The sequence below is a fragment of the Priestia aryabhattai B8W22 genome (assembly GCF_000956595.1).
Taxonomy (GTDB): Bacteria; Bacillota; Bacilli; order Bacillales; family Bacillaceae_H; genus Priestia; species Priestia aryabhattai.
This window is the reverse complement of sequence record NZ_JYOO01000029.1, coordinates 1-56,725: the sequence shown is the minus strand read 5'-3', so window position 1 is coordinate 56,725 and position 56,725 is coordinate 1. Positions and strand designations below refer to the sequence as shown.

Here is a 56,725-nt window from a genome sequence, read left to right as displayed (position 1 = left end):
TTGATGCTTCGTACCATTTTCGGTGTATTCCACATAGTACTGCGAGGTTTGGCTATCCCATTTTTTAGTTAACTTTTTAGAAGAGATAACTGCTTCCGCTTCTTTCATCGTTAAGTCTTTTGTGACAACTTTTTTGGTTGATAAGTCCGTTTTCCATTCTCGCGTATAAAAAGGAACTCCTAGCAGGATTTTATGTGGAGGTACATCTTTCATAAGAAGTTGTGTTCCTTCTTTCACCCAAGGCAGCGAAGCAACAGATCCTGGAACCTGACTTCCTCCCCAGTGTTCTTCATATCCCATCATAATGACATAGTCTGCCACTTGACCAATCTGTTTTCTATCAAAGCTTCCCGACCAAAACGGATCATTATTTTCTCTTGTTACGTCTACTGAAACAGTCATACCATGAGGCTTTAACGCTGCTTTTAATTCTTTAATAAATAAAACAAAATCTTGTTTGTTTTTGATATTAATATTTTCAAAGTCAACGTTAATACCGTCACTCTTTGTTTTCACTAGCGAACTTTCTACTGACGATACAAGTTTTTGCCGCTTTGCTTTGTTACTTAGCACATCACTTGTAAGCACATCATCAAAATTGTTACCAATAAGCGGCCAGACTTTTTTGCCGTTTTTATGAGCCGTTTGAACATATGATTCATTTATAGAAGATGAAACAACTTTGTCATTTGACGTTAGCGTAAACCAACGAGGTGAAACAACGTCTAAATTTTTTTGCTTCATCGATTCTGTGTAGCCTGCTGCTTTTTCATTAAAGCTCCAACCCATAACTACGGGCTGATGCTTCTTTTGCGCTAAATCAGATTTTTTGATCCAGCCCTTTTTCCCTTCCAAAAGCTGTACTTGTACATAGTAATCAGGGATAATAAGCATTTGTCCAGGCTTAATATTTGTTGATGATAGCTGATTTAACTTTGTTAATTCATTCGCTTTTACACCGTACTTTACGGAGATTTTCCAAAGCGTATCTCCTGATACTACTTTATGTAACAAGCCTTTTGCTGGTATTTTTAACGTTTGCCCTGGAATCAGCTCCGTCTTTTTTAGCTGATTTTGTTTTATCAGATCACTGACTGTTATACCGTATTGCTTAGCTAATAGCCATAGTGTATTTCCCGGCACTACCGTATGAGTAGTAACTTGAGCTGCATCTCCAGCTTCAGATGAAATGACAGGAAATTCTTCTCCTTTTTTCACTGTCTGCATAACAGAAGAATGTAAGGAAGGAGAACGATATACGTTTACGTTGTCACCTTTGACAGTGCCCACTGAAGAAGCAGCGGCTCCTTTACTCATCGGGGCCAATCCTCCACTGAAAAGACAGAGAATAATCAGGCTCATACATATTTTTTTCATTTTATAATTTCGCCTCCCCACTTTTTGACATCACCTGTCTAGTTTACTACTCCTATAAGATAGAATCCTAGAGGTACATTGTGGTAAAGAAACGTCTGGGTATACGTAAAACTCAAATAAAAAAGCTTACCGTCCGATAACGATAAGCTTTCGTTTCTTATGCATTTCCCACTACATTTTGATCCTTAATATCCATATCAATTGTATTAGCGGTACTGGCACTGCTTGTAATATTCATAAAATTCCCTGTATTCCCGCTACCAGAACCGACTGTCGTAAAAGCTGTACTCTTTGGCTTAATAGCCAGACAATCACCAAACTCCACTGAAGATGAAACCAATACATTCGAGATATTTACGGCTCCTACTACCGATGGCATCTGCCTCTCCTCCTGTTCACTATCTATCTGCTATATGATATGAGCAGAAGGCCAAAAAGTAGCTTTTTCATCTTTTTAATTTTATTAAGGATCAATTCGTTTATACCTTGATTCTGCAAACATATATACTCCGTATGCCATAAGCCCGATTGATACGATGGCCAGCAGTACAGACCCAAAAGGACGCTGTGCTACTTCAGCAAGGGCTCCATCTAACCCTTTCGTTTCGTCTGGATCCGCTTGAAGAGCCGTGCGAATAAGAAAGAAGCCAATAATGCCAAAGACGATACTTCGAGCAATAATACCCGCTTTTCCAATATGCCCGCTCCATCGCCACTCTTCTTTTGACATTTCATTTTTCTTTAGTTTTTTTAGGAAGCGTCCTGAAAGAGCCCAATATACTTGTCCAATCCCAAAGATAATAACGCCGATGCCTGTAAGCGCAATGATGGTTTGCCCAAAGGGGTAAGATAACAACTTGGCTGATACCGTTTGATAATGCTTACCTGACGTATGAACGTGAGCATGAAGCAAAATTTTTACCGAACTCACACAAAGACTAATATAAAACGTGGCTACAACTAAATAGCCTAAACGAGTAAAAACGCCTTTTACACCATGCCCAACGTGGTGAGGATCAAAAATAGCAGAAATGATTTGCCAAAACGCATATCCACTTAAACCTACTGCCAAAATAATTAAAATTAAAAATCCAAACGGCTGCTTTGCAATTGTGTGCAGGGCTCCTTGAGAAGTAACTAAATCGCCTTTTAATCCGAAAGCTGTCTGAATCGCTAATATACCGATGATAAAATAGACCACACCTTGAGCCACATGACCAAACCGTGAAAAACGCACGACAAATGGCTTAGTACGTTCTTTTAAGCGATGTAACTTTCGACCAAACGTATCTTTTTTAACAAATGGAGATTCACCCATACGTTTCCTCCTGCTTTTTGAAAACAAACTTTATTTTATAAAACACCTGAAAATAAGCGAGCAAATGACTCTTTCGAACGTTCTACTAAGCTTCGCTTGTAAAATGCTACCGGTTTGATCAAATGACTGTCTTCCATATCTTCTTCGTAATTTTTGATGAGCGTTTGAATCGTCTCTCCCTCAATTAAAAATGCATTAACTTCAAAGTTCAGATGAAAACTTCTCATATCCATATTTGCAGTACCGACCGAAGCCATATCTCCGTCTATAATCACAATTTTTTGATGCAAAAACCCTTTTCTATACGAATATACTTCAATTCCACATCGAAGAAGTTCGGCAAAATATGACCTTGTTCCATATTGAGTCAGAAAGCCATCATTAATTTCTGGTACCATAATTCGTACCTCTACACCTTTTCTAGCCGCAATACGAAGGGCTGTTCTTATGGCTTCATTTGGAACAAAATAAGGAGTTGAAATCCAGATTGATTTCGTCGCGCTTGTAATCATAGTATAGTAATAATCACTCATATTTTCCTGCGTATCTGGCCCCGTCGCCACCACTTGCACAAAGCCTTCTCCTTCGACAGGATGAGGTTTTGTATAGGCTTCATTGTTAATTAAGCATTCCCCAGAAACGTATTCCCAATCGAACATAAAGATCGAATGCAAGGTTTGAACGGATTCACCTTTTAGCATCAGGTGAGTATCTCTCCAAAAGCCAATTTTTTTGTTTTTCCCTAGATACTCATCCCCAACATTCAATCCCCCTACAAAACCTACTTCCCCGTCAATTACGACTATTTTACGGTGGTTTCGAAAGTTGAATTTTTGATTAAAAAATCCATACTTAATAGGTAGGAAAGGATACACTTTAATATTCGCTTTCTTCATTCGTTTAATATCTGAACCCGATAGTGTAAAGCTTCCCATTGTATCGAATGTAAAGCGCACTTCTATACCTTCGCTTGCTTTTTTTATTAAAATATCAATGATTTCTTTTCCTAGAGAATCTGAGTGAAACATATAGTATTCCATATGAATAAAATGTTTTGCTGATTGCAAATGCTTTTTGATTTCATTAAACGTTTCTTGCCCGTTCTTAAGGACGTAGGTTTTTGTATGAACATTCATCTTTGTCAAAGATACACATTGAAGATACTGAGCAAAGTAACGCTGATGAGATTGAAGCGTAGATAGATCAGGCGTCGTTTCTTTATCTGCCATCTTTCTAAGCATCTCTCGGTTATGCATACGCTTTTTTTTGAACATATGCCCCTTTAAATAGAGCTGTCCTGAATACAAATAAAAGAAAAAACCTGCAACAGGGAAGAAAAAGAGGACATACATCCAAACCAACGTACTTTCAGGCGTTCGATTTTCAAGCATAAGTGAATACATACAAATGAAAATGATGACACCATATAATCCAACTAAGGCATACTTCCAATGAATATCAATAGAGGTAAAAAAGAAAGCATAAATTGAAAGTAAAATAATAAATAAAAAAATAAAGTCCAACCGGCGTTTTTTCATAAAAGCTCTCCTAAAAACAAACTGTATTGTATCACTTGTCTATCTTTCATATGAGGTAGTATATGGAATACACAGAATTCTTATCATGCATGCCACATAAAATGTACATATATTTGCACAAAAAGCAGTTTAGCCGCTTAAGCAACTAAACTGAACTACCTCAGACAAGCATCATTTATATACCTATACCCTGGACGGTAAAAGAAAAAACCTCTTTACGAAGAGGTTTTTTCACTGGTTTTTCACGCATGATGATGCCTTTTTATAAGTTGGTATAACCGGACTCTTTTTCTTTTTTAGGCCAAACAAAATTAGAAAGAGATAATAAGAAATCAATTCCTACAATAACTGTCCAAAATTCCACTACATTTTGCAGCACGTTGGTTTTTCCATTTGGTACTATATACATCATCGCCCCTAAAAGAGTTGCCCCAATAGCGTAAGCAACAAGATGCTGTATCCATGACTTAAAATAATGCTTTGCATATTCTTTTCCATAGCGCCTACGAGGTTTTTCACCGCTTTTCATCACATAATATTGAAAGCGTTCGTCTGCCCATTGAATCATACTTTTTCCAAAAGCGATCGAAATTCCAATATACACGGCTGCAATAGCGTGAGCGTAAGTCGCTTTAGCACCTACGTAAAGGTCTACGCTCGTCACAATCAGAAGAAAAAAATCAACAACGGGTGTTAGAGCTAAAATAAAAAAACTGAGCTTTTGTTTCTTAAACATATACCTTGTTGCTAATCCTAAAATGATGACTATCCAAAAAGCGATTTCACATGCAATAATCATCCAGGCTATTAAATTCAAATAATCCCCTCTCTTCCTCTTGTTCAACGAATAGACAATAGGTTTTAAATAAAAAGTTTTATGCATAAGTTTATTTTTATGTATATACATCCTGCTTCATAACCCTAAGGCTTATTCCATCCTCAGCTTAGTTCTAAGATTCATTGAACCGTATTTGCTAGGCGGATCTTTTAAATCGATATCTATAGTACTCGCAGCTCATTCCTGCCGCGACTCCAATCGAATAGGCTAGTATATCGCTCCATAAGAAGCCATACCCCAGAATGAGCCCTCCTAACGCAGTCTTTCTTATGTCATCAATCCACGGGGCGTGATACAGCTGTGTAAATTCAATGAAGTAACAAAACACTATAGCAAACGTACCAATCATTTTTGTCTTCCATGTAGGAAACAAAAAACCCGCGCTGACAAAAATCATTAAGGCCCATAACGAATCTCCCGCATATATATTTACGATGTGAGGAAGATACGCAGTAAGTTTTCTTGATAAAAGGCCTGCTCCCATGATAATAATAGCTAGAAGCAAATATACCCATCTATTTCTTTTATTCATTTCAAACTCCTTTTTCTCCTTAAATGCTCCGTAACACTAAGCCTTCACTGTATAATTTTATCAGAACCGCAGACTGTTAAATACCGCTTTTTTTCATTTTTTACAGCTTCCCCCTACGTATATATGACAAGTGTCATAGTTTCTATATGACACGTATGTCTTAAATAGTCAGAAAAATCCCTTTATACTGAGGATAATATACGGTGATGAAAGGAATTTCATATGACTATACAAAAACAAAAGAATTTACGAAAACAAGTTGCACCTTTTGAAAAAGCAGTAATGAAAGACAGCATAAGACAATTGATTAATACTTTTTTACCTTTTTTCACACTATGGTTTCTCGCTTATGAGAGCCTTTCAATTTCTTATTTTTTAGCATTTCCGCTAACTGTTATCGCAGCAGGGTTTTTAGTAAGAATATTCATTATTTTTCATGACTGTTGTCACTACTCTTTCTTTAAGAATAGACAACACAATAAAATTCTCGGAACAATTACCGGTGTCTTAACGATGTTTCCTTACAGTCAATGGGGACATAGCCATGCAATTCACCATGCAACAAGCAGCAACTTAGATAAAAGAGGTACAGGTGACATTTGGGTGTTAACCGTAACAGAATATAAAGAAGCTTCTATTTGGAAAAAAATCGCTTACCGTATCTATCGCAACCCGTTCGTTATGTTCGGCGTGGGACCTATATATGTATTTTTGATTACAAACCGATTCAATCGAAAAAATGCGAAGAAAAAAGAGAGAATGAACACGTATCTTACAAATGTATTGATTGTTGCATTAGCAGCAGCGACCTGCTGGTTGGTAGGTTGGCAGGCGTTTGTATTAATTCAAGGACCGATTTTCTTCATTTCAGGTTCAATTGGAATTTGGCTGTTTTATGTACAGCATCAATTTGAAGATTCTTATTTTGAAGAAGATGAGCACTGGGATTATGTAAAAGCAGCCGTTGAAGGAAGTTCATTTTACAAGCTTCCAAAACTATTGCAATGGCTAACAGGCAATATCGGGTTTCACCACGTACATCATTTAAGCCCAAGAGTGCCTAACTATAAGCTTGAAGCTGTTCATCAACACACACAGCCTCTTCAAAATGTACCAACCATTACACTCGCAACAAGCCTTCGCTCTCTTCGATTCCGTTTATGGGATGAAGAAAACAAAATGTTTGTGAGCTTTAAAGAAATAAAAAAACGCTCAGCTGGACCAAAAGCAAGCAGAATTTCATCTCAAACAAAAGCAGAACTTTAATAAAACAGTCAAGCTTTCAAAAGCTTGACTGTTTTATCTATCCGCCTAAACTTATTTCATTCTACTTTGTGGTAAACTAATAGTGTATTTTAACAAGCAAATGAGGTTCTTTATGAAAAAATATACGTTTTTCCAAAAAATCACTGGGCTATCTCCTTACATATGGACGGTATTTGCCATTTTACCATTTTATTTTATCTTACAGTCTTCATCCATGAATCACATTATTCTTGGCTCTTTACTCACCATCTTATTTTTTATTTTCTATCGTTTTGCATTTGTTTCAACAGACAAGTCCGTTTACGTCTGGACGGCTTTATTAATCGTCATTTCCTTAGCCCTAACAACGATTTTTAATTATATTTACTTTGCTTTTTACTTCGCTTTTTTTATCGCTTATTTTATTGGAAATATCCACAAGCGGCTCGCTTTCTTCACTTTGTATGCTGTTCATTTGATCAGCACCGTTATTTCGGTAAACTTTAACGTTGTTATGCAAGAAGAGATCTTTTTAAAACAGCTGCCTTTCATTTTTGTAATTTCCATCAGTGTGATTGTACTGCCATTTAGCATTTATAACCGGAAGAAGCGAGACCGACTGGAAGAACAGCTGGAAGATGCAAATAAACGTATTTCTGAGCTTGTAAAACAGGAAGAGCGCCAGCGTATAGCTCGCGACCTGCACGATACGTTAGGGCAAAAGCTGTCTCTTATCGGTCTAAAAAGTGATTTAGCAAGAAAACTTATTGCAAAAGATCCTGAAAAAGCAAAATCAGAATTAAAAGATGTCCAGCAAACAGCGCGCACGGCTCTTAATGAAGTGAGAAAAATGGTTTCCCAAATGCGTGGAATCCGCCTTAGCGAAGAACTAAAACGCGTTCAAGAGCTTTTAGAAGCTGCCGAAATTACGTTTGTAGGAGAAAAGGCTATTTCACTAGAGAATGTGTCTTTGCTAATTGAAAATATTCTTAGCATGTGCTTAAAAGAAGCAGTAACCAATGTGGTCAAACATAGTCAAGCCACCGTTTGCACGATTACTTTACATCAGTCTGCAAAAGAAGTAGGCATAACGGTAGAAGACAATGGAGTGGGTATTAATACGAAAAAAACCTGCTGGGAAGGAAACGGTCTTTTAGGAATGAAAGAGCGGTTGGAGTTTGTAAACGGCCATCTTGATATCTCCAGTCAAGGGGGGACGATTATTCATATTACAGTTCCAAACATCGTCAAACATATTAAGGAGGAACAATTATGATTCGAATTGTCATTGCCGAAGATCAGCAAATGATGTTAGGAGCTTTAGGCTCTTTGTTAAATTTAGAAGATGACATGGAAGTTGTCGGAAAAGCTTCAAATGGGGAACAAGCGGTATCACTTGCTAAGCAGCATCAGCCAGATATATGCGTAATGGATATCGAGATGCCTCTTAAAACTGGGCTTGAAGCTGCAGAGGAACTGAAAGATTTAAACTGCAAAGTCATCATTTTGACAACGTTCGCTCGCTCCGGCTATTTTCAAAGAGCTTTGAAAGCAGGCGTGAGTGGATACTTGCTAAAAGATAGTCCAAGTGAAGAACTCGCAAATTCAATTCGAAGCGTGATGGCAGGCAGGCGCCTCTATGCTCCAGAATTAGTGGATGACTTATATAGTGAATCTACCAGTCCTCTTACAGCAAGAGAGAAAGAAGTATTAGCTCTAGTAGCTGATGGAAAAAACACAAAAGAAATTGCTGATGAACTATCTATTAAGACTGGAACAGTGCGCAACTATATTTCTACCATTCTGGACAAACTCGAAGTAAAGAACCGCATTGAAGCCATTACTCGCTTTAAGGAAAAAGGCTGGTTCAAATGAAAAAAGCATGCATCAAACCGAGATGCATGCTTTTTAATCATTTGGCAATTTATCGTACCCTAATTTGTCGATGATCACGACATGCTCGGGGAATTCATCAAGCAGCTGCTGTTTTGTGAATAATTCAAAGTCACGGAAATCAAAGCCTGGTGCGACCATACATCCTACCAGGGAAAACGTATTCTCATTTGCGACAGAGGAACCGAAAATGGTATCTCTTGGAACTAAAAATTGAGGAACTTCTCCATTTTCTAAGTTTGTACCTAGTTTTACTTCTTGATAAGTTCCGTCGCGGTAGATAATATGAATGGTTAAAGGACTTCCCCCATGATAGTACCATAATTCATCTGATTGCAGCCGGTGGAAATGTGATACATCTTGAGACCTTAATAAAAAATAAATACTTGTATATAGAAATCGTTTATCATTAAACTGCGATGACACTTCTTTATCAGAAATTTCATCATTGGAGCGATAGGTTTGCTTATAAAACCCTCCTTCTGGATGAGGCTGCAGCTCGAGCTTTGAAATCCAATATTCCCACTTATGTACGTCCATTACGTTCCTTCCCTTCCTCTTTCTTTTATCATTAACTACATCATAGTAAATCATTCTTTCTAACACAACAAACGGCTTCATTATTCCATGAGGAAAAATGAAGCCGCTTACCACTGGTATCTTATCATTACATCCTACCCTTTCTGTTAGCACGGCTATATCTATACCTGCTAGAATGGCAGCAATGAAATAAATATGTCATATACAAATCTAACTGAAATCGATCTCCCTCAATGAAACATTGAAACGGCTGTTCTCTACCTTGATAAATTTCCACAGATGAACGCTGCTTAAACGGGACAATATTCATCTCTTTTCCCCCTCAGAAAGATGTACTTTTTAGTGTAAATGCTGATGACAAACGTAATATTTTTTGATAAAAGTGAGGGCTGCGTTTGCATCTTGAATGCCAAGCTTTTTACAAACGCCAGCTAACATTAGCAGTTTGTACATAACCAGCTTTTGATTATTTGTTGCCAGGACGTAATAAACAATCGTATTAGCAACTGCCCGCGGTAATCTTATTTTTTTCAACTCATATAACGCAGCAGATGAAGACATGCCTGCTTCGTTTAAAATCTGCTCGGTTGTGTACGTCTCCAAATAGCGAGCAAGCTTTCTTTCTTTATTGTTAAATATACCTTTAGAATCGTTCATTTTCTCTCCCTCTGTTATTTTAATAATCCATTAAATGCTGCATTAATTAGCCATAATGCGATAGCTCCCCCTGATAAATAAGTGCTGAGATAGAATAATAGTTCCATATACCTCCCTCCCATTTCTATCTTACCTCTTCATTCCCCTAGCTGCAGTGATATTCATCACAGTAAAAAGTATATTGTTGAGCTGCTGAATAGCTCCGCAAAAGAGCTCGTGAGAAAGGTCTCACGAGCTGCTTAGTTAGCTTTTTTATTTTCGGATAATGCGTTTAAAAATCATAATAATTAATAATACAACCACAATAACAAGCAAAAATTTCAACATGAGTTGTCCATCCCTTCAAATGAGTAAATCATCTTTCATTAGTAAGTAGTTACCCTGTTTCGTTTTTTATAAACTGCATACTGCTTATTTCATGCCAAAAATTATATAATAGTAGAAAATGAGCTTACATTAGCCCTACATATAAAACATAAACGGGAGTATAACATGGCTGACTACCTTCAAACATTTCTGGTTGAACACTTAGAAGCAGCAGAGCTTATTAGTGTTCTCTTGAACATCCTTATTAGCATTACGGGCGTATTTCCTAGCGCGCCCCTTACGTTCGTAAATGTAAAATTATTTGGTTTTTGGAACGGATTTTTGCTTTCTTTTATTGGAGAAGTTTTAGGTGTAGCTCTCTCTTTTTGGCTGTACCGAAAAGGTTTCCGTACACTTGTTCATACAAAAACACCTTCTCACTCCAAGTGGCTAAAGCTGCTGCGCGTACAAGGGAAAGAGAGTTTTATATTCATTCTTTCTTTGCGATTACTTCCCTTTGTTCCATCAGGCCTCATTACATTCTTCAGCGCTGTAGGACAAGGCTCCTTTGCGGTATTCATTTCTGCTAGCGCACTTGGAAAAATTCCAGCGCTTTTTATTGAAGTTTATTCGGTTTATCATATTTCCCAAGGATCTATGCAAGGCAAAATCATCTTAGTGGTTTTATCCATTATTTTACTTTTTTACATAAGTAAAAAATGGAAGAAAAAAGCTTAACAGACCATAAAAAGGGAAGACTATCTAAAAATAAGTAAAAACATTATCTTATGTAACTGTAATAAGATAACGTACTGGAGATGGTCTATTGATTTTCCTGTTGGTTTCTGGAAGTATTATTGTTCCTGTTATCATGCTCTTTTTCTCACTCAAATGGAAAGGAGCAGAGCTAGTTTTTAATACGCTAGCCCTTCTTTCAGCGCTGGTATTTGGAAATATAGCTGCTGCTTCTATCTACCGTATCTTAAAAAACCATACTGTTTTTATGACGAGCATTCATGCAATCTTTTTAAATTCAGCTTTTTTATTAACCGGTGCATATCTTGGAATCTATGTATTGTATAAACTGTTAGCTCTGATCTTAAATGTAAAACAGCGTACTATGTAAAAATAGTACGCTGTTTTAAAACGCAGTTTATTTTATAATTCCAGTTGGTATGCATAAAGGTGAACCATCAACCGGATTTTGAATAATAGTTGAGGATAAATTAAACACATCTCTTATCATTTCTTCTGTAAATACTTGAGCAGAAGAACCTTCTTTGTAAATCTGACCGTTTGAAATACTGATTAAATGGTCTGCATAGCGAGCTGCTTGGTTTAAATCGTGTAAGACCATCACAATTGTACAATTTCTCTTTTGGTTTAAGGAACGAAGAAGTTCAAGCACTTCAATCTGATGAGCTAAATCTAAATATGTGGTAGGCTCATCCAAAAGCAGAAGCTCCGTACCCTGTGCCAATGCCATTGCAATCCATGCTCTCTGACGCTGTCCTCCAGAGAGAGCATCCAGTGTACGATGACTTAAATTAGACAGTTTGGTTGCCTGTAAAGCCTCCTCTACAACTTGATGATCTTCAGCAGAATAGCGAGCAAATAAGCCCTTATGAGGGTGACGACCGTAATAGCACAGCTCTTTTACTGTTAAATCTTCAGGAGCTTCAGGAGCTTGAGGCAAAATAGCCAGTTTTTTTGCTACTTCTTTTGATGAATGACGATGAATATCTTTTCCATTTAAATATATACTTCCTTCTGTAGGCTTTAATAAACGGGCCAATGAACGAAGGATTGTTGATTTTCCGCAGCCATTTGATCCAATGATTATGCTTACCTTTCCTTCTGGAATGTGAAGGTCAATATTACGAATAACAGAAGTTGAATCATATGATAGTGAAAGTTTTTCAGCAGTTAATTTTGTCATTACTGTGTTCCTCCTTTCCTCTATTTTTTCTGCTCACGGCGCAGTAAATATAGAAAATAAGGGGCGCCAATAACAGCTGTTACGATTCCAGCTGGAATCTCAACGGGCGGCATAACCCCTCTTCCTAAACTATCAGCAATTAGCAGGAATAAAGCACCTACTGCTGCCGAAACTGGTAACAAGAATTTCGAACGGCTTCCTACTAACCTCCTGCCAATATGAGGAGCAATTAAACCAATAAAACCAATTGACCCAACCACTGCTACAGATAACCCTGTCAATATCACAGCCATACTCAATAGTGTATAACGAACGTATTTCGTTCGCTCTCCTAAGCCAACTGCAATCTCATCTCCTAAGTTTAAAATGTCGAGCTTAGATGCAAATATAATAATAAAAGGCACGAGTGCAACACAAGGAATTAACATCCAAAGCTCACTCCAGCCTCTTCCCCATAAACTTCCTGTGAGCCAAAGAAGAGTTGTATTCACGTCATCTGGAAACTTAATCATAAAATACTGAATTCCAGCCTGACAAATAGCTCCTAACGCTACGCCAACTAAAGCCAGCGTATGAGGTTTAGCTCCTTGAGAGTAGGAAAACACCATAAGTATAACGGCTATGGCTGCTGCTCCTAAAAAAGCTGAAAGCGGCAGCAGAAGCATAGAAGCAGTTGGACATACAATTAAGATGAAAACGGCGAATAGCCCCGCTCCTTTTGTTACACCGATAACATCGGGAGAAGCCAGTGGATTTTTTAATATCCCTTGTAAAATAGCTCCTGCTACTGCTAAAGCCGCACCTACAACAATAGCAATGAGAGTGCGTGGAATACGATAATTCGTTAAAATAAATGAACTTCCTGGAGAACTTCCAATTATTTGCTGAAAGATTTCTCCAGGGGAAATATAAACGGCTCCTACCCCTAAGCTAATTACAATCGTGATTATTAAACATAAAAATAAGATACTTAACATTTGATAAGGGTGCTTTCTTTTCATTGCTTAATATTCCTCCCTTTTCTAGCAAGGTATAAAAAGAAAGGCGCTCCAATAAGAGCTGTTACAATCCCTACTGGTGACTCAAAAGGATATGCAATGAAACGAGACAGTACATCAGCATAAACAAGCAAAATGGCTCCTAGTAGTGCTGAAAATGGCAGAATTCGCTGGTAGTCTCCCCCTACTAATTTTCTAGCTATATGAGGTACAATGAGACCTACAAACCCAATTGGCCCCGCAACAGCAACAGATGCACCGGCGAGCATAATGACTAGTATACCTGCAAAAAAGCGAATCCATTTTACCTTTTCTCCTAACCCTGTTGCCATATTTTCTCCTAGTACTAGAATCGATATAGAGCGAGAAGATCCAAAAGCTAGGAGAAGACCTAAAAACGACCAAGGTAAAAGAATTTTTACATGAGTCCAGTCTTTCCCGTTAATAGAACCTACAAGCCAATACAAAACGTCCGTAGCTTGTTCATTTAGCACAATTACTCCTTGAGTAAGTGACGATAAAAATAAATGCACAGCCATTCCGGCAAGTGCTAGCTTCACATGAGTTGTCTTTCCTCCCGATGCGAACAAATAAACAGTCATTCCTCCTAAAGCTGCTCCTAAAAAGGCAATATACACAGTTGATTGAGAGGTAAGGTCAGGAAATAAAATAAAAGCTATTACAATCGCTAATGAAGCACCAGCATTTACCCCAAACACTTGGGGTGAGGCAAGCGAATTTCGTGTAATAGCTTGCATCAATGCTCCAGCAGCTGCCAAGCTGGCTCCAATAAGAGCTGCCAGCACAGCTCTTGGCAGTCTAAGCGTCTGTACGATTGTTGTCTGCTTAGAGTCATCAGGCGCAAAAATTGCCTTAATTACCTCTGTAAAGCTGACAGCAGAAGATCCGACAGCCACATGCAAAATCATTCCGATGATTAACAAACAAACGCTAGCTAGCAACACAATATATTTATTCATTTTTTGCTTTTGGACAAGATTTGTCATTTCCAACACACTTTCTACAGTTTTCTTTTCTAAACAAATAGAAGCAAGAATAGAATAACTATTCTCGCCTCTTTGTCAGACTCTGTTATGTTACTGCTGCTTATTGTTTAGTAACTTAACCGTATCTTTTCCAATCGCCTCAGCTGAAATCACTCCTCGGAATCTTGTCCATAAATCACGGTCTACTACAAAAACTTTATCATTTTTAACAGCTTTTAAATTTTCCCAAAGAGGATTTGTTTTCCATTCATCCGTTACAAGTTTACCTTCGTTATTTGCTAGGATTAAAATATCTGGATTAATGTCTGACAACTGTTCTAAATTCATCTCAGCATATGCTTCTTTGTTTTTCACAGCGTTCTTCAACCCTAGCTTTTCAAGGAACTCTCCGTCATAAGAAGAAGACGTATGCGCTTGGAAAGAAGTATCTCTGACAACTGCTGGTAAGACTGTCTGACCACTTTCTTCTTTTAACTCATTTTTTAATTTTGAAATTGTTTCTTCATGCTCATTTAAGCGCTGTTCTGCTTTTTTTTCTTTTCCTACTGCTTTCGCAATTGTTTTAAATGAATCTATATTTTCTTCATATGTAGATTCACGGCTTTTCAATTCAATTGTAGGCGCAATTTTGTTTAATTCTTTATAAATTGCTTTATGACGCTGCACATCGGCAATAATTAAGTCCGGCTGCAGGGAACTAATTACTTCTAAATTTGGCTGTTGACGTGTTCCTACTGAAGTATAATTGATTTTCCCACCTACGAGTTTTTCAATCATATCTTTTTTGTTGTCGTCTGCAATTCCTACTGGCTTCATTCCTAAACCTTGCAAAGCATCTACAAAAGATAGTTCAAGGACAACGACTTTTTTTGGATTTTTAGGAACTTTTGTTTTCCCAAGCTCATGCTGAACAGATACCTTTTGACTATTATCTGAATTTTCTTTTGATGAATTTTGAGTTGACCCACACCCTGCTAGAACAAATAAAATAGAAACAATAGCAGCTATACTGGCCAGTCTGAACTTTTTAACTTGCTTCATTTTAACGCTTCCTCCTATGTATATACTCTTTTTGACGCTGATAATCATTATCATCAATGTTATCTGTTAATTAAAGTTGCGTCAATAGTTTTATCGTAATATGGGACATTTTTTGAATAAATAACAGAAAAATCCTTTTAATCCCTTTCTTGAAAAAGCTTTATTCCCTTCCTTTTTTACGATACACTATCTGTAAGTTGACCAAATTCAACTTTATTGTACTAATGCACTTTTAAATAATCTTAATTTGGAGTGAAGATAGTGAATTCGTCTCTATTACAAATGAATACTATATTTATTAGTATTCTCATCGAAGCCCTTCCTTTTGTATTACTAGGCGTAATCATTTCAGGAATTATTCAAATTTTTGTAACTGATGAAATGATGGCTCGAGTTATTCCTAAAAATAAAATAGGTGCTGTCCTATTAGCTAGTGTGATTGGAGCTCTTTTTCCAGCCTGCGAATGTGGAATTGTTCCTATTACTAGACGTTTAATGGCAAAAGGAGTTCCTCTTTACGCTGCTATTCCTTTTATGCTAACAGGTCCTATTATTAATCCAGTTGTTTTATTTTCTACCTTTGTAGCTTTCGGGAATGATTGGAAGATAGTATTGTATCGTGCAGGAGTAGCTTTTATTGTTTCCTTACTTGTAGGTCTCATTTTAAGTTTTCAGTTTAAAACACCTCAGACGAAACGTGAGGTTCATCTGCGTACTTCCCCCAAAAAAATGAGTGCGAAGCTTTCAGAAGCTACCCGTCATACGATTGATGAGTTTTTTTCTGTTGGGAAATTTCTGATTATCGGAGGATTAATTGCAGCCGGGATGCAGACGTTTGTTAAGACATCTACCCTATTTTCGTTAGGACAAGGCGATGTTTCATCAAACGCGGTAATGATGGGACTTGCATACGTATTATCGCTTTGTTCTTCTGCAGATGCGTTTATCGCTTCCTCGTTTCGCAGTACGTTTACAGACAGTGCTATTGTTTCATTCTTGGTATTTGGTCCAATGTTTGACATTAAGAATACGCTGATGATGCTAAGCCAGTTTAAGACTAAATTTGTCTTTACACTTTTAGCTTATGTTTTTATTTTAGTACTTATTGTTTCGATTTTAATTGTTCATTAATAAGGAGGGATTTAGCATGATTCGTATTTTAATTTTAATAGGGTTTACGTTCATCTTCATGCACCTTCATGCAACTGGGGATATCTCAAAATATATTAATATGAAATATTCTTGGATTTCATTTTGTACTATCTTTGTACTTTGGTTTTTAACTATCGCAGAATTAATCTTTTACATGATAGGTCCTAAAAAACATGATGATGATTGTAGCTGTGGATGTGCCCATAACCATCAAGAAAGCAAATGGAAACGAAGAGCATGGTACCCAATTTATATTTTACCTGTACTCACTGTCTTATTTTTACCTGTCGCAACCCTGGATTCTAACATTGTTGAAGCTAAAGGATTTCATTTTCCAATTTATGATAAAAAAGATCCTTATTCTTCTCATCAATTTTTACAGCCGGACACAAGTTCTTTTTACGGCGAAGAAGCCTATGACCAAATGATTCATCGTGACCTTAAAAAATTTTCTAAAGGAGATAATATCAACTTAGAAGATGAGGAATTTTTAAATGCAATGGAAACTATTTACCGATATCCTGGTGAATTCAGTGGCAAAACCATTTCTTTTAAAGGATTTATGTATCAAACAAAGGAGCTAAAAAAGAATCAGTATTTTCTTTTTCGTTTTGGTATTATTCATTGTATTGCAGATTCAGGGGTATTTGGAATGCTCATTGAGTTTCCAGATGACGCTGATTTTAAAAATGATGACTGGGCAACTGTTACAGGCGAAGTTAGTACAATGTACTATCAGCCGTTCAAAAAAACCATTCCTGTTTTGAAAGTAACAAAAATGAAGCGTGAGCAGACTCCAAAGGATCCTTATGTATATCGAAATAACCAATAATTAAAAGCCGTTCTTTTAAATAAGAACGGCTTTTTACATTAATGAACAAATTCCATTTTTTCTTCGATTTTGTGAAATTTCTCATAAAATTCTTCCGCTGAAATCGGTTTGGAGAAATAGTATCCCTGCACTTCATCACATTTTTCTTTATGAAGAAGTTCTACTTGTTCAACTTCTTCTACACCTTCTGCTACGACGGATAGCTGCAAACTTTTGGCTAGTGTAATAATGGCTCTGACAATCGATACTTCCGTTGTATTAGGATCTAAATCTTTAATAAAAGACCGGTCAATTTTCAGCGTATGAATAGGCAGCTTCTGAATATAGCTGAATGAGGAATATCCTGAGCCAAAATCATCAATCGAAATAAATACTCCTGCATCTTTTAAAATTTGTAGCTTTTCGATTGTTTGCTCAACATGCTTCATCGTTACACTTTCCGTAATTTCAAGTTCCAAATATCGTGGTTCTAACTCTACTTCACGCAAGACATCTAACACATAATCAACAAAATCCGTTGTACCAAAATCCACACTTGATATGTTCACACTCATTTTTAAGGGAGGTAGTCCTTGAAGCTGCCAATACTTATTTTGATGGCACGCTTTTTTTAATACCCACTTCGTCAGTGTAACAATAACGCCTGTTTCTTCAGCAATCGGAATAAATTCTGCAGGAGAAATGACGCCCATCTCGGCATGAGTCCACCGGATCAAAGCCTCCACTCCAACAATATGGCCACTTTGAATATTGACTTTGGGCTGATAGTGAAGCTCCATTTCGCCCAGCTCAAAAGCCTTGCGTAAACCATCTTCAATTCTCATTCGTCGCGTAGTATGAACCTGCATTTGTTTTTGATAAAACAGATAATGATTACGCCCTTGTTTTTTGACTTCGTACATCGCTAAATCAGCATGGCGAACTAGCACTTCAAGTGAACTTCCATCTTTAGGAAATAAACTAACTCCGATGCTTACCCCTAAATAAACATCTCTCGATAGCACTACAAAAGGAGTGGATAAGCAGTCATTTAATGATTGACAGATTTTTTTCACTTCTTCATCTGTCCTATCATGCAGTAAAACTAAAAACTCATCTCCTCCAAAACGCGAAAGCACATCTTGGTTTCTTAGGCAGCTCTTCATTCGATCGACAACCTGAAGCATAAGCTGATCTCCAGCATGATGACCAAGCGTGTCATTTACCTGTTTGAAACGATCGAGGTCTAAAAATAAGAAATGAAGCTTTTTTCCTGAAGCAGCTGCTGAATCAATGGATTTCTCTACAATGTTTGAAAACATACTTCTATTTGGTAAATCTGTTAGCATATCGTGAAAAGCCATATATTGAAGCGATTCTTGAGCTTTTTTCTGCTCCGTTACATCTCTAGTTACTGTCTGAAAAAGCGTCTCTCCATTAATTTGAATGAGCGTAGATTTTACTTCTAAAAAGAGTTCCTTACCTAACGCATTAAACATTTTCAACTGAGCTAATGGAGGTCTTGGCTCATCTTTTCTATCTTTTACTGCCTTCAATCCTTTTTTAATATCAGGAACTTGTTCAGATGAAAAGAAATCGTATAACGATTTACCAACGAGCTGGTCTTCACTTACTCCTAAAAGCTGAATCATAGCATCATTAACGGACACGACCTCTTTTTCTCGATGGACCATAATTGCCAATGGAGAGGAGTAAAACAAGTTTTCATAGCGATTTTTTGCTTCAATCAACGTTTTTTCCGCTTCACGCTCTTGTGTCATATTGCGGATATACAGCATATACTCAACCGTCTCTTCAATCGCTACCGCCATAACCGTTATCTCAACCGTAACTTCTCTATTACTTATCAAAAGAGAGTGCTCAGTTCGTCCGTCTTGTAGAGAAGAAAATTTATAGAATGGCAGCAGCTTAACAACATCACTCCCGATTACATCTGATGCTTTAAGAGAGAAAAGCGTTTCTGCCGCATAATTGAGCGATAAAACATGTCTTTTTTCATCAATCACCAAAATAGCATCCAGGGCCGATTCAAAAAAAGCCCATTTTAACACTTCTTGTTTTTGTACGCGTCGATCCATAAAAATGGTTAAAAACACAGCCGTAAATAGGCAGGCAATAAAAAAAATAATAACAGCGGATAAATATATTGGATTTAAAGCAAAACCGTTTGATTGTTCAGACATTGACATTCCTGAAAAAGAAGCTGCCTGCATGCCCGTATAGTGCATACCAGCAATTGCAATGCCCATAATAGTAGAACAAATAAGCTTAGCAAAAACGGTAAGCTTCCCTTCATTTAGCTTTGAGTAAAAACCAAGCCACAAAGCTGTATTAGAAGCAGCAACAGCAATAAGAATAGAGAGAAAAACGATAAATGGATCATATGAAATCATAATTGGCTCCATTGCCATCATACCGGAATAGTGCATAAAAACAATTCCAGCTCCCATAAAGCTCCCCGCAATGGTGAGTGCCTTCATGCCTTTCTTTTGTTTGTGAATGAGGTAAAGGCCTATATAACATCCTGTTATCGCTCCCAAGATTGAGAGAAGAACAAACCATAAATTGTATGAAACATCTACGGGTAAGTGAAAAGCAAGCATTGCGATAAAATGCATGGACCAAATTCCTACTCCCAATGTAAATGCCCCGCTGATTAACCAAAACTGAATAAATTTTGCCCGGGAAATTTTCACACGATTAGCTAACCCAAAAGAAGCGTACGCCGCAGTAATAGCGATAAGGAAAGAGAGTGTAACGAGTAATTCATTGTACGTTCCTTCTAGTAAATGTGTATGATGATTCATTCATGACCTTCCTTCAATTCGTTCTTTTCTTTGTTATCGGTTAAGGCCCAAAAATATTTACTATTTCAAAAGAACTTCTGTTTGATTTACTTATTGCCTTTTGAACATCCTGACAATATCGTGCTCACTTTTTCCTTGTTGACGGTGTATAAACACGTACAGTCATCTGACTCATACGCCTCTTCTAGTTGAAACGAGAATTTTTTTAAAAGAGTAATTGAATCTTTATTATTAGGATCAACTTTTGCTTCAATCTCCTGTATATGAAACTCTTCAAAAGCTTTTTCTAGCAAAAGGCAGAGCGCTTCTGTCATGAGGCCTTTTTTCCAAAAAGGTCTGCCTAAATCATACCCTATCTCTGCTTGCTTTTTACCATAATCAATACGGTTTAGACCGCAGGTTCCAATAATCTCATCGGAAGTCTTTAATCGAATAGCATAGCGTGTTGCTTTTCCTTCTTTCATCAGACTTTGTAGAAGTGCAATCATGCTTTCCGCCTGATAAAGCGTCGTAAAGGGCTCAATATTCATATATCTAGTAACCTCTTCATCCGACCAATATGCAAAAACTTTAGAAGCGTCTTTTTTTTGAAGAGGAGATAAATATACCCTCATCAATGTTCTCCCTCCTTTTGATGAATGATGGAGCAAGACATTTTCATCTGCGCCTCTTTCACCTCTTAAAAAATCTCACATGGTGCACGGAACATGTGAGATTTGACATTTAACTATTTTTTGATTGTGCATCGCGCAGCTGGGTATATAAACGATTAATTGCTACAGTCATTGACTGTTCATAGGAATGGTGATCATAATAAACCGCTATATTTTTTAACATTTCATATGTTTGATGATCAAGCTGCACCTCAAGCGTAATTTTTTCATCAATTGTTGCTGTTTGCAAATGATGAGGCAAGTCCTCTTTTGTAGATACTTGCTCTGCAATATGAATTGCTTCTTCTACTGTTTCAATTCGGCCGTACTGATGCACCCATCTTCTGCCCATTTCAATCGTATCTTTTACAAACTGACGATTGGTAATGGTATCTTTAATATTAAATTGATGATCTGCCACATATACAGATTGATACAAGATTACACTGATCACTTCGTCTTTTAAATTTAATTTTCTCAACTCATCAATTAAGTCCGCTATATATTTAGGTAGCGGACTAAATGTCCCTCTCACTTCCTTAATTAAATCCATGGCAATGGATTCAGTTGAATTGCGTTTAAATGCTTTTATAATATCTATCATTACATGTTCGTTTGCCATACATACACCACCATTTATGAATCGAATAATTTCATGTTCCTTGCTGATTGGCATAGACATTCACTATTCGTTTAAAATATATACTATTATTCTATTATATAAAAAATATGAATAAGTTGGTATAGGATGAATGATTTATCATTATTTTTTCATGAATTTTTATGAAACAGAACATGTTTATTTATTACTAGCACAAATCCAGCACAGCAAACAATAGTCTCGCCAAAATTTAAGAAGACAAGCATTTATTATTAGTAAATGTGAGTTTCTCTTTAATAGAAGGCATTAAATAAAGAGGGACCAAACCAATCTGGCTTATTGAAGTAGATGGTCCAAAGATTTTTAAATGTTAGATGACAGAAGATATCCAATATCAGCAATCAATCTCCTTCCCTGTTCATTGTCACTTAGTCCATCTATCAAAACAACAGCATAATACGTTTCGTTACCTCGCATGAGAATAGCACTATCATGTTCTGCTCCCTGTAGTTCTCCAGTCTTATTCGCAGCTTGAAACGCTGATCCTATACGTGCTGGAAGCTTATGCTGAAACTGCTGCATTTCTAGCATTCTCATTATTTTTTCGCGGCTGGATTTTTTCAAAAGGTTTCCTTCATATATTTCCCTTAGGCACTCTACTACGTCAGAGGCGCACGTATAATTATCAACCCCTTGTTTAACAGCGGTTTCGTCCATCATATAGCGGTTTAAAACCGTTTTCTTTAACCCTATATTCCTAGCACATTCGTTAATTTTTTCAAATCCTACTAAAGAAATGAGCTCATTTGTAGCTGTGTTGTCAGAAACAATTATCATAAGGGTAAGCAGCTCTTCCACTTTAATATGTGTTAACTGCGGAAGAGCTCCAAGTACGCCTGCTCCGCCAACCGTGTTTTTTTCCGTTCTTTGAATGACAGATGTTAAAGTCAAGAGGCCCTCATCAACTTGACGAAACGCTTCTATTACAAGCAGCAGCTTGATTGTACTTGCTGCTCGTTGTTGGATAAAAGAATTAATCTGTATGGATTCTTTTCCTTCAATATGAATGCGTATAAGTCCATTATTACTCCGCTTCCATTTAGTAATGGTATCTTCTATTTTCATCCTTGCTTTTTCCATCATTTTGTCGCAGCTGTTTCAATATAGTTGTTACTCATTATCTTTTGATTGTATAAATGACAGGCCACAAAATGATTTTCTTCAACTTCCTGCCACTCTGGTTTTTGAATCTTACAAGCTGCTACTGCAAGAGGACAGCGCGTATTAAACACGCAGCCCGAGGGCGGGTTCATTGGGCTTGGCAATTCTCCTTTAAGAACAATTCGCTTGCGATTATCCTCAACGTCAGGATCAGGAATAGGAATAGCTGACAGTAGAGCTTGAGTGTAAGGGTGAAGCGGTTTTTGATACAGCTCCGAACTTGTTGTTAATTCTACTAAATGCCCTAAATACATAACTCCAATCCGACTGCTTATATGCTTTACCATCGACAAGTCATGTGCAATAAATAAATAAGTTAACCCTTTTTCTTTTTGGAGTTTTTTTAATAAATTAACTACTTGGGCCTGTACAGATACATCTAAAGCAGAAATAGGTTCGTCTGCAATAATGCATTCTGGATTTAACGCTAAAGCTCTCGCAATCCCTATGCGCTGGCGCTGCCCGCCGCTGAACTCATGAGGATAGCGGTTGGCATGATCACGATTTAACCCCACATCTTCTAGCAGCTCATACACCCGGTTCAGCATTTCTTTTTTATTCGAATAAAGTCCGTGAACCTCCATTGGTTCTGAGATAATCTCCTTTACGGTAGAACGAGGATTTAGTGAAGCATATGGATCTTGAAAAATCATTTGCATATTACGATGAAAAGCAAATTTCTCTTTCTCTGATAGCTCATGCACGTTTTTTCCTTTATAAAGCACCTCTCCCGATGTACGGTTATACAACCCAATGATTGTTCGCCCGGCAGTTGATTTTCCGCAGCCGGATTCACCAACAAGTCCAAATGTTTCTCCTTTTGAAATATGAAAAGACACGCCGTCTACTGCTTTCAAAACCTGCTTATTCGTAATCGAAAAATACTTGCTCAGCTGCTTTACTTCTAACAAATGCTTTGTTGTCATAACTGCCACCTCCTAATAATAGCGCCGGGCTGCGCACAGCTCTTCTTCATAAAGCGTTCCTTTTAATTCAATTAGTTCGACGGTTTTACCCGTTTTAGGTGAATGAAGCATTTTTCCGTTACCATAACAAATACCAACATGGTGGATAGACCCCCTCCCTTTTTTATAAGCGAAAAACAATAAATCTCCAGGTTGAATAGATTCTAATCCTACTTCTTTGCCTTGCCTTGCTTGATCGGTGGCATCTCTTGGAATAAGATAGCCGTTTGCTTTATGAGTAGCATAGGCAAACCCGGAACAATCATATCCCCAAGCACTCATGCCACCCCATAAATATGGAAGATTCAAAAACTGTTCTCCTGCTGCAATAATCATATCTCCAGTTCCTTTTGTTGCTTTACGGTTTCTATCCTCTATTACAACAGCATCTTGACGTTTTATTTTCCCACTGCCAACCGGCGTTTGAACCTCTAGCCATTCTTTATCTTCTTTTAAAAGAGGCAGCTGCGTTTGATAACTAATTTGCAAGGTTTCTTCCGCTAGATGCAGTGTTGCAATCGCTGCTGTTACCACTGCCGTTGGTTTATTTAATGGAGAATATTCAGCTTGGGAAATCAGTTGGTGGAAAGGAACCCACCCGGGATATCCTCTTTCATCCTTAGAAGAAAACTGAGAAGGAATAACGATTTTTGCCCATTTACCTTTCAGTTCCGTTACATATACTTCTTCTCCTAGCAACAGCTGCGTTTGAATCAAATTTTTCTCACAAAGCTCCAACCGACGTGTATACGTTAATTGCTCTAGCCATTTATCTAGTTTTACTGGGACACTTGTTGCATTGTCATCTATTTCTCTGCAAGAGTCATAGGAAGTCCACACGGTCGCCACAGCCACACAAACGTAATACGTTTTTTTATCCACCACTTATTTCTCCTCCCTGCAGGTTTAACCTTCAGCGTTCGACTTTATCTTTTGGGAATGTAATACCGGATTCAAATTCCACCATTCGTTCATACGTCGACATCGTGGCATAACTTCCAATCGCCACAGCTGTTTGAGGAGAGCAATGTCCGATGCGAAACCCTCTCATAACAGGCTTTTTTAAAGAAGTTAGGTAACTTGTTAATGCCTCTTCCAATGAAAGCGACTCTGTACGTTTTTTAGGATAGCAGTTATGAAAATCTCCGATAATAATTCCCGCTGCATCCTGCAGTTTATTGGCCATATACAGCTGTGTCATCATGCGGTCAATTTCATACGGCTCTTCGTCAATATCTTCAATAAATAAAATTTTATTTTTCGTATCTAGTTCAAATGGTGTGCCAAGCGTGCTTACCAGCAAAGTAAGATTTCCTCCTATCAGCTGACCAGTTGCTTCTCCTTCACAAATAGTGTCGAGCGAACTAATTTGATCCGTATAGCAAAAAGAACGGTGAGAAAATAATTGATAAAAAGCTTGCTTCGTCTCTATATGAACATCTTCTTTTCCGATATCCGACGAAAGCATTGGGCCGTGAAAGGTAACCAAACCTGTGCGCTGATGAATAGCCGTATGTAAAAACGTAATATCGCTATATCCCCAAAAAATCTTTGGGTTTCGCTTGATTAAATCGTAGTTTAATTGCGAGGCAAGCCTAGCAGTCCCGTACCCTCCGCATGCACAGATAATTGCCTTTACTTCCTTATTGGCAAACATCGCATGTATATCGGCTGCTCGCTGTTCATCGGTCCCTGCCAAGTACCCGTTTTTTTTATATAAATGCGCACCCGTTACGACGTTTAATCCTATTTCCTTTAAATATTCTAGTCCTTTTTTTAGATTGTGCTGATTAGGCGGACTAGCAGGTGCAATAACAGCTACTGTATCACCTTTTTGTAATCGTTTTGGTTTGATCATTTGTTACACTCCTTTTGTGTAAAGAAATGAAGAAAGTGAAACTTGGGTCAGAGGGGAATTGCAATCCCCTCTGACGAAAAGTTCCACTTTACTGTTTATCTGCCCACTTCAAATCTAAATAGCCAACAGGATGACGAACAATTCCAGATACGTTATCTTTTATTAAAAACACATAGTTGTAGAAATGGATAGGAATGATCGGCATCTCATCAAATAAAATACCTTCTGCTTTATACATAAGCTCAAAACGTTTTTTATTATCCGTTTCGTTCATAGCTTGTTTAATTAACTCATCATATTCTTTATTGCTCCAAGCTGTACGATTCATTGAATGACCCGTCTGGAAGCTCTCTAAAAAGTTAATTGGATCTGCATAATCAGCTAAAAATGAACTTCGTGACAGCTGAAACTTTAACGCTTTTTGTTCTTCTTGGAAAACATTCCATTCCATATTGGCAAGCTTTACATCTACACCTAGATTTTCTTTGAACATTTGCTGCAGTGCTTCTGCTATCTTTTTATGCGTATCGTCTGTACTGTATGTTAGCGTAACAGCTGGCAGCTTTTTATATCCTTCTTCTTTCATTCCTTTTTTCAGAAGTGCTTTTGCTTCTTTGCCGTCTGTTTTTAATAAGTCGCCGCCCGTTTTACGGAAATCCTTTCCATCTGCATCTTTAAATCCGTATGATACGAACCCGCGAGCTGGTTTTTCTTTATTTTTTGTAACAAAATTAACAATTTGATTTTGATCTACAGCCATTGCAAATGCTTTACGGATATTTTTGTTTTGAAAGGGCTCTTTATCTAAGTTAAAGCGGTAGAAGTAAGTTCCCGCTTGGTCTTCGATATGAACATCTCCATCTTTCAACAGCTTTTCACTTAAATCCGATGGAATTTCAGAAACATCTAGTTCTCCATTTTGATACATTTGATATTCTGTGTTTGTATTTTCAACAATTGCCCATTTTACCTTGTCGAGCTTTACCTTTTCAGCATCCCAATACTGATCGTTTCTTTCCATTACTAGATTACTGTTATGCTTCCATTGAGTTAATTTGAAAGGACCATTAGCAACAAACGAATCTGCTTCTGCAAACCATTTCGGGTTTTTGGTCGCTACTTTTTCATTAATCGGGAAAAACGCTGGATTGGAAACTACGCTTAAGAAGTAGGCTTGAGGACTTTTAAGCGTAACTTCAAAAGTTTTGTCATCTAGCGCTTTTACCCCTACTTGATCAGCAGTGCCTTTACCCGTATTAAATTCTTCTCCACCTTGAATAAAATAACCTAAAAACGCCGCTGGAGAACCAGTCTTAGGATCTAACAGCCTCTTCCAAGCAAATACAAAATCACTTGCTTTCACGTCATCTCCATTTGACCATTTAGCATCTTTTCGTAAATGAAACGTATAGACCTTTTTGTCCTCAGAGATATCCCATTTCTCGGCCATTGCTCCTTCAGGCTCATCGCTTTTTCCTAAACGAGTCAGCCCTTCCATTAAGTTATTAAGCATATTCCATGAATATGAATCAAACCCGATAGGCGGATCAAAAGACGTAGGTTCTGCGCCATTATTCATATAAAGGACCTTACCGTCTTCTTTTGCTGTACCGCTCTTCTTTTCTGGCTCCGCGCCTGAATCTTTTGTGGCCGTACAGGCAGCAAGTGTAAATATAAGTACACACATCATTAGTAAAGACCCTATTTTTTTCATCATTTCCCCCTCTTTCATAAGTTCTCTATTCATCTATAAATCTAGCTTATAGTTGTTACAAATTTTTGGGCTCTCTCATCTTGAAGCCAGCAGTGCACTTGGTGACTTTCTTTCAGCTTTGTCGATACAGGATAAATGCGATCACATACTTCCATTACGTAAGGACAGCGAGGTGCGAACGAACATCCGGATGGAGGTGCAAATAAATCAGGAGGTGATCCTGCAATAGGCACAAGCTCACTTTCGTATAAATCTAACCGAGGAACTGAACGCAGCAACCCTTTTGTATACGGGTGCTGCGGCGTATAAAAGATGTCTCTTCTTGTTCCAATTTCTACAATCTTTCCTGCATACATTACGGCAATACGGTCAGCTACCTGAGCAACTACACCTAAATCATGGGTAATTAAGACAATGGATACATCCGTTTTCTGCTGAATATCCTTAAATAATTCTAAAATCTGCGCTTGTATCGTGACGTCCAGAGCTGTGGTAGGTTCATCAGCAATTAGCACTTCGGGATTGCATACAAGGGCCATTGCAATGACAATACGCTGTCTCATTCCCCCGCTAAATTCATGAGGATATTGCTTTAGGCGTTCTTTAGGATTTGGAATTCCGACTAGCTCCAGCATTTCAAATGCTTTTTCTTTAGCTTTTTCTTTTGAGATGTTTTCATGTTGCATAATATTTTCTGCAATTTGCTCACCTACGCGAAGAGTTGGGTTAAGCGCAGTCATAGGATCCTGGAAAATCATCGAAATATCAGCGCCTCGAATGTCTCGCATTTTCTTTTCTGATAGTTTCGTTAAATCCTGGCCTTTAAATAAAATAGAGCCGCTTGTGATCCTGCCCGGAGGTGTCGGGATTAACCTCATAATACTTTGAGATGTTACGCTTTTTCCGCACCCTGACTCTCCTACAATCGCTAGTGTTTCTCCTTTATGTAAATCAAAACTAACGCCTCTTACAGCTTGAACTTGCCCTCCGTAAGTTGAAAACTGTACGTGTAAGTTTTTGATTTGAATCATTTTTTCCATTTTCTTACCTCCTTAATTTCGGATCAAGTGCATCTTGCAGTCCGTCTCCAAGGACATTAAAAGCAAACATGGTAAGAGAAATAAAAAAAGCAGGAAAAAACAAACGCCACCAATAGCCTGATAGAATCGTTGATAAACCATCGTTTGCCATTACTCCCCAGCTGGCATAAGGAGCCTGTACACCCAGTCCTAAAAAGCTTAAAAAAGCTTCAGCAAAAATGGCAGTGGGTACGGTTAGTGTCATTTGAACGATAATCGGTCCCATCGTATTTGGAAGCAGGTTCCGCTTAATGATACGGCTAGTTTTTGTTCCAAACGTTTTGGATGCAAGCACGTATTCATAGTTTTTTATTTGCAACACTTGCCCCCGTACAATTCTCGCCATCCCGATCCAACCTGTAACGGAAAGTGCCACAATGATCGTAGAAAGCCCCGGGCCCATGACTACCATCAGTAAAATCACAACTAATAAATAAGGAAGACCGTATAAAATTTCAATGACGCGCATCATGACATTATCTGTTTTTCCGCCTTTATAGCCTGAGAACCCTCCGTAAATGACACCGATGATAAAATCAATAAGCGCTGCCATCAGTCCTACAAATAAAGAGATTCTAGCTCCGTACCATGTCCGAGTGTACATATCTCTGCCTAAGTCATCCGTTCCAAACCAATGACTAGCTGAAGGAGGAAGGTTTTGCTCTGTAAAAGAAGCTTTCGTTACGCTGTGCGGTGAAAACATAGGACCGAATATAGCCATCACAACAAGAATGACTAAAAAAAAGAGACCCAGCATAGCCAACTTGTTTTTTACAAGCCTGCGCCATGCATCATGCCAATAAGAAAGGCTCGGCCTTACAACTGCCTCGGCTTCAGATTTCTTTTTTTCTTTGGCGTAAACCACTCATCAGGAATTTGCTTATACTCCTGTTTTTCCAGCACGTTATCCCTCCTTCTTATACAGTTTGATTCGTGGATCAAGTATTCCGTAAGCAATGTCTACTAAAAAAAGCATAATGATGAGAATCGAACTGTAAAAGACCGTAGTGCCCATAATTACGGGGTAGTCTCTCGTATTAATACTGTCCACAAAATATTTTCCCATCCCAGGAATAGCAAAGACTTGTTCAATAACAAATGTGCCGGTTAATACGCTGGCTGCAATCGTTCCAAGAACTGTTATGACAGGCATTAAAGCATTTCTAAGCGCATGCTTAAAGATAATTTTTACTGGCGAAAGCCCTTTTGCACGCGCTGTTCGAATATAATCTTGAGTTAGTACTTCTATCATGCTTGAGCGAGTCAAACGTGCAATAATAGCCATAGGACCTGTAGCAAGAGCTAGAGTGGGAAGAATCATATGTAAAGGGCTCGTCCACGTAGCGGCCGGTAAAATTTTCAAGTTAACAGAAAGCTGTTGAATTAATAACGTGGCCATAACAAAATTTGGAACCGACAATCCGATAACTGCTACGCTCATCGCAATGTAATCAATTATTCCATTTCTTCTAAGAGCAGCGATAATCCCTAGTGTAATACCGGAAATCACCGCAAAAATTAACGTCACCATTCCAAGTTCAAATGACACGGGAAACCCTCTTCCTAAAAGGTCGTTAACCGTTTGAGACGGCTGTTTAATGGAAGGACCAAAATCAAAGGTAACAATGGATTTTAAATAAAGAATATATTGCACAGCTAGCGGCTCATCTAAGTGATAAAATGATTCCAGGTTTTTTTGAACTGCATCGCTTGTCGCTCGTTCTTCATTAAATGGAGATCCGGGAATCGAATGCATTAAAAAGAAGGTTAAGGTCACAATTACCCACAGCGTAACAAGCATGGATAAAAATCGTTTCAAAATATAACTTTTCACCTTTATCCCACCTTCTAACAGAATGTTGTGCGCGTAGCTAATTCAGTCATAACAAGCATGGCCTGATAAGCTTCTAAAATATCTTTTGCTTGAAACCGAACGGCCGTCGTTCCAGATTCAATTTCTGTGCCTGGCATTAAATGAGCCCACTCTGCTTGACCGTAATTTGCAAATTCTATTCGTAAGGTTGGATGTTTAGGTGGAATTAAAGGTTTAACAAGGTGTTTGTGCTGAATAGCTGCGGCTGTTTTTTCTTGAAGTAATTGTTCTGCTTTCTTAGGGGTTAATGTTTTGGCTGCAGAACGTGAAATGGCTTGTTTGACGATAGCAGTCGTCACGTTTGGAATAAGCTGCTGTGCTTCCAGCGCCGTTTGGTCATCACCGGCTACCATTAAAACTGGCACGCCGTAATAGCCTGCGACGTATGCGTTGAAGCCTAACTCTCCAATATTCATATCGTCTATGTACATATTGCGAGCACCAAATATCATCGAATGAGACATGACACCGGGCATGGACGCTTTAGCATGATACCCTAGAAACATAGCACCATCAAAAGTCTGATCTAATCCCTGTACCATTGAATATGGTTTTACGCTTCCTGAAATAAGCTGAGTTTCTGGATGAAGCCGTTCAACAAGGAGATTATTCATACTCGAATGACTGTCATTTACCACAACTTCTGAGCACTTTTCTCTAAATCCTGCATAAATTACTGCATTTGCTTCATCCGTCATTATTTTGCGGCTTCTTTCATAATTTTCTTTCTCTCTCAGGACATTTGTGTGATCGACGAGTCCCGTAATTCCTTCCATATCAACCGACAGGTATAGTTTCATTTTTCTTATTCCTCCTCCTTCCTTGACTGTTAGTCAGTTCATTATAAATTATTCTTATGTTTATAATTTATAATTGTAAGAAAATTATAAATTATCTTTCTTCCTTTTACAACAATATATTGAATTTTTTGACACTTTACTCATTGTCCTTTTAACAAGATATCGCTTACAAATTGGAAATCCCATGGTAAAATAATAGAGCAACCCGTTGGTTCATTCAGCCGCTCGCCGGCATTAATTGAGGTGTTAAGAATGTTTCGAGTTTCCATTGCTTCGCTACAATGGTTTTTATTTATGATTTCTAATAGTATGATTGTTCCTATTGTAATTGCTTCTCAGTTTCATTTAAACGCAGCGGATTCTATTCAATTTTTACAGCGAACGTTATTTATTTTGGCTTTATCCGGGCTCTTGCAGGTGTTTATAGGGCATAGATATCCAATCATGGAAGGGCCGGCTGGCGTTTGGTGGGGCGTCTTTTCTCTGTATGCGAGTCTTGGAACCGTTCTGTTTGGTTCTCATTCTGAAACGCTCCGCGTGCTGCAGTTCACTCTCCTTATAAGCGGGATAATTGCTATTTTGATGAGCCTGTTTGGTCTCATTGATAAACTAGCAAAATACTTTACTCCGACAGTTACCGGTACATATTTAATTTTATTAGTGACGCAGCTCAGCGGTTCCTTTTTAAAAGGAATGTTTGGCATTACAGAAACGAATTCAGCTATCAACCTTCCAATTGCGCTGGCTTCAGCTGCGATTTTGCTGCTGACTTTTTATTTATTATCGCACCGGACGTTAAATAAGCTCAGCATTATTATTAGTATTGGTGTAGGCTGGGGAGTATTTGCAATGCTAGGGTTAGCTAAACCTATCGAATTTCAGGCGCAGTTATTTTATATACCTAAAGTGTTTGTATTCGGAGCTCCTCGCGTTGAATGGAATATGGTTGTTACTGCTTTTTTTGTGACGCTCATTTTAATTACAAACATGCTCGCTTCTATTCGTGTTGTTGAGTCTGTTTATAAACACAAAGGAGAAAAAATTGAAAAAGACAATATTAAGCGTTCCGGGATGGTTTCGGGTATAAGTCAGCTGCTTGGAGGATTGTTTTCAGGTGTCGGTGCCGTTCCTATTTCAGGTTCCGGTGGATTTATTTCAGCTACAAATCTTTATAGCCGAGTTCCTTTTATTGTAGCATCATGCTTTTTGCTTTTTCTGAGTATCTTTACTCCTTTAACGTCCATTATGTCCGCTCTTCCTCCTCCAGTCGGATACGCGGCAATCTTTCCTGTTTTTACAGGTATGATGGCTCTTGGAATTGGAGAATTCAAGCATGCCAAACAGCCTGAAAAAGCGATGAAAAAAGCCGGTATTGCGTTGCTGTCGGGGATAGGGGTTATGTTTTTGCCTTCCCAAGCTTTTTCAACGCTGCCACCTTTAGTTACTACGTTTTTAAGCAACGGATTAGTTCTTGGCACCATTATCATTCTTGTACTGGAAATTTCCGAATCACTTTCTTTGAAAAGACAAGGTGCAAAAGAGGGATAAAAAAAGAGCTGAAACTCAGCTTCTTTTTTTATCTTCTTACCGTTAATCCTTTTAGTTCATCGTCTTCCATAGCCATTTCATAAAATTCTCCCGTTTCATCGTGCGCTAAAACATAATCCAACTCTTCCTGAGCAGAAGCAGTTTTTCCAAGAACAGCTAGATAGCATGCCAAGTTATAGCGAATAAAAAGGTCTTCGTCTCCACTTTCTACTCTGGTTATCATAAGCGAAGCTGCTGCTTCTGTTTCACCTTCTAAATGATACGCGATACCTAAATCGGTATACATCCCTTCATACTCTTGACGCTGTTCAATTGCTTTTTGAAGAAGCTGAACAGTTTCATGATAACGTTCTGTTTTATTATACAGTTTTGCTAGTCCTGCATATATGTCAGGCTGATAAATCTCCTGCTGAAGTAATTCTTGAAAAGCTGCCTCGGCTTTTTCTACTTCTTCAAGGTTACTCAAAATAAATGCTCGGTATATCTGCAAATCTATATGATATGGCTGCTGTTTGAGAAGTTTTTGAACTAAGTTTAGCGCTTCATGTGCAACCTGTTCATTTTCATGGATATTAACGAGTATATTGGCTAAATGATAGGCAACATCAAAATCCCAGCTTTGATGCAGCGATTTTTTCAGCACGGTGATGCTATCTTCAATTAATCCTTTCTCTTCGTAAAAAGCCGCAAATGCATGTACAGCCTCTTTATTATTCCTATCCGTTTTTATAGCAAGTTCATACAGTTCAATCGTTAAGCCAAGCAGCGTAATCGTTTTTGCTTTTGCTTTGAATTTGGCTAAGCTTCGTTTGAAGATAGATCCTTGCTGCTCTTCTACGATCGAATCAGCATACTCATTTAAAGCCTCGGCTGCATTTTTAAATAACAAGCTTTTGCTTTGTTTTTCCATTTTTATCTTTTTTAAATCTTCCGTAAGCCCGGACAGTTTTTTTCCATTTGGAAAGCTAGACATGAATGTTTGAAATAGAGCGTAATCTTCCGGATCCCCACTTAGCAACTCTGTAAGAATTTTTCTAGCTTCTTCATATCTCTGCTCCATGATGAGCCATTTTGCCTGATGATGGCGAATAGCAGAATTCTGTGAATCCAGTTCAAGGGCCTTCTCTAGATACGTTTCAGCCTGTGAAATGTCTCCTTTTAAGCGATACACATGAGCCTGGCTGTCAGCGAGCCATTGAGGCAGCACAATTTCCTCTACGCTCTTTAATACCTCTAACAGCTCTTCATACTCTTTCTCTGTTTCACAAAGTGAAGCTGCGTGCTCAACGTTTACTTCCATAGGATTCAGCTGTATCCATTGCAGCAGCCAATTTCTTTCAGCCGTACGATTTTGTTCTTCACAAGCCATTTCAGCAAGCTTCATACAAGCGGCTTCAAATGTTTTATCAAGAGTTAAGCATTTTTGAAAGGCTTGTTTTGCTTCAGTAATGCGATTCATTGATTGATATATTTCACCTAACCGATAATATGGCAAAGCATCTTGCTTGATACGAAGCGCTTGATGATAAAGTTTCTCACTTTTGGTTAGCTGCTTGGCTTGTTCGTATAATATGCCTAAATAGCACATGTACAAAATCTCATCAGGGTGCTCTTGATGTTCTGCGGTTAAAAACTTAATTCCACGAGTCAGTAAAGCCGTCTCTTCTAAATAACCCGTATATGCTTCTAACACTTCATCTAACGCTGTTTGAGCAAAATGAATTCCTTCTTCATAAAGAGCAAATCCAAACTCTATCGTTTGATTGTCTAGCTCCTTTTGTTTTGCTGCATCCAAAAGCATGCTGCCTGCATCCAACATGACGTCGCTGTTCGATGAAAACTTCTGCGCAATAAGCGTGAGCGTATCAACGGCCGTTAAATGTTCACCTGTTTCTAAATACGCATAAGATAAGCCCAAATACATAAGGGCATCTTCCTCTATTTTTAAGCCTTCTTTATACAGAGCAATAGCTTCTTCGTACCTTTGATTCGCGACGTATAAATCGCCTAGTCTTCCTCGAATTGTCATGTCGCTCGGGAGATGCTTCATGCCTTCTTTGAGATAGCTTTCAGCTTCGTCTGTTTTTTCTAGTTGATATTGTAGCAAATCAGCTATCGAAAGATATGGATAAGGAACAGTCGGCAAAAGCTGTTTAGCTATTTGAAATCCCCGGTAAGCTTTACGAAACTTTTTTAACTGTTCATCACAACGGGCTCTTTCAAACCAGCTGTGCGCATCTTTTTGGTTTTCTTTTAATAACGCGTCGAAAAGATTTCTGGCTTCTGCGTATCTTTCTTTCTCCATTAAAATAAGTCCGTGATTGATTTGTGTATAAGATTCATCGCCATACATATTTAAGGAAATAGTCGAGCATTCAAAAGCCTTTTCGAGGTTTCCTTGGTACATGTATGCAAGTGCTAAATAGCTCCAGTTCAAATGCTGCTCTACGTCTAATTGCAGCGAGCTGCGCAGTGCTTCAACAGCCTCATCATATCTCTCTTCATCCAGCGCAATTCTCCCTTTAAGATAGTGATAAAAAGAGCTATGCTTTTTGTTATCTATGTGGTGTAACAAGGAAGATGCTCCCTTACTGTCGTCAAGTTTAAAATAGGCATATGCGGCGTGAAGCTTAAGATAATCATGATTGCTATATTTCTCTAACACATAATTAATACACGTACGAATATAAGCTTCGTGCTCTTTTCTGTACAAATGCTTCATACTGTAAATAGCGGCAAATGGAACATGCTCATTTGCTTTTAATAAAGAAACAAGATCGTTAATGTGCGCTTCTTCATCCGCTTCAACTAGTTCGATTAAGTCATACAGCTGACGAATAAACTCATCTTGCTCTTTAGAAAATGAAGCGAGGTCCGCTGCCTCTTGAGAAGCAACAATTGATAAAAACCCCGAATTAGCGTAATGCTGATCAAAATTTTTATATTCTACATACGTTGGACTTAGAAAATTAGCATCTTGTACATGGAAAAGTTCAAGTTCATCATCATAGCCAAATACAACTTGAACGTGGGAAGCTTGTTCAAATTCAAGACTGACCAAAATAGGCAGCCCTTTGTCTAATAGTTCTTTAAACTGTTCAACTGTGCCCGTGAAAAACATCGCTGCAAAGCCAAGAGATTCAAAGTAGCTCACCGCAGTTGATAATTTAGATCCTAAGCCCCCGTAAATACGCGTTCCAATCTCATCCTGTGTTTTTTCGGTATGTAAAAGCCTTAACATCATACTCATACTGGCTGGCACGCAATAATTATCTTTTTGAACGATGGGCACAATAGGGAGCTTGATTGTACTGAATTTGTCGTCTGTATGCTTTCCGATTAATTTTTGATAAGGTGAATCTTTTAAACATCGCTTGGTCGAGAGCAGATGAGTAAGCTGAGATGTCTGCTGCTGTTCAAAATAAATGTCGGCGCGCAGCAGCGTAAAAAAATCTTGATAATCGTGATAAGGTAACTTTGAGTCGATAAATTCAATCGTTTCAAGCAAGAGAGAATACTCTTTTAAATCTTTTAATCGCATCACTTTATCCATATATAAAGACGGAAGCTGTGGATAGCGAATAATAGCCTCGTTAATTGTTTCAAGCGATTGTTCATGCTTCCCTTCGTACGCATATAAGTCCGCGAGCATTGCATAGCAAAAATCTCCATTCTCCTTATATGCCGTTCCTTCTTTTAAGCAGGCTTCAGCTTTCATTCTGTCGTTGAGCTGCAAATAAAAATATCCCCATCTGTCAGCCATACCCTTTTGGTTATGTGACGTTACTTGTTTCATCCACTTAGAAGCTTCATCCACTTGTTTCATTTCTAAAAGAATTCTTACCTTTAAGAAATAGATTTTCTCAAGCTGTTCCTTTTTAACTGATTCCGTATCCAGCTGAGAAATTACTAAAGAAAGTCTATCATCAGCGTCGAGTATCTTGCCTTCGCGCAGGAGATCATCGCAATAAAGAGTCACCATTCGAATCGAGCCAAACCGACGATAGCCATATGTCGTTAACATTCGGCTTAAACGATTTAATAAAGCCTCATCACAAAAGCGGATAAGCTCGTACAGCTCTTCTTCCGTTTGTAAGTGTGTTAACCATTCTTTCACAATCCCCGCAAGGCTCTTTGGTTGAAGGCTTTGTACTTCTTCTGTTATATACGCTACAAGATCAAATATTTGATAATGATCTACCATGCTTTTTAATTTCTGATAATTTATACTCAATTCAAAACCACCTTATTCAATAAAATAAGAACTATTGCATATGCTGTCTATAAATTGAAGTATAAGAAATTTCAAGGATTTTTTCTAGACACAATATAAATTTAAGCATATTGACGGGTCTTTAAATAGCAAAGAGCTGTCTTTTATCATAAGACAGCCCCGTAAAATCACACTTCAGCTTTCTTCAGTTTTACGCCGCCTTCAGGTTTTGGTTTGATAGCTTTTAAAACTAAAATTGCTCCTACTGCACTAATTCCTAGAGACGTCTGGAACACAGCCATGTCCGACCACTTCATAAGCAATGTATAGAGAGGAGGTCCAGCTGCTACTCCGACAAAGCGCATCGAACTGTAAAGAGACGTAATGGTTCCTCTCTCTTCCTTTTCAATTCCTTCTGTAATAAGGGCATCAAGACTGGGCAGAGCTGCTCCAATTCCAATTCCACCAAGCACTAAAGTGAATAAAATACTAAAAAGAGACGTATTAAAAAATAAAATGATGAAAGAACATGTTAACAATAAAAAGCCAAAAAAAACAGACCACTTCATAACGATTTTATTATTTCCTACTTTTTTCCCTGCCACAAAAGAAGAAATAGATAAAGCTAGCAAAGGAATAGCCATCACTAAACCTTTTTTCGTATTCACAATATGATAACGCTCCTCTAATATGGTGGATAGGTAAAATAAAACACCGAATAATACAAGCATAATAATGGCGCCTAAAATAAAAATAGCCATAAGCCATCCAATATTTTCTTTGAGCGTCTTCTTCAAATCCTTTAAAAACTGCGTAATATTTTTCTTTTTTTGTTCAGATTCAGAAGAGCTATCATTTTTCGGAACTTTTACTAAAAAGATAACCAAAAGAATCGAAATAAGGCAAAGAATAGGAATGAACCAAAAAGGCAGAAACCAAATCATAGCCGCTAAAAAAGCTCCCAGTATTGGGCTTAGTACTTTCCCAAACGTATTAGCTGTTTCAATTAAACCTAGTCCTTTTGTAATTTCTTGCTCGTCTTTGAACATATCTCCTACACAAGGCATCACAACAGGCATAGCTCCTGCTGAACCTATTCCTTGAATCGCTCGGCCAATTAAGATAACCCAGAAAGGATTGGCCATTTGCCATGAAGCCCAGCCTGTTAAAGCCCCTCCTACTGCAGCAAGCAGCAAACTAGGAATAATAATTTTCTTGCGGCCGAATCGATCTGATAAATAACCAGCAATCGGGATTAAAAAAATAGCGAAAATTGAGTAGACCGTGATAATCATGGATACCTGCAGCGAGCTTATCTGTAGACGTTTTTCAATCACCGGCAATACCGGAATTAACATTGAATTTCCGAGGGTCATGATAAGTGGTACAGAAGCAAGAGCAAGTAAATCCAATTTTTTTCTACTTTCCATAGCGTCCTCCAAACCTTACTTCTAATTAACGTCACAATCACACGTTTTTCAATTTAATCTTTATAAAACTTCTCGTGTTCATTGATTTTAAAGCTTAACTATCTCATTACATAAGATGATGTGTATCTATATTTTTTAGCTAAAAAGGTGATTGCTATTCATGGTTTCACGGTTCTTCTTTAATTTATTGAACTTTAGTATTTATTCCTGTTAATACTTGTAAAAACACATATTTTTAATCCTATATATGAAGAAGCGTACGAGTATCTCCGTACGCTTCTTCATATATAGGCGTCATCTTGTTACACTACTTCACCTCGATGACCATCTCCATCATACATAAACTGTTTATCAATGATATGTTCGATATATATGGTTGTCAAATCACTTTTTTTCACTTGAGCTACAATTAATCCTAACGGATCACCAATGGTGAAGCTTGTTCCATTTTGAAACATTAGCAGCTGCTCATTTAAATGCAATACTCGCTTATAAATTTGCTCTTTCTCTAGGTTGCTGCGGCTCTTTGCTGCTTCGAGCGTTGAAAATAACAAAATAATTTCTTTTCCATTTACTTGTGTACGATACATACACGACCCACTCCTTATCACCGCGTTAAAATTATGCTGACTATACTTTTATTATAAACTAAATTTTCAGTTATTTTTCATCTCATAAGAAATTTTTTTAGTTATACTTATACTACGTTTACGTTAAATAAAATTCAATTTTCAGAAAAATTAAATTTTAATATTGAAATTTTATTTCTTCTTATTATATAATATAAACAATCATTTACCTCTATTGGAAATGATAATTCGAGTTTCAGCAGCATGAGGCTGCACAGTACTAGGGGGATTCAAGTTATGCAAAATGGTAAAGTAAAATGGTTCAACAATGAAAAAGGCTATGGCTTTATTGAAGTTGAAGGCGGCAGCGACGTATTTGTACATTTTTCTGCCATCCAAAGCGAAGGTTATAAATCCTTGGAAGAAGGACAAGAGGTATCTTTTGAAATTGTAGAAGGCAATAGAGGCCCGCAAGCCGCTAATGTCACTAAGCTATCATAAATAGATCTTTTTATTTTATAGTAAAAGAGACTCTTTTCCGAGTCTCTTTTTTGTTATACTTAGCGTTTGGCCTCAGTAAGCTGTTGTTCACATGTTTGAATAGACTGCATGCACTGCTGAAGAAATTGCTCGTCTACTCCTGTGCCATGGGCTTTGGCAGATTGAAGCTGTGCTTTTGCATCGTTAAGCGCATTCGTTGCCTCTTCAAGCTGCTGAGGACTCATACTCATCGTAGCTGTTCCAATCATCTTTTGAGCAGATTGAATAGACACTTCTACTTGCTTTAAATCATTATATCCTGTTGTTACTTCTTCATTTGAAAACTTATCCATTGAAAGAACACCTCCATATGGATAGAATGAAGCTGCTGCCGGCAAATTATACACGCTTACTTTTTAGTCAGCAAATCTCCATACTGCTTAATTTTTTCTCCTACGGTACACTCTTTGATACAAAACGTCTGAGCATATGTTTTGCCCTTTTCTTTATTAAACGTTTTTTTCACAAAACAATCACTACAGTAGTAATCCAATAACTCCGTTACTTCTTCTAATAATTGTTTACGTTCCACTCTCGTTCATCTCCATTTCGTTCTGTGTGTTACACTTGCTTCCTGCTAGCAATTGGTATCCCTTGAAGAGCTTGAGTAGCAAGCTGGTCAGCCTCTTCATTTTCCTTTCTTGAAATAGGCTCATATACCGGTCGGATACCAAGTTCCTGCATTTTATCTTCTATTCGATCTAAGTACCGATTAAACTCTTCTTCGAAACAGGGCCACTCCCCAGCCAGCTGATTTAATACAACCTGAGAGTCACCTCTAAACGTTACCGGTATATGATGAACACCAAGTTCCTCAAGCTCTTGTATTAAATAATAAAAAGCAGCATACTCCGCCTCATTATTTGATTCAATCTCTTGCAGTCTTGAGTTGCGTCGTATTCGGTAAGACTGGTTGTTCTGTTTAAAATAAATCACAACCCCAAGCCCCGCTAAAAGCGTATCGTGCTCATAACCTCCGTCAAAATATGCCACAATATCGTGAGGCTCTGTCTGTACTTCCTGTAAGAGCTTTTTCGCTTCTTTTACAGTCCATTTTTGCTGCTGCTCATCAAGTAGAAAAATTTCCTTCGTTCGACCTGTTTTTTCTAAATCACCCACAATCATTAGCGCCTCATTCGCATCTGTGAAATCGGACGTGAAAACTAACTGTTTATGTTTCGAGGATTTATAATGCCATTCAATTTGGAAATTCATAACGAGCATTCCTTTCATCAGCAATTTTGAATTCAACACTTTTTTCTGCTTTTTTGTATTTTATCTTCTATTATGTCTTTTCATGACAGTTTTCTTACCTAATAAGCGGATTTTAGCGTTTATACGTGCTAATATAAAATAGCTGAAGTACTTATGATACAATACTATTGATGAAAAAACATGGTTTAAGCTTATATTGTTTTAACAAGGAGGCTGTATGATGATTGAAGTTTATATAGATGGAGCCACTGCTGGCAACCCTGGTCCTTCTGGAGCTGGTATTTTAATTAAAGGAAATGGTGAACATCATCGTTACGCTATTGCTCTTGGGACAATGACGAATCATGAAGCAGAGTACCATGCACTTCTTCATGCATTAAAAATTTGTTTAGAAAAAAAGTATACGAGCGTATCTTTTCGAACGGACTCTCAGCTAGTAGACCGCGCGATGAACCAAGAATACGTTAAAAATAAAGCGTTTGCTCCTTTACTGGAAGAAGCCCTCAAATTGTCCAGTCAATTTGATTTATTTTTTATAAAGTGGATTCCTAGTTCTCAAAATGCAGGTGCTGATCAGCTGGCCAGACAAGCCATTAATCAAAAAGAAGCAGGAATGTAATCCTGCTTAAATCATACCTGATGACTTTAAATATTGAATGGCTTGTTTTTGATTACTAATACGATTTGATGTCAAATTCTCGAGGAGCGATACAAAAAAACTGCCGTCAAATTCTTTTTGTACTTTTAGTGTCCATTCAATTGTAAATATGACCATCTCGTCAGCTGCACGCGTATACTGCTGACCAAATGAAATAAATCCACGTGCATCTTCTGCTAAATAAAAGCCTTTTTCTTCAAGATAAAGAAGATACTCTTCAACGGTTTGAGCTGTTTTTGTCACTTTTTCGTCCCATCCTTTTGCAAAGGTTCTTCTTTATCTTAGCTTACTTTTGGCTATTTGACTATGATTTCCCTTCTAAAAAATAGCCGATTGCTCCAAGTGCTACTCCTAGAATGGCTCCGCCAATCACTTCTTCGGGCTGATGCCCAAGCATTTCTTTCAAGCGCTGTTCCGTCAAATCGTGAAAGCCTCCGTCCGGAAGACCCGCAAGCTTTTCAATTTCTTCATCTAACGTATTCACTTTAATAGTAATTTCGCCAGTCTGCCTTCGAATTCCTTGTGCATCGTACATTACAATAATTCCAAAAACAGATGCTAACGCAAAGTCAATCGTAGAAACACCTCTTTTTAACGCTACATAGGTAGCTAAAGAAGATACGCCGGCTGAATGAGAGCTTGGCATTCCACCCGAAGCAGCAATCATCCGCATATCCCATTTTCCTGTTTGATACTTTTTAATTGGGATTTTTAAGGCTTGGGCTAAACCGATTGATGAAAGAGCAATGACAATTCCTTTATTCATATTGCTTCACCTCATCTATAGTTTGCGATGGATTGACACCTCGTACCCCAGCAAATATTGCCCAACAAAAAACGCCGGGCTAATCTGCTGATAGAGCAGACTAATCCCAGCGCTTTTGGAAACAGTTCTGTTATTTTTTACGCTTTTTTTGTGCAGCATTATTCATTTTGGCAGATTCAACTTCAGCATAAGAGCCGAATTCTTGTCCATATTGATTATTTGCACTTTTATTAGCTTCTAACTTCTTGTTAACAGAATTGTTTTGGTTTTGTTGCACGTTGAACTCAGAAGCAAACTCCCCAGCATAAGTGTCATTTGCACTTTTTGCACGCTTTGCTTTTTGAGCCTGATTTGCTTTAAACTCAGAAGAGAACTCTTGGTTATAATTATGCTTTGCATTGTTATTCGCTTGCGCATTTTTATTACCTAATTTTTGACGACCCATCGCTATCTCCTCCTATTTGTACCTCGTTGGTACACTATTAGTATGGATCAAGCGGCTCGTCATATCCTGTTCAAATTAAGGTAAAAACACCAGAGCTTAGCACGTTTATATTCTTGCTACGTACTCTTTAACCATTTCTTCTGTCACTACTTTACGACCTGGAATGATGGTGTATTTTTGAGACAGCTCATTAATTTCTGCTGTTACAGCATTAATACCGTCTACAGAAAATGGCTTTCCTTCTTTACACAAAAGCACAGCTGCTTCAATAGCTTGCTCGCGTCGAGCTTCCAAGCTGGCAAAAGCACGTACTAATTCGTGTTGTTTTTTAGAATGGGCTGAAATTTCTTTATGTACACTCATGTTCTTTCCTCCATTATATGATGCTGAGTTAGTAAAAATAAGTTAATGTCCTCATAACTGATTTGTTTTTCCGGTAATTCTTTTAAGCTTTTTTCTATCGCTGCAGCTTCTTTCTTAATGCTATCCAAAAAGTTTTTCATCTTTTCATTAAAAGCAACTTTTCCGCTTATCTTGCATTGTACAAACTGCTCAATAATGGATTGCTCTCTATCGTCAAGGTTTGCCTGCTTACATAAATCGGCAAATAAAATGACAGGTAAACTGCGCTGTTTTACTACTACTTTCAGTGATAAAAATGCACGAATCAGTTGAAGCATCACTTTTATATCCTCTATTGTAACAGAAGATGTCAGATTTCTTTTACTATTTATCGTTAAAATTTTAAAATAATGATATCCCAATGCTTTTAAGGAATATGATTGAGCCATCATTTGCCGAAGTGGCTCAGCAAACGATGGCTTCTGATAATAAACAAAAGGCGACCATAGCCACTCATAAAGCGAAGGGTTTGATTTTGTAAACAAATAAATGGTTTTGTACAAATCCCACCCTTGCATATCATAATTGCCTTCTGCTACATTAATGACCTCTTGAGGTCTATTGAGATGAAGATAGCGTGATGCTTTATATTTGTATATAAAGCGGACGTCAAAATCACTTGCTAACGTGTCGAGTCCATAAGCACGGCTGCCTGATTCACATGCAAACAAAATTTCTATGTTATATTCTTTTTCAATTTCCTGTAAACGTTTATTTATGTGTATAGACATAAAAATTAATGACCCTTTCTTTCCTCCAATACGTGTTCTAGCACTGTCATTGTACTTACCAATTCTTGAATTGGAAATTCTTCAGACACGGCCGCTTGCAGCTGTTTGTAATAATCATACCATTCTTCAGATACAGACTGTTTATGCGCTAAAACGTACTGATTCACTAAATGGGTATAGTGTGAATGAAGAGCGGCTTCTTCCTTCGCAATGTAGTGATTAACATCCGGCTTAATACGTTCTAATAAAGCAGCGTGAAGCTTTGTTTTCTCATTTTTTTCAAAAAAGCTTTTATTGTTTTTATACAGTGAAAGCTCTTTTTGATAAGATTCATTCTCATCAAATTGATGACTTGTCACAACTTCACTGCCATTTGGAGGCTCTAACGCGTTCAACGTTGGAGTAAACGTCGCTTCATAGCGCTGTAGCTTTGTAATGATCATTCGATGCCAGTCTTCGATTAATTTTACGATGTATTTTTCGATTCGCAAAGTGGTCGCACGCACTTCTTGAGTTGCGTCGAAGGAAATAGACGTTAACAACTCCTGCAAACACAGGCGCAGCTGCTTTTGCTTTTCACCTCGATCGTCCCTTAAGTTTGCCGGACTGAATGCTTCTTTAAAGAAGTCATCGTACCTCACAAACAGACGTTTTTTTACATAAAATAGGAGCTCTTCTAATTCTCGGTCAAACTGCTGCTGTTCATATTCAAAATGAATTTCATGCAGTTTTGCTGCTACCTGCTCATTTTTTATGTGAAGAGATTGAATGTATCGCTTTTTATCCACTTCTGATTTTGTTTGTACCTGTTTCATTTCATTAGCAACTGCTAAAATTTGTTCGAAATCTGCATAGACACTTTGGATAGCAAGCTCTGGTAATTCATAATTTATGAAGCGGTAAAACGCATTTTTAAATGGCAAAAACATTTTATCCTCGTGGTTTTGCAAAGCCTTCAGGCTTGATACTGGATATAAGCGCGGAAAGCGTATACCATACTGTTCAAGCTGCTCTTTTACGTACGTCTGAACTAACTGCAGCTCCGTATCCGAGCTGGCTAGGTCCGCTGCGTTTACTAAGAAAAACATTTTATCAAGCGCAAATACATCTTTTACACGGCCAAGCTGAATAAGAAATTCTCGGTCAGCTTTTGAAAACGCATGATTATAATACGTTACAAATAAAATGGCATCTGCATTTTTGATATACTCAAACGCTACTCCCGTATGTCTCGCATTGATTGAATCAGCTCCAGGTGTATCAACAAGCGTAATGCCTAAACGAGTAAATTCACAGTCATAATACAGGTTAATAAATTGAACAAAACACGCTTTTTCTTCCTTGGCTACATAATCATGAAATCCTTCTGTATCCACTACTACTTCTGAACCGATATGCTGCTTGACTTCGCCGTAGCCTTTTTCTACTGCCTGTAAAAAAGACAAATGCAGCTGCAGCTCTTCTGTTGCCTGCAGGGTTGGAATAATCGTTAGCGCTTCGTCAATTGATTCTACTTCATGATGAAACAGCTTAAGTGCACCATTTAAATCTTGGATCATCTGCTCGTTTGTTTTCATTTGCACAACAGCTGTTTTATGCGGCCGTTTTTCTGTTGGAGGCATAATTTTATTGATGGTTGCTGTTGTTGGGTTCGGAGATACAGGAAGTAATCTTTCTCCAATCAACGCATTAGCGAAAGATGACTTGCCGGCACTGAATGCTCCGAATAAAGCTACGGTAAACGTTTGATTGGATAGCTTTTTACGTTTTTCTTGAAGCCTGTTAATAAAGCGGTCTAACTTTCCAAATGAACGGAGCTGTTCGAGAACAGCTGATATATCTTGAAGAATCTTTTCTGTGCCTGTTTCATGCACAGCTTCCTCAGGCTGTGAAACTAACTGCTGCTCATTCGCAGCTTCCTGCTTTTCTTCAGCTTTCATGATGCCCGTTTCATATTCTTCTTGTAACATATATGACAACTCGTTTGTATCTTCTGCCGTTAGGTCGTCATCAGTTTGCTGTAAAGATTGAAGCAACGCTTTTGTACGTGCCAATTTTGCTTTCATTTCCTGAAAGGATGTATACGCTTCTTCGAATGCCTCACATTCCTGCAAATGTTGAGAAATGTTCTCACGCTTTACTTCATCTTGCTCGATTTTGCTCTGTTCGATTTGCGCATAGAGCTCGTATAATAATCGCGTGGCTTTTTTCTTAATGTGATCGGCCACATCTTTTGCGTACGTTAAAACATAATCACCATTAATCGTAGCCCCTGCCTTTACCGTTTCAATTAAATCATGCGGTTCTAACGGGATTTCAAACTGCTGAACCTGGCGTATAAGATCCGGGTCGGTAAGATTTTGATTTTTCACCAGCTCTTGTACATATTGCTGCAAGTGCCACTGCAGCTGAGAAGCTGTTCGTTCTTTCATATCATCAAAAAATAACGTCAGCCGCTCTTTTTTTACTTCCTCGGTCTTTTTCTTAGCAAATAAAAGACCTACTTTAAAATCAGGCTTTGTCGTTTCTAAAAACAGCCTAGCTTTTTCTCTCATTTCATATGGTGTTAAATTGGCGTTGCTTAGTATTCTACCTGTTTCTTGTTGGTACGTTTCTGCTAGCTGCTTTTCAGCACGCCTCATTTCAGCTTCTTTTTCGAGAAGCTGCTCTTTTTGCTGCTGATTCATTTCATGGTTCTCAAGCGTCAGCTTATGGCGCAGCTCGTCATGAATCGTTAACTTTTCTTCTTCTTGGTCTTCAATAAAGGTAAGGTGATCGTCAATTAACATTTGCATCGCATGTTGAATATGCTGATGGCGGTTTTCTTTTTCCGTCATCATAGCAAGTAATAGAGATTTTACATACGAAAGGTCATTATGACGGTTGGCTGGCTCTTTTAACGACGTATAGAAGATTCCTTCTGGTCTCACATTCCACTTTAAAAATGACGTTTCTACAGATTCTTTAAATGCTTGAAATGTTAGCTGATCTTCTTGATGTTTATCAATTTGATTTACAATTAAATAAAGCGTTTTATTAGCTTCTTGCAGCTGTTTTGCAAATTGAAGATTTAATTCTGCCTGCACATGATTATAATCCATCACGTAGAAAATAACGTCCGCTAAGTGAAGAGCTGACTCGGTTGATACACGATGCGCATCATCTGTTGAATCAATTCCCGGTGTGTCCATCACCACAACATTTTTAGGAATAGCATCTGTATCTATCGATAAATGAATGGACTCTACTTCATCTCCATCGACAGCAAACTGCTTAATTTGCTCATACTCATAAGGCGCTTCATAACGCACCGGCGGCTGCTTGCGGTAATAAACGGTTGCATGCTCATCCCCAGCTTTTACTGATACTAAGTTTGCGCTTGTTGGAATAGGACTTGCAGGCAAAATGGCTTGCCCCATTAATTCGTTAATCATGCTCGATTTTCCAGCCGAAAAATGTCCGCAAAATGCTACAACAAATTCGCCGTTCACCCACTTTTTTAACAGCTGTATTGCTTTTGCTGCCTGCTGTTCATCTCCAGCTGCTTGAAATTGCTTATGTAAATGAAAAAGAGATGCTTCCAAACGGAGATTTTCTTGATGTTTCACACTCACTTTACCCATTATTACTCTACCCCTTTTGCCTCATTCAAGACTGTATTTAAATGTTCTCTATCCATCTTTATTTCTGCTTATTCTTTCTCTATTTTACTTGATTCCCATGCGTTTTCCCATAAGAAACTGAATTTTTAGTTACAAAAACAATAAAAAAAGCTGTCAATAATTTGACAGCTTTGCATCGTACTTTTTATTCATCGCATGTATGTTACGCCTTTTGGGCTTTTTCAATATTTTTCATTACATACGTTGTGACGCCAACATATGTAGCAAGTGCTCCGATCACAAAAAGACTAACCATTACGTCCACCACCGTTTCTACTTGATGAAATTGATAATCTTTATCATTTGTTTTATCTTATCATGAAAGATAATCATTTTCAATTAGTTTTAAGATTTTTTTACAGGAAAGAAACGTCCCCTGTTTTGCATGACTTCGCCGTAATTTGTTTCATTCGTTAACGCTTGCTCTTCTAAGGGAATTCTGACGGCTAATATGCACAAATTGAAAACAGAAAAGATAGCTAACGTCCAGTATGCCTGAAACATAAGCGGAACTAACACCAATTCTGCCGCTACTACTGTATAGTTAGGGTGCTTCATAAAACGATAAGGACCTCTTAGCACAACCTTCGCATTAGGCAAGACGATAATTTTTGTATTCCAATACTTTCCTAACGAAGAAATAGCCCATATTCGTGCAAGTTGCACAAGCACAAAAAAGCTAAACAACAAAAAAGAAAGGTGATACATTCCATCGTTTAACACATACACTTCCGTAAAAAGAGCAGCAAAAAAAGCGGCGTGCATGCTTACCATCCATTTGTAGTGACTTTGACCAGCTTCATATGCTCCCTGCTTCTTCATCCAAGCTTCATTTCTTTTGGCAATAGCCAATTCACATAGACGCTGTAAGATAATAAATACAAAAAAGCTATAAAAAAACAATCGCTTTACCTCCACTCTAATAGAAGCATTTCAGAACTAAATCCAGGGCCAAGGGCTGTTAATAAACCGTATTCTTTACTCGAAATTTCTTTTTTCATAAAGCGGTCCAATACATACAAAACGGTTGCCGAAGACATGTTTCCATGGTTTTTAAGTACATCTAGGGAATCAGCAATCATATTTTCGTTTAGCGACAGCGTTGATACATATGCTTCGAGCACTTTTTTCCCTCCAGGATGAGCAACAAAATGCTTTAAATCCCTACTGGTCAAATGCTGTGTTTGTAAAAATGACTCAACTTCTCCGCCTAACCACGAATCGATAATCGTGGGAATATCTTTTGAAAAGACAACAAATAGTCCATCATTTTTAATCTCCCATCCCATTACATCTTCTGAATTAGGCATGAGCGTGGATTGCGTATGTAAAATGTAAGGATAGCTTTTTGCAAGCGCAAAAGTAGTATCTGCTTCGTCACCTGCGACTAAAGCAGCCGCTACTCCATCTGCAAATAAAGATGTACCGATTAAGTTGCTTTTTGAACGATCATTTCGCTGAAAAGTTAAGCTGCACAGCTCAATGGATAAAACAAGGACTTTAGCACGTGGAAAGGCTTTGCAATACTCATAAGCTCTTGAAAGCCCAGACGCTCCTCCAGCACACCCTAATCCCCAAATAGGAATTCTTTTTGTATGGTCTGAAAACGCAAGCTTATTCATAATTCGCGCTTCAATGCTAGGCGTAGCTAAACCGCTTGTTGAAACATAAAAAATAGCCTCAATTTCTCCACATGGCAAAGGGGTACTTACATAGTTCTTATTTGTTAAACAGTCTTCAATTGCTTTTGTACCTAATTCAACAGCAGATTCTATAAAAGCATCATTTTTTTCTTCAAATGTATGATCTTCTTGAAACCAAGATAAGTCTTTGGCAAAATTACGTTTCTCAATTTGACCATTTTGAAAAACGGTTAGCAGACGATTAATATCTTTAAACGATTCGGAAAAAAGTTCTTTTGCAAATAGCAGCGTGTCTTGCTGAGTTAATTCATAGGGGGGGACTCCAAATCCAACTGAGATAATCTTTGGCATACACTTCACCTCTTTGATTGCGTTACATTTAACATTTGTAATAGCTGGGGATTTATTCAATTCTTTTTTAGTGGAATGGAGGCGAAACACAAAAAAACTTTCCTATAACTCAGGAAAGTCTACGTTTTGAAGAAGTGTATGTTTGTTGTGCACTTTTATTATAGCGCAAATAATCTGAATGTACAGATACAATTTATGGATTGACGAAAATAAGTGCTTATTTTTTATGAAAAGAAAATGGACATGTAGATTTCATCTACATATTCATTGTTGAAATAAGCTTGTTCTTTCATAACGCCTTCTTGTTCAAAACCTACTTTTTTATACAATTCGTATGCCACTTTATTAGAAGCAAACACAGTTAAAGAAAGTTTATGAAGATTATTTTCTTTGCACCAGTTTAGCGTATAATTCATAAATTGTTTTCCTATCCCCATTCCCTGTGCTTTTGAAATAAGCCATGTACGGAAGAGCCCCGTGTGGCGCTTCATGTTAATTTCTCCTCTAAGAACACGTGCAATTCCAAGCACTTCACCCTCGACTTCAGCTACAACGTACATGTGATTGTTCTTTTCTACTGATGCAATAAAATCTTGCTCTTCTTGGACTGTGCGCGGCTCATCTTTTTGAATAAATTCTCCAGCCTCAATAATTTCTCTTACCGCTGTTGTAATATGCTCTGCATCACTTGCCTGTGCAGGGCGTATGGTGACTTCACGTCCGTCTTTCGCTTTAAATTTCACTATGTTTTTCTCTGCTGTAATCATCTATATCAACTCCTATATTTTTCACCATTCAGTACTACTATTTTGGTTCTAGCTTGCGTAATTTATCAGTGGTAAAGTTCTGCTTTTCATTTCATCTAACAAGCAATCATGTGCATTTGTTGTATTACCCACGCTTTAAACAAAGCTAAACCATTTTTGAAGTATTTATTCTTGCACAGACACCCTAGAAATGCAATTAATTGCGTTAAAGAACTATTATTTCAAATTTTCTTTACAAAAGTACATAAAAAAGAGGCTGGGACACAACGAAATCAATCCAACCTAAAGACGAACTAATGGGATTAATGAGCTAGAAGCAACGAAACACATGAAAGCGACGTCGATCTTAACAACAAAAAAATACGAACTAGCAACCAATAATTTTGATTATTAGTTGCTAGTTCGTATTTCACTTCCACTAAAATATTTTTGTCCTACTTTTTATTAAAGTCCCATTGAGATATATTTTACTTCTAAATAATCTTCAATACCGTAATGACTTCCTTCACGTCCAAGACCACTTTCTTTAAAGCCGCCGAATGGAGCTTGAGCTGCAGATGGAGAGCCATCATTTACTCCTACAATGCCGTATTCTAATTCTTCAGATACAAACGTTGCTTCTTTAATGTTTTCTGTAAATACGTAAGCCGCTAAACCATAAGGGCTATTGTTTGCTCGTTCTACGGCTTCTTCTACTGTTTTGAATGTTGCTACAGGTGCCAATGGTCCAAACGTTTCTTCAAACATGCAATTCATGTCATCAGTTACATTTGTAATAATTGTCGGCTCCATAAAGAAACCATTTTTAGTTGTTATAGCTTGTCCGCCAACTACAACTTTAGCTCCTTTATTTTTTGCATCCGCAATTTGTGCTTTTACTTTCTCAACCGCTTTGTCGTTAATTAACGGCCCAACTTGTGTGCCTTCTTCTAATCCATTTCCTACTGTTAATTCCGCCGCTTTTGCTGCAAATTTTTCAACGAAAGCATCTGCAATGGATTCTTGTACATATACGCGGTTTGTGCAGATACATGTTTGACCTGCGTTGACAAACTTAGAAGCAATTACGCCGTTTACAGCAGCATCTAAATCTGCATTTTCTGTTACGATAAACGGTGCGTGACCGCCTAATTCCAGCGATAATTTTTTCACAGTATCAGCAGCACCGCGCATTAAATGTTTACCAACCGCTGTTGAACCAGTAAATGTTAATTTTCGGATACGTCCGTCTTTTTGCCATGTGTCGCCAATAGCTGCTGCATCTCCAGTAACAACATTGATCACACCTTTTGGAACGCCAGCTTCTTCTGCGAGCTCTACTAAACGAAATGCTGTAAATGGTGTTTCTTCAGATGGTTTTAAAACAATTGTACATCCTGCTGCAAGGGCTGGGGCCACTTTACGCGTAATCATGGCTGCCGGGAAGTTCCATGGTGTAATAGCTGCTACAACACCAACGGGCTGTTTTTTAACCGTGATACGTTTATGCGTATGATGAGCTGGAATCGTTTCACCATATACACGCTTTCCTTCTTCAGCAAACCAAGCAATATAATCATTGCCATACTGAATTTCACCTTTTGCTTCTGCAAATGGTTTTCCTTGTTCCGTTGTCATAATTTCTGCTAGTTCATCTTTATGATTTTCAATTAGTTGATGCCATCTCATTAAAATAGCACTGCGCTCTTGAGCGGTTCTTTTCGACCATGTTTTAAAAGCTGTCGCAGCTGCATCAGCTGCAGAAGCTGCTTCCTTTGCGCCTGCCTTTGGAATTTGTCCTATAACTTCTTTTGTTGCTGGATTAATCACATCAATTTTCTCTTCTGTTGTTGTCCATTCACCGTTAATATAAAGTTTGTTTGGATACATCGTTCATCCTCCTAGTTGTGTGAATTTCTTTGTGCTGTGTTAACTACACTATATACACTAGCATCTTCGTTGATTTATGAGAACTTCCCTTCTATACTATGGGTATAACAAAAGGTTATAGGTGATAAATATGAAAACAGAATGGCTTGAGTCTTTTATTGAAACAGCCAAAACAAAAAGCTTAAGCAAAGCAAGCGAACAGCTGCATATGACGCAGCCTGCACTTAGTAAGCAAATGAGAAAACTAGAAGAAGATTTAGGAGTAACATTATTTATTCGCTCCGCTACAGGAGTAGAATTAACCTCAGCGGGTGAAATTCTTTTACAAGAAGGTGAATCCATACTATCAAGCGTTCATGCTCTTCAAAAAAAATTAGTGTCTACGCAAGAAGCTTGTGATTTAACTATCGGAACGTGGCAAAGTATGGCTGCTTTTTACTTACCTTATCAACTGGCTTCTGCTAAAGACCACAATCGCCATATTGATATAAAAACCTCGCATCACTATTATGATTTGTTAGAGCAGTTAGAAAGTAATAAAATTGACGGGGCTTTATTTGATGATCGAGAGGTTCAACATACTTACTGGTCAAAACTATTATTCAAAGAAGACTTTTATTTATTTGTGAATGATCAGCACCCGTTAGCTGAAAAAGAAAACGTATCATTTGAAGATTTCAAAGAAGAACCCATCGTAGTTCTTCCCCCAGGGTGCGATGTTCGGACACTAGTAGAAAAAGCATACAATCGTCATAACTTAAAAATCCCCATTGCCAATGAAATTGAATTTGCTCAAAGTATTATGGGATTTATTTCAGCTAATTTAGGTATTTCAATTCTCCCTGAAATTTTTATGCGCCATTTACTAAGCTCAAACATTAAAGCTTTACCCATTACAGACTTCAAATTCAAAAGAGAAATTTCATTAGTGGCAAAAAACCCTGACGTGGGGAAAATGCTTTATACACTGTTTTTCAAAACACGATCTTAATAAGAAAGACGAACAAATTGGACAAATGTTCTACTATGGACCGCTTATTACAGCTGTTGATTTCCGTACAAGGCTCCGCTTTCCGCGGGTGGCCGGTGAGCCTCCTTGTCGCTTACGATCCTGCAGAGTCTCACCTATACCGCTTTTCCCGCAGGAGTCTTCGTCTTGCCCTCCAATCAACAATAAGAAACAACTAAATAATTTAACGCTATGTTCCCTAGACAATGAAAAGATCCGAACGATTAATCGTTCGGATCTTCTTCCACTAAAATACTTTTGTGCCAGCCTCTTTTTATTTCGATATTACTTCATTTGCTAATTTTTTTTCCACAACTTGCGTACGTGGTGATTTCATCATATTAAAGACAATATTTAAAAAGATTGCTGTAAAACTCCCCATTACAATACCGCTTCCAGTAAGAACTTGAAGACTCTCTGGTAAGTTTTTGAAGAGTTCAGGTACAACCGTCACCCCTAGGCCCATGCCAACCGAACATGCAATCACAAGAAGGTTTTCTTGTTTTGCTAAATCAACTTGACTAAGGATTTTAATACCTGAAGAGATTACCATTCCAAACATAGCTACCATTGCTCCACCAAGGACAGAGCTCGGGATAACTGTCGTCACGGCTGCGATTTTAGGTAGAAAACCCAAAACGATTAAAATTCCACTCGCTGCAAATACAACATTTCTTGTGCGAACACCTGACAATTGTAAAAGTCCTACATTTTGAGAATACGCTGTATAAGGAAATGCGTTAAAAAATCCGCCTAATAAAATCGCCAATCCTTCTGCCCGATAGCCTTTAGATAAATCTTTTTCATCCACTTCTTTTTTACAAATATCACTAACGGCAAAATAAACGCCTGTTGACTCGACAATGCCAACAAGTAAAACAAGGAACATTGTCAGAATGGCCATAATGTTAAACGTTGGTATCCCAAAGTAAAACACATGCGGCATATGAACCCACGCTTCTTCTTTTACGCCGGAAAAATCGACTTTCCCCATAAAAGACGCTGCAATTGTTCCAACAACTAATCCTAATAACACAGAGACAGAGCGCATAAATCCTTTTGTAAATCGATACAGAACAATAATTAATAGCAAAACCCCAAAACCTAAACCTAAATTGCTCAAGCTGCCAAAATCTTTACTTCCTTCTCCTCCGGCTAAATCTTTAATCGCCACAGGAATTAACGTAATTCCAATAATCGTTACAACCGAACCCGTAACTAAAGGAGGGAAAAACTTAACCAATTTACCTAGAAAAGCAGAAAGAAGGACAATGAGTAAACCAGCGACGATAATAGAACCATATATGGAGGAAACGCCGTAAGAACCTCCAATTGAAATCATAGGTCCTACGGCAGTAAACGTACACCCTAATACAACTGGAAGACCAATTCCAAAAAAACGATTTTTCCATACTTGCAGTAGCGTTGCCACACCGCACATAAATAAGTCAATCGCCACTAAATACGTAAGCTGCTGTTGAGTCAAGCCAATGGCTCCTCCAACAATAAGCGGAACAACAATCGCACCTCCGTACATAGCTAAAACATGCTGTAAACCAAGTGAAAAGACTTTTCCTTTATTCATATTAAACCTCCACTGTTGGTTTATCTTCAACAAATGTAACTTTACCATTTGATAAAGACTGAATGCGCGCTAATGATTCTACTTTAACGCCTGATTTACGAATTTGTTTCCCTCCATCTTGGAACGCTTTTTCAATAACAATACCAATGCCGCCTACTTTAGCACCTGCTTTTTGCACGATATCCATCAAGCCGAATGCTGCTTGGCCGTTTGCTAAAAAGTCATCAATAATTAAAATCACGTCATCTTCTCCAATAAATTTATCAGCAACTGAAATTTCATTTTCTTCTTTTTTTGTAAATGAATATACTTTTGATGTAATAAGTCCGTCTTGAAGTGTTAAAGATTTTCTTTTTCTAGCAAACACCATCTCAACGTTTAGCTTCAATGCGGTCATAATCGCTGGAGCAATTCCTGATGATTCAATCGTTAAAATCTTCGTAATTCCTGCATTTTCAAAGCGCGAAGCAAATTCTTCTCCAATTTCTTTCATCAGTACAGGATCCATTTGGTGGTTTAAAAATGTGTCTACTTTTAAAACCGTGTCCGATAATACGATACCATCTGTTAAAATTTTGTTTTGCAAAGCTTTCATAGTTTGTTCCTCCAACGTTTGTATTAAAAAAAGCTCAAAAACATAGCTGCACTCGTATATGAGTAGAGCAATGTTTTTGAGCTTTTACGCACAAATGTGAAAAACAAACTTCATCGCTCACCCATAGTCAAACTATTTACGGTAGTTTGGTAGATACTTACGAGCCTTATTCTCGTCATTATATGAGTGCGTTATTGAGTTAATTGTATTATATCAGCAAATCTTTTATTTGAAAATATCTAAAAACGATATTTTCGAACATTTACCTGTGATATAAAACATAATATTCGTTTATAGCACTTTTTATACGTGATAAATCTGTCCGTATTTCTCTTCTAGATATTGAATTAAATAATCTACATTTAACCCTTCGCCCGTTACATCGTTTAAAATTTCAAGAGGCTTTTTCATTTTTCCGTACTGATGAATATGTTCTGTTAACCATTTTGTAATCGGCGAAATTTCTCCTTTTTCCAATAGTTCATCATAATTAGGCAAGTCTTTTAACATGGTATGCTTAAACTGTGCTGCGTACATATAGCCCAGAGCATAGGAAGGGAAGTACCCGAAGCTTCCTCCGGCCCAGTGTACGTCCTGAAGCACGCCTTCTCCATCGTGACTTGGACGAACCCCTAAATATTCTTCGTATTTCTCATTCCAAATTTCCGGTAAATCCTCAACTTTATACTCCCCGTTTATTAATCCTTTTTCAATTTCGTAACGAATCATAATATGAAGAGAATACGTTAACTCATCTGCTTCAATACGAATAAGCGACGGTTTTGCTTCATTTACTCCTCGGTAAAAATCTTCTAAACCTACATCGTCAAATTGTTCCGGCGCATGCTTTTTTAGTACGTCGTAATGATGCTGCCAAAATGCTTTATTTTTCCCGACAAACTGCTCAAAAAACAGTGACTGTGATTCATGAATTCCCATTGAAGTACCTTCACATAGAACCGTACCAACAAGATCCTTTGAAATATTCTGCTCATATAAAGCATGGCCGCATTCGTGAATCGTTCCAAAAATAGCCGTTCGGAAATCGTTTTCGGCATATTTAGTTGTGATGCGCACATCTCCCGGATTTAAGCCAGTAGCAAAAGGATGGACTGTTTCATCAAGTCGCCCCGCTTCAAAATCATAGCCAAGTGTTTTTAACACGTCTAGACTAAATTGCTTTTGCGCTTCTTTTGGGAAAGTACGGAATAAAAATTCCGTGTTCGGCTTTGTATTTGACCCGGCGATTCGCTGAACAAGAGGCACAATATGCTCCCGTAGCTTTCCAAATACTTCGTCTAAGATTTCAACCGTCATCCCCGGTTCAAAAAGGTCCAATAAACGGTTATATTTGTTTCCTTCATACCCCCAATACTCCACAAACTTCTGATTGAACGCTACAATTTTTTCGAGGTACGGTTGAAATAAAGCAAAATCTGCTTTTTCTTTTGCGTCTTCCCAAACCGACTCAGCTTTTGAAGTTAATGTAACGTATTCTTTATATTCATGCGGAGGAATCTTTTTATTTAAGTCATATTCTTTTTTACATTCTTCCACTGCTTTTTTCGTAATATCGTTTATGTAAGGCTGTGACTCAGGATCCGTTAATTTCTCAATAAAACCTGCCATTTCATCAGAAACAGAAAGATTGAACGCTTCTGATGACATCATGCCAATAACTTCAGAACGCTGATCCGCCCCTTTTTTGGGAGCACCCGTCCTCAAATCCCAGTACATCACTCCGATTGCCTCGTGATAACTTTTGATTTTATTCATGTATTCATAAAACTGTTTCTCAATTTTCTGTATGTCTTCTCTCATTGTTTTTCCTCCTTATTTTCCTTATTTCACCATAAATTATTTTATCATAATAGTAACGGTGTGTATATAACTGAATATTCAATCTATTTTACGTATAAAAAAAGCGCGGCTGCCACCGCGCT

Annotated in this window: 54 protein-coding genes, 1 pseudogene and 1 riboswitch; of the genes and pseudogenes, 11 read left to right on the top strand and 44 right to left on the bottom strand. The window is 37.8% G+C overall.

The window, feature by feature from the left end; genetic code table 11:
* The 6 genes from N178_RS19980 to N178_RS19955 form a co-directional block, all read right to left on the bottom strand.
* The coding region (locus tag N178_RS19980) for a LysM peptidoglycan-binding domain-containing protein (RefSeq protein ID WP_045294392.1) at window positions 1-1,317 on the bottom strand (1,317 nt) is incomplete at its 3' end.
* Between the two features lie 217 nt (window positions 1,318-1,534).
* Window positions 1,535-1,756 carry a spore germination protein gene (locus N178_RS19975; RefSeq protein ID WP_045294391.1) on the bottom strand — a complete coding sequence of 74 codons (222 nt, stop codon included), beginning with the start codon at window positions 1,754-1,756 and terminating at the stop codon, window positions 1,535-1,537.
* Window positions 1,757-1,840: 84 nt separating this feature from the next.
* Window positions 1,841-2,695 carry a DUF1206 domain-containing protein gene (locus N178_RS19970; RefSeq protein ID WP_045294390.1) on the bottom strand — a complete coding sequence of 285 codons (855 nt, stop codon included), beginning with the start codon at window positions 2,693-2,695 and terminating at the stop codon, window positions 1,841-1,843.
* A 35-nt stretch (window positions 2,696-2,730) separates the two neighbouring features.
* Window positions 2,731-4,233, bottom strand: a complete 1,503-nt coding sequence (cls, locus tag N178_RS19965; protein WP_045294389.1) for a cardiolipin synthase — start codon at window positions 4,231-4,233, stop codon at window positions 2,731-2,733.
* A 262-nt stretch (window positions 4,234-4,495) separates the two neighbouring features.
* A complete protein-coding gene (locus tag N178_RS19960; protein WP_045294388.1) occupies window positions 4,496-5,050 on the bottom strand; it encodes a hypothetical protein in 555 nt (184 codons plus the stop codon).
* Between the two features lie 157 nt (window positions 5,051-5,207).
* Window positions 5,208-5,603, bottom strand: a complete 396-nt coding sequence (locus N178_RS19955; protein WP_045294387.1) for a ribosomal maturation YjgA family protein — start codon at window positions 5,601-5,603, stop codon at window positions 5,208-5,210.
* 222 nt (window positions 5,604-5,825) lie between these two features.
* On the opposite strand from N178_RS19955, the gene desA reads away from it, so the two are divergent.
* The 3 genes from desA to N178_RS19940 all read left to right on the top strand — a co-directional run bounded on the left by desA (window position 5,826) and on the right by N178_RS19940 (window position 8,723).
* Window positions 5,826-6,869 carry a Delta(5) desaturase DesA gene (desA, locus tag N178_RS19950; protein WP_045294386.1) on the top strand — a complete coding sequence of 348 codons (1,044 nt, stop codon included), beginning with the start codon at window positions 5,826-5,828 and terminating at the stop codon, window positions 6,867-6,869.
* Between the two features lie 112 nt (window positions 6,870-6,981).
* Window positions 6,982-8,124: a sensor histidine kinase gene (locus N178_RS19945; RefSeq protein ID WP_045294385.1), complete on the top strand. Its 1,143-nt coding sequence runs from the start codon at window positions 6,982-6,984 to the stop codon at window positions 8,122-8,124.
* Window positions 8,121-8,723, top strand: a complete 603-nt coding sequence (locus N178_RS19940; RefSeq protein ID WP_013056197.1) for a response regulator transcription factor — start codon at window positions 8,121-8,123, stop codon at window positions 8,721-8,723. The genes N178_RS19945 and N178_RS19940 overlap by 4 nt, the downstream gene beginning before the upstream one ends.
* Before the next feature lie 33 nt (window positions 8,724-8,756).
* On the opposite strand, the gene N178_RS19935 is transcribed toward N178_RS19940, so the two are convergent.
* Both N178_RS19935 and N178_RS19930 read right to left on the bottom strand, forming a co-directional pair.
* On the bottom strand, window positions 8,757-9,281 hold the full coding sequence (locus N178_RS19935; protein ID WP_045294394.1) for a cupin domain-containing protein: 525 nt from the start codon (window positions 9,279-9,281) through the stop codon (window positions 8,757-8,759).
* Between the two features lie 339 nt (window positions 9,282-9,620).
* A complete protein-coding gene (locus N178_RS19930; RefSeq protein ID WP_045294384.1) occupies window positions 9,621-9,938 on the bottom strand; it encodes a hypothetical protein in 318 nt (105 codons plus the stop codon).
* Between the two features lie 492 nt (window positions 9,939-10,430).
* Between N178_RS19930 and N178_RS19925 the strand changes: the two genes are divergently transcribed.
* Together N178_RS19925 and N178_RS19920 are read left to right on the top strand one after the other, a co-directional pair.
* Complete coding sequence (locus N178_RS19925) at window positions 10,431-10,982, top strand: TVP38/TMEM64 family protein (RefSeq protein WP_045294383.1); 552 nt, start codon at window positions 10,431-10,433, stop codon at window positions 10,980-10,982.
* Window positions 10,983-11,070: 88 nt separating this feature from the next.
* A complete protein-coding gene (locus tag N178_RS19920; RefSeq protein ID WP_045294382.1) occupies window positions 11,071-11,370 on the top strand; it encodes a hypothetical protein in 300 nt (99 codons plus the stop codon).
* Window positions 11,371-11,397: 27 nt separating this feature from the next.
* On the opposite strand, the gene N178_RS19915 is transcribed toward N178_RS19920, so the two are convergent.
* The 4 genes from N178_RS19915 to N178_RS19900 form a co-directional block, all read right to left on the bottom strand.
* Window positions 11,398-12,183, bottom strand: a complete 786-nt coding sequence (locus N178_RS19915) for an ABC transporter ATP-binding protein (protein WP_045294381.1) — start codon at window positions 12,181-12,183, stop codon at window positions 11,398-11,400.
* A gap of 20 nt (window positions 12,184-12,203) precedes the next feature.
* Window positions 12,204-13,184 (bottom strand): FecCD family ABC transporter permease, encoded by a 981-nt coding sequence (locus tag N178_RS19910; RefSeq protein WP_045294379.1) that lies wholly within the window; start codon window positions 13,182-13,184, stop codon window positions 12,204-12,206.
* A complete protein-coding gene (locus tag N178_RS19905) occupies window positions 13,181-14,188 on the bottom strand; it encodes a FecCD family ABC transporter permease (RefSeq protein ID WP_045294378.1) in 1,008 nt (335 codons plus the stop codon). The genes N178_RS19910 and N178_RS19905 overlap by 4 nt, the downstream gene beginning before the upstream one ends.
* 90 nt (window positions 14,189-14,278) lie before the next feature.
* Window positions 14,279-15,229, bottom strand: a complete 951-nt coding sequence (locus N178_RS19900) for an ABC transporter substrate-binding protein (protein WP_045294377.1) — start codon at window positions 15,227-15,229, stop codon at window positions 14,279-14,281.
* A gap of 261 nt (window positions 15,230-15,490) precedes the next feature.
* Between N178_RS19900 and N178_RS19895 the strand changes: the two genes are divergently transcribed.
* On the top strand, window positions 15,491-16,360 hold the full coding sequence (locus tag N178_RS19895; protein ID WP_045294376.1) for a permease: 870 nt from the start codon (window positions 15,491-15,493) through the stop codon (window positions 16,358-16,360).
* Window positions 16,361-16,376: 16 nt separating this feature from the next.
* Window positions 16,377-17,213 (top strand): TIGR03943 family putative permease subunit, encoded by an 837-nt coding sequence (locus N178_RS19890; protein ID WP_045294375.1) that lies wholly within the window; start codon window positions 16,377-16,379, stop codon window positions 17,211-17,213.
* Between the two features lie 38 nt (window positions 17,214-17,251).
* On the opposite strand, the gene N178_RS19885 is transcribed toward N178_RS19890, so the two are convergent.
* The 12 genes and pseudogenes from N178_RS19885 to N178_RS19830 all read right to left on the bottom strand — a co-directional run bounded on the left by N178_RS19885 (window position 17,252) and on the right by N178_RS19830 (window position 30,784).
* The gene (locus tag N178_RS19885) at window positions 17,252-20,020 is read right to left on the bottom strand and encodes a bifunctional diguanylate cyclase/phosphodiesterase (RefSeq protein ID WP_045294374.1); all 2,769 of its coding nucleotides are present in this window, start codon (window positions 20,018-20,020) and stop codon (window positions 17,252-17,254) included.
* 86 nt (window positions 20,021-20,106) lie between these two features.
* Window positions 20,107-20,634, bottom strand: a complete 528-nt coding sequence (locus N178_RS19880; RefSeq protein WP_045294373.1) for a GNAT family N-acetyltransferase — start codon at window positions 20,632-20,634, stop codon at window positions 20,107-20,109.
* Between the two features lie 109 nt (window positions 20,635-20,743).
* Complete coding sequence (locus tag N178_RS19875) at window positions 20,744-21,295, bottom strand: hypothetical protein (RefSeq protein ID WP_013056190.1); 552 nt, start codon at window positions 21,293-21,295, stop codon at window positions 20,744-20,746.
* A 342-nt stretch (window positions 21,296-21,637) separates the two neighbouring features.
* The gene (locus tag N178_RS19870) at window positions 21,638-22,399 is read right to left on the bottom strand and encodes a serine hydrolase (protein WP_237758550.1); all 762 of its coding nucleotides are present in this window, start codon (window positions 22,397-22,399) and stop codon (window positions 21,638-21,640) included.
* A 14-nt stretch (window positions 22,400-22,413) separates the two neighbouring features.
* On the bottom strand, window positions 22,414-23,421 hold the full coding sequence (locus N178_RS19865; protein WP_045294369.1) for an ABC transporter ATP-binding protein: 1,008 nt from the start codon (window positions 23,419-23,421) through the stop codon (window positions 22,414-22,416).
* Window positions 23,422-23,433: 12 nt separating this feature from the next.
* Window positions 23,434-24,342, bottom strand: coding sequence for a C40 family peptidase (locus N178_RS19860; protein WP_045294367.1), 909 nt, complete (start codon window positions 24,340-24,342; stop codon window positions 23,434-23,436).
* 31 nt (window positions 24,343-24,373) lie between these two features.
* Window positions 24,374-25,318 (bottom strand): S66 peptidase family protein, encoded by a 945-nt coding sequence (locus N178_RS19855; RefSeq protein ID WP_045294365.1) that lies wholly within the window; start codon window positions 25,316-25,318, stop codon window positions 24,374-24,376.
* An 88-nt stretch (window positions 25,319-25,406) separates the two neighbouring features.
* A complete protein-coding gene (locus N178_RS19850) occupies window positions 25,407-27,050 on the bottom strand; it encodes a peptide ABC transporter substrate-binding protein (RefSeq protein WP_045294363.1) in 1,644 nt (547 codons plus the stop codon).
* A 23-nt stretch (window positions 27,051-27,073) separates the two neighbouring features.
* Complete coding sequence (locus tag N178_RS19845; protein ID WP_045294360.1) at window positions 27,074-28,072, bottom strand: ABC transporter ATP-binding protein; 999 nt, start codon at window positions 28,070-28,072, stop codon at window positions 27,074-27,076.
* A 4-nt stretch (window positions 28,073-28,076) separates the two neighbouring features.
* Window positions 28,077-29,032: pseudogene (locus N178_RS19840) on the bottom strand (ABC transporter permease).
* Window positions 29,016-29,945, bottom strand: a complete 930-nt coding sequence (locus N178_RS19835; RefSeq protein ID WP_080890226.1) for an ABC transporter permease — start codon at window positions 29,943-29,945, stop codon at window positions 29,016-29,018. Before N178_RS19835 ends, N178_RS19840 begins: the two are co-directional and overlap by 17 nt.
* A 14-nt stretch (window positions 29,946-29,959) precedes the next feature.
* Window positions 29,960-30,784, bottom strand: a complete 825-nt coding sequence (locus N178_RS19830; protein WP_045294358.1) for a M55 family metallopeptidase — start codon at window positions 30,782-30,784, stop codon at window positions 29,960-29,962.
* 252 nt (window positions 30,785-31,036) lie between these two features.
* Here N178_RS19830 and N178_RS19825 point away from each other — a divergent pair, with 252 nt between their 5' ends.
* The gene (locus N178_RS19825) at window positions 31,037-32,332 is read left to right on the top strand and encodes a purine/pyrimidine permease (protein ID WP_045294356.1); all 1,296 of its coding nucleotides are present in this window, start codon (window positions 31,037-31,039) and stop codon (window positions 32,330-32,332) included.
* 28 nt (window positions 32,333-32,360) lie between these two features.
* On the opposite strand, the gene N178_RS19820 is transcribed toward N178_RS19825, so the two are convergent.
* The 3 genes from N178_RS19820 to N178_RS19810 form a co-directional block, all read right to left on the bottom strand.
* On the bottom strand, window positions 32,361-36,566 hold the full coding sequence (locus N178_RS19820) for a tetratricopeptide repeat protein (protein ID WP_045294352.1): 4,206 nt from the start codon (window positions 36,564-36,566) through the stop codon (window positions 32,361-32,363).
* Window positions 36,567-36,733: 167 nt separating this feature from the next.
* Window positions 36,734-37,975 (bottom strand): bacillibactin exporter BcbE, encoded by a 1,242-nt coding sequence (locus N178_RS19815; RefSeq protein WP_045294350.1) that lies wholly within the window; start codon window positions 37,973-37,975, stop codon window positions 36,734-36,736.
* A gap of 302 nt (window positions 37,976-38,277) precedes the next feature.
* The gene (locus tag N178_RS19810; RefSeq protein ID WP_013056176.1) at window positions 38,278-38,565 is read right to left on the bottom strand and encodes a hypothetical protein; all 288 of its coding nucleotides are present in this window, start codon (window positions 38,563-38,565) and stop codon (window positions 38,278-38,280) included.
* A gap of 276 nt (window positions 38,566-38,841) precedes the next feature.
* Here N178_RS19810 and cspD point away from each other — a divergent pair, with 276 nt between their 5' ends.
* Entirely contained in the window at window positions 38,842-39,045 is a 204-nt protein-coding gene (cspD, locus tag N178_RS19805) for a cold-shock protein CspD (protein WP_013056175.1), read from the top strand.
* A gap of 59 nt (window positions 39,046-39,104) precedes the next feature.
* Here the strand turns inward: cspD and N178_RS19800 are convergent, their stop codons facing one another.
* The 3 genes from N178_RS19800 to N178_RS19790 are packed head-to-tail and all read right to left on the bottom strand — an operon-like array spanning window position 39,105 to window position 40,299.
* The gene (locus tag N178_RS19800) at window positions 39,105-39,377 is read right to left on the bottom strand and encodes a DUF2564 family protein (RefSeq protein ID WP_013056174.1); all 273 of its coding nucleotides are present in this window, start codon (window positions 39,375-39,377) and stop codon (window positions 39,105-39,107) included.
* Window positions 39,378-39,433: 56 nt separating this feature from the next.
* Window positions 39,434-39,616 (bottom strand): zinc-finger domain-containing protein, encoded by a 183-nt coding sequence (locus N178_RS19795; protein ID WP_013056173.1) that lies wholly within the window; start codon window positions 39,614-39,616, stop codon window positions 39,434-39,436.
* 29 nt (window positions 39,617-39,645) lie between these two features.
* Window positions 39,646-40,299, bottom strand: a complete 654-nt coding sequence (locus N178_RS19790) for a ribonuclease H family protein (protein ID WP_045294348.1) — start codon at window positions 40,297-40,299, stop codon at window positions 39,646-39,648.
* A 220-nt stretch (window positions 40,300-40,519) separates the two neighbouring features.
* Between N178_RS19790 and N178_RS19785 the strand changes: the two genes are divergently transcribed.
* Window positions 40,520-40,918, top strand: a complete 399-nt coding sequence (locus N178_RS19785) for a reverse transcriptase-like protein (protein ID WP_033578453.1) — start codon at window positions 40,520-40,522, stop codon at window positions 40,916-40,918.
* A 6-nt stretch (window positions 40,919-40,924) separates the two neighbouring features.
* Here N178_RS19785 and N178_RS19780 read toward each other — a convergent pair whose 3' ends face one another.
* The 10 genes from N178_RS19780 to N178_RS19735 all read right to left on the bottom strand — a co-directional run bounded on the left by N178_RS19780 (window position 40,925) and on the right by N178_RS19735 (window position 51,593).
* A complete protein-coding gene (locus tag N178_RS19780; protein ID WP_028414033.1) occupies window positions 40,925-41,200 on the bottom strand; it encodes a DUF6123 family protein in 276 nt (91 codons plus the stop codon).
* Between the two features lie 61 nt (window positions 41,201-41,261).
* On the bottom strand, window positions 41,262-41,723 hold the full coding sequence (locus tag N178_RS19775) for a divergent PAP2 family protein (RefSeq protein WP_013056169.1): 462 nt from the start codon (window positions 41,721-41,723) through the stop codon (window positions 41,262-41,264).
* Window positions 41,724-41,853: 130 nt separating this feature from the next.
* Window positions 41,854-42,168, bottom strand: a complete 315-nt coding sequence (locus tag N178_RS19770) for a hypothetical protein (RefSeq protein WP_013056168.1) — start codon at window positions 42,166-42,168, stop codon at window positions 41,854-41,856.
* 105 nt (window positions 42,169-42,273) lie between these two features.
* Complete coding sequence (locus N178_RS19765) at window positions 42,274-42,531, bottom strand: DUF2533 family protein (protein ID WP_013082381.1); 258 nt, start codon at window positions 42,529-42,531, stop codon at window positions 42,274-42,276.
* Window positions 42,528-43,301 (bottom strand): nucleotidyltransferase domain-containing protein, encoded by a 774-nt coding sequence (locus N178_RS19760; protein ID WP_045294346.1) that lies wholly within the window; start codon window positions 43,299-43,301, stop codon window positions 42,528-42,530. Before N178_RS19760 ends, N178_RS19765 begins: the two co-directional genes overlap by 4 nt.
* A gap of 5 nt (window positions 43,302-43,306) precedes the next feature.
* On the bottom strand, window positions 43,307-46,924 hold the full coding sequence (locus N178_RS19755; RefSeq protein WP_045294340.1) for a dynamin family protein: 3,618 nt from the start codon (window positions 46,922-46,924) through the stop codon (window positions 43,307-43,309).
* Between the two features lie 384 nt (window positions 46,925-47,308).
* A complete protein-coding gene (locus N178_RS19750) occupies window positions 47,309-47,866 on the bottom strand; it encodes an isoprenylcysteine carboxyl methyltransferase family protein (RefSeq protein WP_045294339.1) in 558 nt (185 codons plus the stop codon).
* Between the two features lie 5 nt (window positions 47,867-47,871).
* Window positions 47,872-48,957, bottom strand: a complete 1,086-nt coding sequence (locus N178_RS19745; RefSeq protein ID WP_013056163.1) for a type III polyketide synthase — start codon at window positions 48,955-48,957, stop codon at window positions 47,872-47,874.
* Between the two features lie 224 nt (window positions 48,958-49,181).
* Entirely contained in the window at window positions 49,182-49,724 is a 543-nt protein-coding gene (locus N178_RS19740) for a GNAT family N-acetyltransferase (RefSeq protein ID WP_045294336.1), read from the bottom strand.
* 444 nt (window positions 49,725-50,168) lie between these two features.
* Complete coding sequence (locus N178_RS19735; RefSeq protein WP_045294334.1) at window positions 50,169-51,593, bottom strand: NAD-dependent succinate-semialdehyde dehydrogenase; 1,425 nt, start codon at window positions 51,591-51,593, stop codon at window positions 50,169-50,171.
* A gap of 130 nt (window positions 51,594-51,723) precedes the next feature.
* Here N178_RS19735 and N178_RS19730 point away from each other — a divergent pair, with 130 nt between their 5' ends.
* A complete protein-coding gene (locus tag N178_RS19730) occupies window positions 51,724-52,584 on the top strand; it encodes a LysR family transcriptional regulator (protein ID WP_045294332.1) in 861 nt (286 codons plus the stop codon).
* 33 nt (window positions 52,585-52,617) lie between these two features.
* Here N178_RS19730 and N178_RS27215 read toward each other — a convergent pair whose 3' ends face one another.
* From N178_RS27215 to N178_RS19715, 4 genes are all read right to left on the bottom strand, one after another.
* Window positions 52,618-52,764 carry a hypothetical protein gene (locus N178_RS27215; RefSeq protein ID WP_169746695.1) on the bottom strand — a complete coding sequence of 49 codons (147 nt, stop codon included), beginning with the start codon at window positions 52,762-52,764 and terminating at the stop codon, window positions 52,618-52,620.
* 112 nt (window positions 52,765-52,876) lie between these two features.
* Window positions 52,877-54,187, bottom strand: coding sequence for a nucleobase:cation symporter-2 family protein (locus N178_RS19725; RefSeq protein WP_045294330.1), 1,311 nt, complete (start codon window positions 54,185-54,187; stop codon window positions 52,877-52,879).
* Between the two features lies 1 nt (window position 54,188).
* On the bottom strand, window positions 54,189-54,782 hold the full coding sequence (locus N178_RS19720; protein ID WP_045294328.1) for a xanthine phosphoribosyltransferase: 594 nt from the start codon (window positions 54,780-54,782) through the stop codon (window positions 54,189-54,191).
* A gap of 104 nt (window positions 54,783-54,886) precedes the next feature.
* Window positions 54,887-54,988, bottom strand: a riboswitch (purine riboswitch).
* A gap of 97 nt (window positions 54,989-55,085) precedes the next feature.
* On the bottom strand, window positions 55,086-56,603 hold the full coding sequence (locus N178_RS19715) for a carboxypeptidase M32 (RefSeq protein ID WP_045294326.1): 1,518 nt from the start codon (window positions 56,601-56,603) through the stop codon (window positions 55,086-55,088).
* Window positions 56,604-56,725: the final 122 nt, after the last annotated feature.

What these genes read in the sequence shown, in the direction of transcription:
- N178_RS19975 (WP_045294391.1), bottom strand. Translation starts at nt 1,756, where the DNA reads ATGCCATCGGTAGTAGGAGCCGTAAATATCTCGAATGTATTGGTTTCA.
- N178_RS19970 (WP_045294390.1), bottom strand. Translation starts at nt 2,695, where the DNA reads ATGGGTGAATCTCCATTTGTTAAAAAAGATACGTTTGGTCGAAAGTTA.
- cls (WP_045294389.1), bottom strand. Translation starts at nt 4,233, where the DNA reads ATGAAAAAACGCCGGTTGGACTTTATTTTTTTATTTATTATTTTACTT.
- N178_RS19955 (WP_045294387.1), bottom strand. Translation starts at nt 5,603, where the DNA reads ATGAATAAAAGAAATAGATGGGTATATTTGCTTCTAGCTATTATTATC.
- desA (WP_045294386.1), top strand. Translation starts at nt 5,826, where the DNA reads ATGACTATACAAAAACAAAAGAATTTACGAAAACAAGTTGCACCTTTT.
- N178_RS19945 (WP_045294385.1), top strand. Translation starts at nt 6,982, where the DNA reads ATGAAAAAATATACGTTTTTCCAAAAAATCACTGGGCTATCTCCTTAC.
- N178_RS19940 (WP_013056197.1), top strand. Translation starts at nt 8,121, where the DNA reads ATGATTCGAATTGTCATTGCCGAAGATCAGCAAATGATGTTAGGAGCT.
- N178_RS19935 (WP_045294394.1), bottom strand. Translation starts at nt 9,281, where the DNA reads ATGGACGTACATAAGTGGGAATATTGGATTTCAAAGCTCGAGCTGCAG.
- N178_RS19930 (WP_045294384.1), bottom strand. Translation starts at nt 9,938, where the DNA reads ATGAACGATTCTAAAGGTATATTTAACAATAAAGAAAGAAAGCTTGCT.
- N178_RS19925 (WP_045294383.1), top strand. Translation starts at nt 10,431, where the DNA reads ATGGCTGACTACCTTCAAACATTTCTGGTTGAACACTTAGAAGCAGCA.
- N178_RS19915 (WP_045294381.1), bottom strand. Translation starts at nt 12,183, where the DNA reads ATGACAAAATTAACTGCTGAAAAACTTTCACTATCATATGATTCAACT.
- N178_RS19910 (WP_045294379.1), bottom strand. Translation starts at nt 13,184, where the DNA reads ATGAAAAGAAAGCACCCTTATCAAATGTTAAGTATCTTATTTTTATGT.
- N178_RS19905 (WP_045294378.1), bottom strand. Translation starts at nt 14,188, where the DNA reads ATGACAAATCTTGTCCAAAAGCAAAAAATGAATAAATATATTGTGTTG.
- N178_RS19900 (WP_045294377.1), bottom strand. Translation starts at nt 15,229, where the DNA reads ATGAAGCAAGTTAAAAAGTTCAGACTGGCCAGTATAGCTGCTATTGTT.
- N178_RS19890 (WP_045294375.1), top strand. Translation starts at nt 16,377, where the DNA reads ATGATTCGTATTTTAATTTTAATAGGGTTTACGTTCATCTTCATGCAC.
- N178_RS19885 (WP_045294374.1), bottom strand. Translation starts at nt 20,020, where the DNA reads ATGAATCATCATACACATTTACTAGAAGGAACGTACAATGAATTACTC.
- N178_RS19880 (WP_045294373.1), bottom strand. Translation starts at nt 20,634, where the DNA reads ATGAGGGTATATTTATCTCCTCTTCAAAAAAAAGACGCTTCTAAAGTT.
- N178_RS19875 (WP_013056190.1), bottom strand. Translation starts at nt 21,295, where the DNA reads ATGGCAAACGAACATGTAATGATAGATATTATAAAAGCATTTAAACGC.
- N178_RS19870 (WP_237758550.1), bottom strand. Translation starts at nt 22,399, where the DNA reads ATGAAAATAGAAGATACCATTACTAAATGGAAGCGGAGTAATAATGGA.
- N178_RS19865 (WP_045294369.1), bottom strand. Translation starts at nt 23,421, where the DNA reads ATGACAACAAAGCATTTGTTAGAAGTAAAGCAGCTGAGCAAGTATTTT.
- N178_RS19855 (WP_045294365.1), bottom strand. Translation starts at nt 25,318, where the DNA reads ATGATCAAACCAAAACGATTACAAAAAGGTGATACAGTAGCTGTTATT.
- N178_RS19850 (WP_045294363.1), bottom strand. Translation starts at nt 27,050, where the DNA reads ATGAAAGAGGGGGAAATGATGAAAAAAATAGGGTCTTTACTAATGATG.
- N178_RS19845 (WP_045294360.1), bottom strand. Translation starts at nt 28,072, where the DNA reads ATGGAAAAAATGATTCAAATCAAAAACTTACACGTACAGTTTTCAACT.
- N178_RS19830 (WP_045294358.1), bottom strand. Translation starts at nt 30,784, where the DNA reads ATGAAACTATACCTGTCGGTTGATATGGAAGGAATTACGGGACTCGTC.
- N178_RS19825 (WP_045294356.1), top strand. Translation starts at nt 31,037, where the DNA reads ATGTTTCGAGTTTCCATTGCTTCGCTACAATGGTTTTTATTTATGATT.
- N178_RS19815 (WP_045294350.1), bottom strand. Translation starts at nt 37,975, where the DNA reads ATGGAAAGTAGAAAAAAATTGGATTTACTTGCTCTTGCTTCTGTACCA.
- N178_RS19810 (WP_013056176.1), bottom strand. Translation starts at nt 38,565, where the DNA reads ATGTATCGTACACAAGTAAATGGAAAAGAAATTATTTTGTTATTTTCA.
- cspD (WP_013056175.1), top strand. Translation starts at nt 38,842, where the DNA reads ATGCAAAATGGTAAAGTAAAATGGTTCAACAATGAAAAAGGCTATGGC.
- N178_RS19800 (WP_013056174.1), bottom strand. Translation starts at nt 39,377, where the DNA reads ATGGATAAGTTTTCAAATGAAGAAGTAACAACAGGATATAATGATTTA.
- N178_RS19790 (WP_045294348.1), bottom strand. Translation starts at nt 40,299, where the DNA reads ATGAATTTCCAAATTGAATGGCATTATAAATCCTCGAAACATAAACAG.
- N178_RS19785 (WP_033578453.1), top strand. Translation starts at nt 40,520, where the DNA reads ATGATTGAAGTTTATATAGATGGAGCCACTGCTGGCAACCCTGGTCCT.
- N178_RS19775 (WP_013056169.1), bottom strand. Translation starts at nt 41,723, where the DNA reads ATGAATAAAGGAATTGTCATTGCTCTTTCATCAATCGGTTTAGCCCAA.
- N178_RS19770 (WP_013056168.1), bottom strand. Translation starts at nt 42,168, where the DNA reads ATGGGTCGTCAAAAATTAGGTAATAAAAATGCGCAAGCGAATAACAAT.
- N178_RS19765 (WP_013082381.1), bottom strand. Translation starts at nt 42,531, where the DNA reads ATGAGTGTACATAAAGAAATTTCAGCCCATTCTAAAAAACAACACGAA.
- N178_RS19760 (WP_045294346.1), bottom strand. Translation starts at nt 43,301, where the DNA reads ATGTCTATACACATAAATAAACGTTTACAGGAAATTGAAAAAGAATAT.
- N178_RS19755 (WP_045294340.1), bottom strand. Translation starts at nt 46,924, where the DNA reads ATGGGTAAAGTGAGTGTGAAACATCAAGAAAATCTCCGTTTGGAAGCA.
- N178_RS19745 (WP_013056163.1), bottom strand. Translation starts at nt 48,957, where the DNA reads ATGCCAAAGATTATCTCAGTTGGATTTGGAGTCCCCCCCTATGAATTA.
- N178_RS19740 (WP_045294336.1), bottom strand. Translation starts at nt 49,724, where the DNA reads ATGATTACAGCAGAGAAAAACATAGTGAAATTTAAAGCGAAAGACGGA.
- N178_RS19735 (WP_045294334.1), bottom strand. Translation starts at nt 51,593, where the DNA reads ATGTATCCAAACAAACTTTATATTAACGGTGAATGGACAACAACAGAA.
- N178_RS19730 (WP_045294332.1), top strand. Translation starts at nt 51,724, where the DNA reads ATGAAAACAGAATGGCTTGAGTCTTTTATTGAAACAGCCAAAACAAAA.
- N178_RS19725 (WP_045294330.1), bottom strand. Translation starts at nt 54,187, where the DNA reads ATGAATAAAGGAAAAGTCTTTTCACTTGGTTTACAGCATGTTTTAGCT.
- N178_RS19720 (WP_045294328.1), bottom strand. Translation starts at nt 54,782, where the DNA reads ATGAAAGCTTTGCAAAACAAAATTTTAACAGATGGTATCGTATTATCG.
- N178_RS19715 (WP_045294326.1), bottom strand. Translation starts at nt 56,603, where the DNA reads ATGAGAGAAGACATACAGAAAATTGAGAAACAGTTTTATGAATACATG.